Source organism: Bradyrhizobium sp. AZCC 2176 (genome assembly GCF_036924645.1).
GTDB lineage: Bacteria > Pseudomonadota > Alphaproteobacteria > Rhizobiales > Xanthobacteraceae > Bradyrhizobium.
In genome coordinates, this window is sequence record NZ_JAZHRX010000001.1 from 5,020,540 (window position 1) to 5,077,342 (window position 56,803).

54 protein-coding genes and 2 pseudogenes (2 of these 56 running past the window's edge) are annotated in these 56,803 nt (G+C 61.9%); 30 read left to right on the forward strand and 26 right to left on the reverse strand.

Annotated elements, in window-relative coordinates:
* Positions 1-175, forward strand: the 3' portion of a protein-coding gene (gene phnN, locus V1288_RS23670; RefSeq protein WP_334359334.1) for a phosphonate metabolism protein/1,5-bisphosphokinase (PRPP-forming) PhnN. It extends 425 nt beyond the left edge of the window; the window shows 175 of its 600 coding nt (coding positions 426-600); its start codon lies off the left edge, out of view; it ends in the stop codon at positions 173-175.
* Positions 176-285: 110 nt separating this feature from the next.
* A complete protein-coding gene (locus V1288_RS23675; RefSeq protein WP_334359335.1) occupies positions 286-897 on the forward strand; it encodes a pyridoxamine 5'-phosphate oxidase family protein in 612 nt (203 codons plus the stop codon).
* A gap of 86 nt (positions 898-983) precedes the next feature.
* On the opposite strand, the gene V1288_RS23680 is transcribed toward V1288_RS23675, so the two are convergent.
* On the reverse strand, positions 984-1,871 hold the full coding sequence (locus V1288_RS23680; RefSeq protein ID WP_334359336.1) for a LysR family transcriptional regulator: 888 nt from the start codon (positions 1,869-1,871) through the stop codon (positions 984-986).
* 104 nt (positions 1,872-1,975) lie between these two features.
* Here V1288_RS23680 and V1288_RS23685 point away from each other — a divergent pair, with 104 nt between their 5' ends.
* From V1288_RS23685 to V1288_RS23710, 6 genes and pseudogenes are all read left to right on the forward strand, one after another.
* Positions 1,976-3,406, forward strand: a complete 1,431-nt coding sequence (locus V1288_RS23685) for an amidase (protein ID WP_334359337.1) — start codon at positions 1,976-1,978, stop codon at positions 3,404-3,406.
* A gap of 64 nt (positions 3,407-3,470) precedes the next feature.
* Positions 3,471-3,638: pseudogene (locus V1288_RS23690) on the forward strand (ABC transporter permease); the annotation flags it as partial.
* Between the two features lie 578 nt (positions 3,639-4,216).
* Complete coding sequence (locus V1288_RS23695; protein WP_334359338.1) at positions 4,217-4,546, forward strand: hypothetical protein; 330 nt, start codon at positions 4,217-4,219, stop codon at positions 4,544-4,546.
* Between the two features lie 322 nt (positions 4,547-4,868).
* Positions 4,869-4,949, forward strand: coding sequence for a pyrroloquinoline quinone precursor peptide PqqA (gene pqqA, locus V1288_RS23700; protein ID WP_108512900.1), 81 nt, complete (start codon positions 4,869-4,871; stop codon positions 4,947-4,949).
* Positions 4,950-5,352: 403 nt separating this feature from the next.
* The gene (locus V1288_RS23705; protein ID WP_334359339.1) at positions 5,353-6,111 is read left to right on the forward strand and encodes a hypothetical protein; all 759 of its coding nucleotides are present in this window, start codon (positions 5,353-5,355) and stop codon (positions 6,109-6,111) included.
* Between the two features lie 119 nt (positions 6,112-6,230).
* Entirely contained in the window at positions 6,231-6,467 is a 237-nt protein-coding gene (locus V1288_RS23710) for a hypothetical protein (protein WP_334359340.1), read from the forward strand.
* 28 nt (positions 6,468-6,495) lie between these two features.
* On the opposite strand, the gene V1288_RS23715 is transcribed toward V1288_RS23710, so the two are convergent.
* The 5 genes from V1288_RS23715 to V1288_RS23735 are packed head-to-tail and all read right to left on the reverse strand — an operon-like array spanning position 6,496 to position 10,149.
* Positions 6,496-6,840, reverse strand: a complete 345-nt coding sequence (locus tag V1288_RS23715) for a hypothetical protein (protein ID WP_334359341.1) — start codon at positions 6,838-6,840, stop codon at positions 6,496-6,498.
* Positions 6,841-6,875: 35 nt separating this feature from the next.
* Positions 6,876-7,670, reverse strand: a complete 795-nt coding sequence (locus tag V1288_RS23720; protein ID WP_334359342.1) for a pentapeptide repeat-containing protein — start codon at positions 7,668-7,670, stop codon at positions 6,876-6,878.
* A gap of 47 nt (positions 7,671-7,717) precedes the next feature.
* Positions 7,718-8,446 carry an ABC transporter ATP-binding protein gene (locus V1288_RS23725; protein ID WP_334359343.1) on the reverse strand — a complete coding sequence of 243 codons (729 nt, stop codon included), beginning with the start codon at positions 8,444-8,446 and terminating at the stop codon, positions 7,718-7,720.
* The gene (locus V1288_RS23730) at positions 8,436-9,173 is read right to left on the reverse strand and encodes an ABC transporter permease (protein WP_334359344.1); all 738 of its coding nucleotides are present in this window, start codon (positions 9,171-9,173) and stop codon (positions 8,436-8,438) included. Before V1288_RS23730 ends, V1288_RS23725 begins: the two co-directional genes overlap by 11 nt.
* A 1-nt stretch (position 9,174) precedes the next feature.
* Positions 9,175-10,149 (reverse strand): ABC transporter substrate-binding protein, encoded by a 975-nt coding sequence (locus tag V1288_RS23735; RefSeq protein ID WP_442893980.1) that lies wholly within the window; start codon positions 10,147-10,149, stop codon positions 9,175-9,177.
* An 86-nt stretch (positions 10,150-10,235) separates the two neighbouring features.
* On the opposite strand from V1288_RS23735, the gene V1288_RS23740 reads away from it, so the two are divergent.
* Entirely contained in the window at positions 10,236-10,595 is a 360-nt protein-coding gene (locus V1288_RS23740) for a hypothetical protein (RefSeq protein ID WP_334359345.1), read from the forward strand.
* A 21-nt stretch (positions 10,596-10,616) separates the two neighbouring features.
* Here V1288_RS23740 and V1288_RS23745 read toward each other — a convergent pair whose 3' ends face one another.
* Entirely contained in the window at positions 10,617-11,432 is an 816-nt protein-coding gene (locus V1288_RS23745; RefSeq protein WP_334359346.1) for a quinoprotein dehydrogenase-associated SoxYZ-like carrier, read from the reverse strand.
* 50 nt (positions 11,433-11,482) lie between these two features.
* Entirely contained in the window at positions 11,483-12,406 is a 924-nt protein-coding gene (locus V1288_RS23750) for a quinoprotein relay system zinc metallohydrolase 2 (protein ID WP_334359347.1), read from the reverse strand.
* Positions 12,407-12,643: 237 nt separating this feature from the next.
* Here V1288_RS23750 and V1288_RS23755 point away from each other — a divergent pair, with 237 nt between their 5' ends.
* Positions 12,644-13,528, forward strand: a complete 885-nt coding sequence (locus V1288_RS23755; RefSeq protein ID WP_334359348.1) for a substrate-binding domain-containing protein — start codon at positions 12,644-12,646, stop codon at positions 13,526-13,528.
* Entirely contained in the window at positions 13,525-14,100 is a 576-nt protein-coding gene (locus V1288_RS23760; protein ID WP_334359349.1) for a PQQ-dependent catabolism-associated CXXCW motif protein, read from the forward strand. The genes V1288_RS23755 and V1288_RS23760 overlap by 4 nt, the downstream gene beginning before the upstream one ends.
* 122 nt (positions 14,101-14,222) lie before the next feature.
* Here V1288_RS23760 and V1288_RS23765 read toward each other — a convergent pair whose 3' ends face one another.
* From V1288_RS23765 to V1288_RS23795, 7 genes are all read right to left on the reverse strand, one after another.
* Positions 14,223-14,834, reverse strand: a complete 612-nt coding sequence (locus V1288_RS23765) for a hypothetical protein (protein ID WP_334359350.1) — start codon at positions 14,832-14,834, stop codon at positions 14,223-14,225.
* A complete protein-coding gene (locus tag V1288_RS23770; RefSeq protein WP_334359351.1) occupies positions 14,831-15,679 on the reverse strand; it encodes an ABC transporter permease in 849 nt (282 codons plus the stop codon). The genes V1288_RS23765 and V1288_RS23770 overlap by 4 nt, the downstream gene beginning before the upstream one ends.
* Complete coding sequence (locus V1288_RS23775) at positions 15,679-16,425, reverse strand: ABC transporter ATP-binding protein (protein ID WP_334361385.1); 747 nt, start codon at positions 16,423-16,425, stop codon at positions 15,679-15,681. The genes V1288_RS23770 and V1288_RS23775 overlap by 1 nt, the downstream gene beginning before the upstream one ends.
* 68 nt (positions 16,426-16,493) lie before the next feature.
* Positions 16,494-17,438, reverse strand: coding sequence for a YVTN family beta-propeller repeat protein (locus V1288_RS23780; protein ID WP_442894045.1), 945 nt, complete (start codon positions 17,436-17,438; stop codon positions 16,494-16,496).
* Between the two features lie 44 nt (positions 17,439-17,482).
* Positions 17,483-18,664, reverse strand: coding sequence for an ABC transporter substrate-binding protein (locus tag V1288_RS23785; protein ID WP_334359353.1), 1,182 nt, complete (start codon positions 18,662-18,664; stop codon positions 17,483-17,485).
* Between the two features lie 113 nt (positions 18,665-18,777).
* Positions 18,778-19,623, reverse strand: coding sequence for an S-formylglutathione hydrolase (fghA, locus tag V1288_RS23790; protein WP_334359354.1), 846 nt, complete (start codon positions 19,621-19,623; stop codon positions 18,778-18,780).
* 33 nt (positions 19,624-19,656) lie between these two features.
* On the reverse strand, positions 19,657-20,277 hold the full coding sequence (locus V1288_RS23795; protein WP_334359355.1) for a response regulator transcription factor: 621 nt from the start codon (positions 20,275-20,277) through the stop codon (positions 19,657-19,659).
* A 185-nt stretch (positions 20,278-20,462) separates the two neighbouring features.
* Here V1288_RS23795 and V1288_RS23800 point away from each other — a divergent pair, with 185 nt between their 5' ends.
* Together V1288_RS23800 and V1288_RS23805 are read left to right on the forward strand one after the other, a co-directional pair.
* On the forward strand, positions 20,463-21,815 hold the full coding sequence (locus tag V1288_RS23800; protein WP_334359356.1) for a histidine kinase: 1,353 nt from the start codon (positions 20,463-20,465) through the stop codon (positions 21,813-21,815).
* Positions 21,816-21,979: 164 nt separating this feature from the next.
* Positions 21,980-24,406, forward strand: a complete 2,427-nt coding sequence (locus V1288_RS23805; protein WP_334359357.1) for a TonB-dependent receptor — start codon at positions 21,980-21,982, stop codon at positions 24,404-24,406.
* 77 nt (positions 24,407-24,483) lie between these two features.
* Here V1288_RS23805 and V1288_RS23810 read toward each other — a convergent pair whose 3' ends face one another.
* On the reverse strand, positions 24,484-25,452 hold the full coding sequence (locus V1288_RS23810; protein WP_334359358.1) for a helix-turn-helix domain-containing protein: 969 nt from the start codon (positions 25,450-25,452) through the stop codon (positions 24,484-24,486).
* Between the two features lie 406 nt (positions 25,453-25,858).
* Between V1288_RS23810 and xoxF5 the strand changes: the two genes are divergently transcribed.
* From xoxF5 to V1288_RS23840, 6 genes are all read left to right on the forward strand, one after another.
* Positions 25,859-27,664, forward strand: a complete 1,806-nt coding sequence (xoxF5, locus tag V1288_RS23815; RefSeq protein ID WP_334359359.1) for a lanthanide-dependent methanol dehydrogenase XoxF5 — start codon at positions 25,859-25,861, stop codon at positions 27,662-27,664.
* Positions 27,665-27,772: 108 nt separating this feature from the next.
* Positions 27,773-28,252: a c-type cytochrome, methanol metabolism-related gene (locus V1288_RS23820; RefSeq protein ID WP_334361386.1), complete on the forward strand. Its 480-nt coding sequence runs from the start codon at positions 27,773-27,775 to the stop codon at positions 28,250-28,252.
* Positions 28,253-28,325: 73 nt separating this feature from the next.
* Positions 28,326-29,432 (forward strand): S-(hydroxymethyl)glutathione dehydrogenase/class III alcohol dehydrogenase, encoded by a 1,107-nt coding sequence (locus tag V1288_RS23825; RefSeq protein ID WP_334359360.1) that lies wholly within the window; start codon positions 28,326-28,328, stop codon positions 29,430-29,432.
* A gap of 33 nt (positions 29,433-29,465) precedes the next feature.
* Positions 29,466-30,035 carry an S-(hydroxymethyl)glutathione synthase gene (gene gfa, locus V1288_RS23830; RefSeq protein ID WP_334359361.1) on the forward strand — a complete coding sequence of 190 codons (570 nt, stop codon included), beginning with the start codon at positions 29,466-29,468 and terminating at the stop codon, positions 30,033-30,035.
* Positions 30,036-30,520: 485 nt separating this feature from the next.
* The gene (locus V1288_RS23835) at positions 30,521-31,711 is read left to right on the forward strand and encodes a fumarylacetoacetate hydrolase family protein (protein ID WP_334359362.1); all 1,191 of its coding nucleotides are present in this window, start codon (positions 30,521-30,523) and stop codon (positions 31,709-31,711) included.
* 34 nt (positions 31,712-31,745) lie between these two features.
* A complete protein-coding gene (locus tag V1288_RS23840; RefSeq protein ID WP_334359363.1) occupies positions 31,746-32,915 on the forward strand; it encodes a Gfo/Idh/MocA family protein in 1,170 nt (389 codons plus the stop codon).
* 121 nt (positions 32,916-33,036) lie between these two features.
* Here V1288_RS23840 and V1288_RS23845 read toward each other — a convergent pair whose 3' ends face one another.
* Positions 33,037-34,347 (reverse strand): ABC transporter substrate-binding protein, encoded by a 1,311-nt coding sequence (locus V1288_RS23845; RefSeq protein ID WP_334359364.1) that lies wholly within the window; start codon positions 34,345-34,347, stop codon positions 33,037-33,039.
* A 258-nt stretch (positions 34,348-34,605) separates the two neighbouring features.
* Complete coding sequence (locus V1288_RS23850; protein WP_334359365.1) at positions 34,606-35,079, reverse strand: Lrp/AsnC family transcriptional regulator; 474 nt, start codon at positions 35,077-35,079, stop codon at positions 34,606-34,608.
* 142 nt (positions 35,080-35,221) lie between these two features.
* Between V1288_RS23850 and ald the strand changes: the two genes are divergently transcribed.
* Positions 35,222-36,337, forward strand: a complete 1,116-nt coding sequence (gene ald / locus V1288_RS23855; RefSeq protein ID WP_334359366.1) for an alanine dehydrogenase — start codon at positions 35,222-35,224, stop codon at positions 36,335-36,337.
* Between the two features lie 82 nt (positions 36,338-36,419).
* On the opposite strand, the gene V1288_RS23860 is transcribed toward ald, so the two are convergent.
* The 4 genes from V1288_RS23860 to V1288_RS23875 all read right to left on the reverse strand — a co-directional run bounded on the left by V1288_RS23860 (position 36,420) and on the right by V1288_RS23875 (position 40,732).
* Complete coding sequence (locus V1288_RS23860) at positions 36,420-37,325, reverse strand: amino acid ABC transporter substrate-binding protein (protein WP_334359367.1); 906 nt, start codon at positions 37,323-37,325, stop codon at positions 36,420-36,422.
* A gap of 315 nt (positions 37,326-37,640) precedes the next feature.
* On the reverse strand, positions 37,641-37,904 hold the full coding sequence (locus tag V1288_RS23865; RefSeq protein ID WP_334359368.1) for a hypothetical protein: 264 nt from the start codon (positions 37,902-37,904) through the stop codon (positions 37,641-37,643).
* Positions 37,905-37,958: 54 nt separating this feature from the next.
* A complete protein-coding gene (locus V1288_RS23870; protein WP_334359369.1) occupies positions 37,959-40,277 on the reverse strand; it encodes a xanthine dehydrogenase family protein molybdopterin-binding subunit in 2,319 nt (772 codons plus the stop codon).
* Between the two features lie 2 nt (positions 40,278-40,279).
* A complete protein-coding gene (locus tag V1288_RS23875; RefSeq protein WP_334361387.1) occupies positions 40,280-40,732 on the reverse strand; it encodes a (2Fe-2S)-binding protein in 453 nt (150 codons plus the stop codon).
* A gap of 724 nt (positions 40,733-41,456) precedes the next feature.
* Between V1288_RS23875 and V1288_RS23880 the strand changes: the two genes are divergently transcribed.
* From V1288_RS23880 to V1288_RS23915, 8 genes and pseudogenes are all read left to right on the forward strand, one after another.
* Positions 41,457-42,044 (forward strand): QcrA and Rieske domain-containing protein, encoded by a 588-nt coding sequence (locus V1288_RS23880; protein ID WP_334359370.1) that lies wholly within the window; start codon positions 41,457-41,459, stop codon positions 42,042-42,044.
* Between the two features lie 73 nt (positions 42,045-42,117).
* Positions 42,118-43,842 carry a methanol/ethanol family PQQ-dependent dehydrogenase gene (locus V1288_RS23885; protein ID WP_334359371.1) on the forward strand — a complete coding sequence of 575 codons (1,725 nt, stop codon included), beginning with the start codon at positions 42,118-42,120 and terminating at the stop codon, positions 43,840-43,842.
* Between the two features lie 127 nt (positions 43,843-43,969).
* A pseudogene (locus V1288_RS23890) lies at positions 43,970-44,414 on the forward strand (amidohydrolase/deacetylase family metallohydrolase); the annotation flags it as partial.
* 143 nt (positions 44,415-44,557) lie between these two features.
* Positions 44,558-46,162 carry an ABC transporter substrate-binding protein gene (locus tag V1288_RS23895; RefSeq protein ID WP_334359372.1) on the forward strand — a complete coding sequence of 535 codons (1,605 nt, stop codon included), beginning with the start codon at positions 44,558-44,560 and terminating at the stop codon, positions 46,160-46,162.
* Positions 46,163-46,179: 17 nt separating this feature from the next.
* On the forward strand, positions 46,180-47,121 hold the full coding sequence (locus V1288_RS23900; RefSeq protein ID WP_334359373.1) for an ABC transporter permease: 942 nt from the start codon (positions 46,180-46,182) through the stop codon (positions 47,119-47,121).
* Complete coding sequence (locus V1288_RS23905) at positions 47,118-48,041, forward strand: ABC transporter permease (RefSeq protein WP_334359374.1); 924 nt, start codon at positions 47,118-47,120, stop codon at positions 48,039-48,041. The genes V1288_RS23900 and V1288_RS23905 overlap by 4 nt, the downstream gene beginning before the upstream one ends.
* 4 nt (positions 48,042-48,045) lie before the next feature.
* On the forward strand, positions 48,046-49,035 hold the full coding sequence (locus tag V1288_RS23910; RefSeq protein WP_334359375.1) for an ABC transporter ATP-binding protein: 990 nt from the start codon (positions 48,046-48,048) through the stop codon (positions 49,033-49,035).
* Positions 49,032-50,030: an ABC transporter ATP-binding protein gene (locus V1288_RS23915; RefSeq protein ID WP_334359376.1), complete on the forward strand. Its 999-nt coding sequence runs from the start codon at positions 49,032-49,034 to the stop codon at positions 50,028-50,030. Before V1288_RS23910 ends, V1288_RS23915 begins: the two co-directional genes overlap by 4 nt.
* 24 nt (positions 50,031-50,054) lie before the next feature.
* On the opposite strand, the gene upp is transcribed toward V1288_RS23915, so the two are convergent.
* Genes upp through V1288_RS23930 form a run of 3 tightly spaced genes read right to left on the reverse strand, consistent with a single transcriptional unit; the run spans position 50,055 to position 53,210 of the window.
* Positions 50,055-50,684: a uracil phosphoribosyltransferase gene (upp, locus tag V1288_RS23920; RefSeq protein WP_334359377.1), complete on the reverse strand. Its 630-nt coding sequence runs from the start codon at positions 50,682-50,684 to the stop codon at positions 50,055-50,057.
* Between the two features lie 16 nt (positions 50,685-50,700).
* The gene (locus V1288_RS23925) at positions 50,701-51,945 is read right to left on the reverse strand and encodes a URC4/urg3 family protein (RefSeq protein WP_442893981.1); all 1,245 of its coding nucleotides are present in this window, start codon (positions 51,943-51,945) and stop codon (positions 50,701-50,703) included.
* A 14-nt stretch (positions 51,946-51,959) separates the two neighbouring features.
* Entirely contained in the window at positions 51,960-53,210 is a 1,251-nt protein-coding gene (locus V1288_RS23930; RefSeq protein ID WP_334359379.1) for a GTP cyclohydrolase II, read from the reverse strand.
* 520 nt (positions 53,211-53,730) lie between these two features.
* On the opposite strand from V1288_RS23930, the gene V1288_RS23935 reads away from it, so the two are divergent.
* A complete protein-coding gene (locus tag V1288_RS23935; RefSeq protein WP_334359380.1) occupies positions 53,731-54,663 on the forward strand; it encodes an N-carbamoyl-D-amino-acid hydrolase in 933 nt (310 codons plus the stop codon).
* Between the two features lie 56 nt (positions 54,664-54,719).
* Here V1288_RS23935 and V1288_RS23940 read toward each other — a convergent pair whose 3' ends face one another.
* Positions 54,720-55,382, reverse strand: a complete 663-nt coding sequence (locus tag V1288_RS23940; RefSeq protein WP_334359381.1) for an aspartate/glutamate racemase family protein — start codon at positions 55,380-55,382, stop codon at positions 54,720-54,722.
* Between the two features lie 206 nt (positions 55,383-55,588).
* Here V1288_RS23940 and hydA point away from each other — a divergent pair, with 206 nt between their 5' ends.
* Positions 55,589-56,803, forward strand: the 5' portion of a protein-coding gene (hydA, locus tag V1288_RS23945; protein ID WP_334359382.1) for a dihydropyrimidinase. It continues 255 nt past the right edge of the window; 1,215 of the gene's 1,470 nt are visible here — the first part of the coding sequence; it begins with the start codon at positions 55,589-55,591; its stop codon lies off the right edge, out of view.

The following is a 56,803-nucleotide window of genomic DNA, read 5'->3' on the forward strand; positions in this document are numbered from 1 at the left end:
TGAACGGATTGCGATGCGCGCACGAGGCAGCGACGGCATGGTCGAAAACCGCCTGCGCCGCACGGTCGAGGACGCCTCCGCTGCGCCTGATGTCACCATCGTCAACGTCAGCAGCGCCGAATACCATGCCCGCCAACTCGTCCGCGTCATCAAGGGCGAGAAATGGGACGATTAGAGCCCGGTTCTGATTGAATCAGAGCCGGCCTCCAGTTGTTATTTTGACGCGTTTTCTTTATGCGAACCGGCGTCCGCTTCGCTCGAAAACGGTACGGAAGGAGACCGGAAATGACCGTTGTCGCGACCATCGAGCAGCTCGAGGCCATCTACGGCTTTCCCAACGATGCCTCGACGGTGAAGGTCGCGGACAGGATCACGCCGGCCTATCGGGCCTTGATGGACAAGTCGCCGTTCGCGGCGCTGGCGACCTGCGGGCCGGAGGGACTGGATTGCTCGCCGCGTGGCGACCTGCCGGGCTTCGTGCGCATCCAGGATGAGAAGACGCTGATGATGCCGGATCGCCGCGGCAACAACCGCTGCGACTCGCTGCGCAATATCGTGCGCGATCCCCGGGTGGCGTTGTTGTTTCTCATCCCGGGTTCGGGCAGCACGCTGCGCATCAACGGCCGAGCGGATGTCTCGGTCGATCCGGAACTGCTCGCGTCATTCAAGATGGAGGGCAAGGCGCCGCGCACCGTCGTCGTCATGACGGTCGAGGAGGTCTACTTCCAGTGCGCCCGCGCCATCGTGCGCTCCGATCTCTGGAATCCCGATAAACGCGTTGATCCCCGGAGCTTGCCGACGCCCGGCCAGATTCTTGCCGAGATGAGCGGCAACGCCGTCGGCGGCGAGAAATACGACCGCGAATGGCCGGAGCGCGCGCGGCAGACAATGTGGTGATGCGCTGATATCGCTCGCGATCTGGCAGCGGGCATACACGGCAAGCAATCCAGAACGATGGTCGCCGGCACCGCAAGCCGATGGTGTCAGGCGTGGCGGATCACCTTTTCCGCGCATTTGAGAAAATTCCGGACCAGCGGATTGGGAGAATCCCGGTGCCAGCAAACCGCGACGTCGATGGCATCGTCGGCGTCGAGGAACGGCCTGAACACGACGCCGGTCGGGCATCCAAGCTGGGTGCAGGCGGGAAGGATCGCTATGCCCTCTCCGGCAAGGACGAGGCTGAGCGCCGAGTGCACCGTCTCGACCCGGTTCGCGACCGGCATGCTGACTTGATGCCGCCGAAGCAGCGACGTCACAACGGAGGCCGCCGGATCCTCGGCAGGTCCGGGCAAACTTATCAGCGGGCGGCCCTGCAGCTTTCTCACCGGCACGGCCGCCGAGCGCGCCAGTTGCGAACCGGCCGGCATCGCCAGCATCAATCGCTGCTTTCCGATCGTGGAGACCTCGATCTCGCTGTGGCGAATGGCGGGCATGCATAGCGCGACAGTCACGCTGTGATCCAGCAGCCGAGCCTCGCGCGTCGATGCGCTCAGTTCGATGAACTCCAGATCGACCTTGGGTAGGGCCCTTCGAAGTTCCGGCACGAGCTTCGGCAGCACGGCGTGGGCAAGCGCGAACATGTAACCGACCGACAATCTTCCCCGGCGTCCCGCCGCCACCGCGCGGGCTGCCTCGAAGCCCTCAGCCGCCAGGGCCAGCGCCTCGCGCGCGCGCGACAGCAAGGCGCGACCGGCCGCCGTCAGCTCCATGCCCCGCGCGGCCCGGCGAAACAGCGGGGTTCCTACTTCCGATTCCAGTTTGCGGATCTGGACCGACAGCGGCGGCTGCGCCATACGCAGGCGTACGGCCGCCCGGCCAACGCTGCGTTCTTCTGCGACGGCAACGAAATAGCGGAGGCGCCGGAGGTCCATTTTTGCTATACCGAAATCGTATGGGCAGGTTGTGCGATGGTATTGGACCTGAAGTCAATGTGAATGTCATCTTTGCGTCATTCGACCCTGGGGACTTTAGCGCGATGAGCGACGAACTGTGCTTTCTGTCCGCGACTGAACTCCGCGCGCGGATCGTCCGCAGGGATGTTTCACCGCTCGAAATTGCGCGTGCCGTTCTTGCGCGTGCCGAGCGAATGCAGCCCGAGTTGAACTGCTTCATCACGCTGTGCGGTGATGAGGCCATGATCGAGGCGAGGAATGCGGAGCGTGAGATCATGGCCGGGGGACGGCTCGGCCTTCTTCACGGCATTCCGTTCACCGTGAAGGATATTGTCAACACCAAGGGGGTGCGAACGACCTTCGGAGCGATCCCCTACAAGGACAACGTCCCTGACCATGATGCGGTCGCCGTGGCCCGAATGCGGGCAGAGGGGGCCATTCTCGTGGGCAAGACCACGACGCCGGAGTTCGGCACCAAGTGCCTGACGGACTCGCCGTTGTTCGGCCGCACGCGGAATGCCTGGAGCGGTACGCGCTCCAGTGGTGGTTCAAGCGGGGGAGCGGCGGTCGCGGTTGCCAGCGGCATTGCGCCTCTTGCGATCGCGACGGATGGCGGCGGCTCGACACGGATTCCGGCAGCCTGCAACGGCGTCGTCGGGCTGAAGCAAAGTAGCGGCGTTATTCCCCACAGTCAGGTGCAGGATGCGTTCGGCAACCAGACCTATGTGACGCCTATGACGCGCACCGTGGCGGACACTGCACTGATGATGCAGACGATGTCGGGAGAAGACGCTTCTGATCCGTGGTCGATCGGATTCCCGCAGTGGAATTTTGTCGAGGGATCGGCTCCAAATGGCGATCTGCGCGGGCGCAAGATTGCATTCTGCCTCGCGCCGCACGGCCGGCCGGTTGCGGCCGATGTCGTCGCTGCATTCAGGGTCGCGCTTGCCAGGCTGGAGGCCCTCGGGGCCGAGGTCGAGGAAATACAGGGCGATGGATTCGAGGTGGAGCCGATCTGGCGCGCCATCAATCACACCGCGTGGCGCGCGCGGTTCGAGAAGCTTGCGGCCGATCATGGCGACGTGCTGAGCGAGACCTTCATGAAGCAACTGGCGCTTGCCACGAAGGTCAGCGGTGTTGACTATCAGCGGGCGATGTTTGACCGTACGGCCCTGTTCCGGCGGATCCAGACCTTGTTGCTGAGGGTCGATATTCTCGCAATGCCAACCATCACCCGAACCGCACTTCCGATCAATCAGGACCTATTTGGCACGATAGACATCGACGGGCAGGTATTCAGCGACGTGCGGCCGAGCTGGTTTCCCTGGACAATGCCGTTCAACATGACCGGTCATCCGGCGGTCAGTCTGCCTTGCGGCTTTGGCGCGGACGGCCTGCCGATCGGCATTCAGCTCGTCGGCAAATTCCGCGGAGACATCGAGTTGCTGCGTGTCAGCGCGCTGTTTGAGGCTTCGCAAGATCTTCTCGGCCGGTGGCCGAGCCTGGCCAGCTAAGCGAAAAATGCGGCTGCCACCACGCTGCTAACAGGGTAGTGGCCGCTAACAAGGGAATCGGGACTTGAGCGTCTTCATTTTCCGCCGCTTTCTGACGCTGATAGCGACGCTGGTCGGCGCGTCGCTGATTATCTTCCTTGTCCTGGATGCCTTGCCCGGCAACGCCGCACAGATGCTGATGGGCGCGGATGCCTCGCCCGATGCGGTCCGGGCGCTGACGATCAAGCTCGGGCCGCAATGGATCACCATTGCGAGCACGAAGCTGAAAGGCGTGTGGAAGGAAGTCCCGCAATTCGAAAACGATTTCTCCGCCTGGTCCTGGGATTAAGCCGGGGCGGGCACGACGAGCCCGTCGGATTGCGGCTTTGGTCTCATCGAACGGTTGACGCCGCGCCGCTGCACCGTCGTCGCTGATCATCCCGACGGAACATGCGGGCAAGTGCTCGATCGCGGCTTGCTTCCGCGCTTGTCGATGGGCACGTTGCAATTATCGATCCGTTGCTCGTCCATCCACTTCCTGCCCATGCGCTCTTTTCCGGTCAGCGATGAACCGTTGGCGGGCACAGCGGTCTCCGCGGTTGGCGCGGTTTGGTCAGGCCGTCTGTCCTGTGCAAAGACTCCCGATGCAAAGCACATCGCAAAAAGAAAACTGATCAAACCCAAGTGAATCGGTTCCATAGCTGGCCTCGCCAAAAGAGCTCAAGCGCCAGATTAAACATCTCAGGATCCGCGTAGCCACCCGGAACCTGAAAGCAACGGGTCAGTTGCCTCTCATCACGTTGTGCGTGCTTCAAGAGAAAGGAGAGGCAGATGAAGATGAAACAGCTCTTGATTGCTGGTTGCTCCATCCTGGTTTTGAGCACCGGCGCCGCCTTGGCGGGTCCGTGTGACACGGGCCGTGCCGCCAACCTGAGAGACGCTGGCTCCGGACCGGCGAAGATGGGTGAAAGCCAAACAACGGGTATGGCCAGTAGCAGCAGTCAACATCCGCCGACCGATAAGATGAATCAATCGACCGGAGATGTTGCGGCATCTTCGCAGGATACGCAGCGGCAGATGCAAGGCGAGCCAACGGCTGCTCAGCAGGCTGAAGGCGCCAAAGCTGACAGCAAGACCACAGAGGCAGACAAGGATTGCTGAGGCGTGTAGCTGAGACGGTGTCGGATTGTCGGCGCTTCGGCCGGCTCTCCGACATCCCGAAGTGTCTGTCTGCAACGACAGATGGCTTTGGCAGGCGAACCGAATTCGCCAATCGTGACCGACGCGACGTATATGGCGATTTGTCGTTTTTTCGTTCGCCTTGTCCAAGAGCGAAGTGGCTTTGCCCAAGAGGGAAATTTCCGGCGTCAGATATGTCGGTATGCCTTCAATGCCGGAGCTTCCGTGCTTGCGCAAAGTTCGAGGTCAACCTAGTTTTGAGCCGGCACGAATGTCGTGCCAGCACTGCTTGGGAGAAACCCTGATGAGTTGGAAAACTCCGAAGATTGTGGAAGTGCCGGTGGGCATGGAAATCAACATGTACGCCTGCGCGGCGCGTCAATAGACGTGTCGGAACGGTCTGCCCGGCTCCGGCAACAGCTCGTTGGTGCGGGCCGGGCAAGCTGTACGATCCCGAGAAAGTTCTCCACTGCCTGCCGCAGGGGAGCAGGGCGCGGATCCTGCCAAAATGGACGGGAATCCCCAGCAGACGACCGCCGGAAGGCGACTCGGTCCTGATTCTACTCCGTCCCACCTCCAATTCCACGTGTTCCCACGGCTCGCCCACGGTCGCCGCATTATGCTAGGATATGTCTTCGGCTAACGCCGCTGGACTTCAACCCCGTACCTGCTGAATGCGAATGCCCGTGCGTGCAAAGATTATCCAGGCGGCGGTCGTGTCTCTTGCTGCGCTGCTGCCGTCCTGCGTCCATGCCGAAGGCATCGATACCGAGCACCTGTTCGGCTTCATGATCGGCGCCGATGTCGGCACCGTCGGCGAGCGGGAGTTTCAAAGCGAGACGACCGGACGCTTCGGCAAGAACGGTGGGCGTTACCGGGCCGTCGGCCAGGAGCTCGAACTTGAGTTTGTGCCGGTCCAGAATTTTCGAATCGAGATCGGGAGCGCGTTTGCGTCACATCTGATCAGTGGCGTACCAGGTCTTGACGACCAGCGCCGGATGTCGTGGCAAGGAGGCTCCGTCGATTTGCGCTACCGCTTTCTCGATCGGGAAACGGCCCCATTCGGGCTCACTTTCGCGACGGAAGCGCATGCTCATCGGATTGATGAGACAACGGCAGAAGGGGTCCGGAGCTTCGGAACGGAATTCAGGCTGGCGTTCGATCGGGAGCTCGTGCCGGGCCGCGTCGTCGCGGCGTTCAACCTGATCTACGAACCGGAGTGGACGCGCATTATTGGCAGTGGCGCGATGGAGCGAGAATCCACCGCAGGTGCAGCGCTTGGGCTAATGGCGCAGTTGCATCCCGGTTTCCTGTTGGGCGGTGAAGCGCGTTACTTGCGGAAATATGAGGGGATCGGCTTGGAGGAACTTGCAGGGCAGGCCTTGTTTGTCGGTCCAGCCGCGTACTTCCAATTGTCGAAACGCTCACGGCTGACCGCAAGCTGGAGCGTTCAGGCGTGGGGGCGTCCGGCCGGGTCAATTGCCAGCCTCGATCTCGTCAATTTCGAACGCCACCAGGCACGGCTGGTATTTGGCGTTAACTTTTAGGGCTGGCGACGCACGCTCGGCCCGGTTCCGGCTTTTTCACGGGGTAGTGAAACTTTACGCCGTCCGTTACCGTAGCTTTTTGCGTTATCAATTCGGGAGCAATTCAAGGGATATCAAGCATGACTCCGATAGATTTGATCGTGACCGTCTGTGCCGTGCTTTCGCCGACCACCTGCGAGGAAACCCATCTGGTCTTTTCTTCAGATGTTTCGTTGCGGCAATGTGCCATGGCTGCGCAGCCCTACATCGCGCAGTGGGTGGGCGAACATCCGAAATGGACCGCGGTCAAATGGCGCTGCGAATATCCACGTAACAACCAAAAGGCGCTCCAAGACGCCGTGCGGTCCACCGGCTGAATAATCGAGGGCGAGAAGGCTGTGGCGGCTACTTGTTGCAGTCCTTCAGATCCTTGTCCGCGATCGAAAACACGGCGTCGGGCTTGAGATCGATGCCGCGCACAAAGCAATGTTTCGAGCCGCGATAGCCGACCTTGGCGTCATAGCGTCCCGGCTCCACTCCCGTGATGCGCAGGCGCTCGTCGTGATCGACTTCCTTGTCCTTGTCGTTCAGGGTCTGGTTGGGACCCCAGTCGTTCTTGCCGGACGGAGAGAGCTGAAACTCCGAAATGGTCGCGGTGGTCAGATTCCACAGACGGATGCCTTTTCCCTGCGCGGCCACTTCATTGGCGCTCGCTGCCAGCAGGGTCACCAAAGCCAGGATCCATCGCATCGGGCAATCCCTTCATCGCGAAGCATTTAGAGCCGTCATTGCTTTATCAGACGGTCTCGATTTCTCGCCTTGTCGAAATTTCTCGCCCGGTCGAGGCCGATTGGGGCGATCAACCTGGCTGAATCGAGATCGGCGCCATCGAAATCGGTATCGATGACGGTGATGCCGGTCAAGTCGGCTCCCCCGAGTTGGGCTCCCTTGAGAGAAGCACCTGTGAGGTCACTGCCCTTCAGCGCCGCAAACTCGAGATCGACGCGCGACAGGTCGGCGCTGCGCGCGTTCAGCCCTTCCAGATTGGCGGATTTGAGAATTGCGCGCATCAGGCCCATCGATTGGTTGCGCATGTCGGCGCCCAAATTTGCGCCCGCGATCGAGGCGCCGACAAGGCTCGCGCCGGTGAGATCAGCGGCGATGCGTGCTCCCGAGAGATCGGCGCCGTCGAGGCGGGCGCGAACCATCTGCGAGGCGAACAGGTTTGCGCCCTTCAGGCTTGCGCTGGTCAGGTCCGCCTCGAGCAGCCATGCCTGGTCGAGGATGGCACGGTCTAGTCTGGCACCGGCGAGCTTCGTCCTGTTGAGCCGTGCCGCACGAAAAATTGCGCCGGACAGGTTGAGCCCGGAGAGATCGAGCCCGGACAGTCTCTTTCCCGCGAAATCGGCAGGCACGGCGTCGGTCGCCGCGGCGAGCGCGGCCTCGACCTCGGCACGGGTCATTTCGGCCGAGATCATATCGGGTGACGACAGGTCCACGTGACGCATCATGTCTTGTGCCGCCGCCATCATAGTGGCAAGCGCGAAACCGAGCGCTGCGATTCCGATCGAGCGTATCATCGTCAACCCCGTCGCTGCTGCATATTAGCACCGGCCTCAGGCGCTGCCTATGAGGTATCCCGCTCGGTGGGACCGCCATTGATCCGCCGCATGATGTCCAACTTGATTGCGGCGATCTCGGCCTCGCCGCGCTTGCTGCGCGGTGTGCGGATAGGCAGCTTGGCGAGAATCCGAGCCGGTCGCGGCGACAGCAGGAACAGGCGATCGCCAAGGCGAACCGCGTCGTCCACATCATGGGTAACCAGCAACGTTATCAAGGAGCGGCCGTCCATCAGCAGGGCTATCTCATCGCGCAGACGGGCGGCGAGGGCAGCATCGAGCGAAGCCAGCGGTTCGTCGAGAATGAGGAACTCCGGATCGATGGCGAAGGCGCGGGCGAGGGCAACGCGCCGGGCGAGGCCGAGCGATAGCTCGCCGGGAAAATGGTTGCGATGCGCCTTCAGTTCCAGAATCTCGAAGAGTGCTGAGAGCTTCGCTTCATCGGCCAGCGGCGCGACAAGTCGCACATTTTCTTCGACCGACCGCCAGGGCAACAGCCGCGGTTCCTGGAAAACGAAGCCTATCCGCGCGCCGACCGGACGCGAGACGCGCCCTTGAAAGTCGTGGTCGAGACCGGCGAGAATCCTGAGCATCGTACTCTTGCCGCAGCCGGATGGACCGACCAAGACGCCTACCTCTCCGGCATCAAGCGCAAAGGAGACGTCGGCGATCACGTCGTGCTGTTCACCCGCTGCGCTCTTGAACGTCTTGCTGGCGATATCGACCTCAAGCCGCACGGGGACGCCACCGGGATGACCGGGCCTCAAATGGCTGCACCAAGACGGTTTCAATGAGGAGCACGACCGCCGCGAAGCTCAGTGAATAGGCAAGCAATAGCGGAATGTCGAACAGCTGGAACGCCACGCCAATCTCGAAACCAACTCCGTTCGGACGTCCAAGTAATTCCGCAACAAGGACGATCTTCCAGACCAGGGAAAGCCCTGATCGCGCGGCGGCCGCAATGTAGGGCGACAGTTGCGGCAAAATGACGTGCCGGAACTGCTTCCAGCGCGGCAGCGCAAATACTGTCGCCATTTCGTCGAGTGCCGCGTCGAGGGCACGCGAGCCTTCGCGCAGCGTGACGACTGCGGTCGGGAGCTTGTTGATGGCGATTGCCGCAATGGCGGCGACTTCAGTCAGTCCAGCCCAGATGTAGGCGAGCACGATGACCACGAGCGCCGGCAGATTGAGCAGCAGGATCAGCCAGGGATCGCCCAGCCGATCGGCAAGCCGCACCCGTCCCATCAGGTATCCGATGGCGGCGCCCAGCGTCATCGCCAGCGTGAAGGCGAGGGTAACGCGGGCCAATGTCACGCCGAGATGGAAGAACAAGTTACCGGACCTCACTTCCGCAATCATGGCCGCGAGCACGGTGGGGGGAGGTGGCAGCTTCGCGTCGCCAGCAAGTAGCGAGCCGATCCACCAGGTTGCGAGGAGCACGGCGAATGACAGTAGGCGCGGCACCTCAGCCTCCCGGGATCGCGTGATAGAATGTTCCGGACTCGAGTTCAGGTGCCGGCCCGACAAGTTCGCGGCCGCCGATGTCAGCCAGCACGCGGTAGAGAATGCGTGCGTCGGCTTCTTCGTCGGCGACCGGACGACGCGGAATTCCTTCCCGATAGCGATCGCGATAGGCGCGCAACGTTGCGGCATCGGGAGCGCCGGTCAGTGGCGCAATTTTTTCCCATTCCGCATCCGAGGTCGACAGGATCTCTTTCGCTGCGCGGGTCATGGCGACGAAGCGGGCAATTCTGTCCCGGTTTGCGTTCGCCCATTTTTCGTCGAAGACGTAGCCGATCATGGCAGTGCGGCCTTTGGCGCCGAGCTTCGGCAGTAGATCCTCAATGCCGGCGATGCGGCGAAAACCCTTCGCTTCCAGTCCGGCGCAGAAATTCCAGTAGTTCAACGTCGCATCCATTTCCCCGCTGAGCGTCTTCGCAGCCAGCAGCGGTGGCGCGCCGTAAGCGATGGTCGCGTCCGACTTCAGGTCGATGCCGCTCTTCTTCAACCACGCCAGCAGCAACAGCCAGCTCTTGTCGATCGGGCCACCCGCAACGGCGAGCTTGCGGCCCTTGAGATCGGTCAAGGTCTGGATCGGTGATGCGGCGGGTACCATCACGGCGCCGAGCGCGCTCGAATAGGGATAGAATGTCAGTTTGGCGCCCAGCCCGCGTTCGCGCGACACCCAAAGCCAGTCGGTGACCACAATGTCGGCATTCCCGGCGCGAAGCGCGATCTTGCCCGCCTCAGGGCTCGCCAATTCGAAAACCTCAACCGAAAGGTTGGCCTGCCTGTCGAGGCCGTGGGCGCGGATCACGGCGAGTTCCCAGGCGAATGTTCCGGTCTTCTGCACCGCAACGCGTATAGCCTCGGCGCTGCAGCACGTGCCGAGCGAGGCCGAAACAATCGTAGCGAGCAGCATGCGAACAAAAAACTTCATGGTGCCTTGAGCCGTTTCCTCGAACATCCGCTTTTCTGTGGGACAGTCATAGCATAGCTTCCACAATTACTAGCGGGAGGAAGACGATGACGCTTGTCGGATCGGTACGACCTATTGTCGCCGTGTTGACGGCGCTGTTGACGATGACAGCGATCACGCGCGCCGAGGACTTCAACGATTATCCGACGTCGGCGCGCGTCGAATACGCGTTTGGCTGCCTGAAAGCAAATGGCGAGACGCGGCAGGCGATCGAGCAATGCTCCTGTTCGATCGATGTTATCGCTTCGCTCGTGCCTTTTGAGCGGTATGTCACCGCCGAAACCGTGCTCAGCATGTCGCAGGTCCGGGGAAATCTGGGCGGGCAGTTCCGCACATCCGAGCAGGCGGCGAGCGCGCTCAACGAGCTCAGGCGGGCCCAGGCCGAAGCAGAAGTGCGCTGTTTCTGAGGCGTTGTACGCGGCCCCGAGTCAAATCCCGGAATCGTCGATCTTCCATTCATGCTGGAAGACGTGTCCCTCGGTATCCTTTGCCTCGGCGCGGAAGCGCTTCGCGCCGTTCGACACATAGGTGAACCTGATATTGGGATCTTCCGAAATTGAAATGCCGCCTTCCATCGTCAACACCAGGCTGTCGTCCTGCCAGAGCCGCAGTTCGTTGACGAAGAATGCCGGCACATACAGGTGCGTGACCTGGTCCATCTGCAGGCCGGAATTGTTGGGGTGCCCGATCATGATCTGGGCCTCGCGTGCGCCGCTGGCGGGGCCTTCATCGGCCTTTGCGAACTGCCGGTAGCGCATCTGGCCGAGCCTGCCTTTGGCCTCGTCGGCGTTTTTGGCGGCAGGCGCCGAGCAGCCGCCGGACGCTTTCACATACGTCTTGGTCATGTACAGTTTGCCGTCGCTCAGTTCGGCCACCGCATGAACATCAGTGTAATTGTTGACGCGGACGCGGGTCGAGATTTCCGACACCTTGGCGTCCGGCCCGAGCTGGAATTTTGCGGCCATCGGCGCGGGGTTCTGGTCGATGACCAGCGTAATGCTCAGCACCTGCCTGATGTCACCGGGCGGAAGCTTTGTTCGCAAGGTCACCGGCACGATAGCGGCATCCTCGGCCCGCGTTGGCATTTCGATCGCAATCACGTCGCTGCCATCGTTCATCGGACGGTTGTTGAAGATGTCCTGCACCAGGCCCGGCCAAGGGTCCGGCGTTGCGGCGAGCGCAAGCGGCGCACCGAACAGCAGCAAGCCAGCGGCGACGAACAGGCGGAAAAGAGATCCGGGCATGCACCACCTTCGGATGGAAGCAACGAACGCAATATAGGGCAATGCAGGCGCTATTCCCATTCAATTTCCGAAAATGCTGCGGTTGCGTTGCGGGTGTTGAAGTCGTCGAACAAGTCCCACCGGGATCGCTCGGAGCTCGCTGCCGTGCCTGCCGCCGCGATCGGCTTGCCGCGAGCGACAAGCCCGCGTACGTCCGAGGCCAGCGTTTGGAGATAGCGGCGCTCGTCGGCGAGGGCGGCCGGCCATCTGCTCACAGGACCGTGACCGGGGACCACGCGTTGCGCGGGCAGGGCACCGAGCTCATCGAGTACGCCCAGCCAGCCGCGGATGCTGCCGTCGAGCACGGGCGTGTGGGCCAGAAACACGAGGTCACCCGCGAACAAGGTTTCGGTTTTTTCATCGAGCACCGTGAGATCGCAATCGCTATGCGCGGCGGGCCATGCCCGCAAGACGAGGGAACGTCGGCCCAGATCCAGATTGAGCGTGCCGCTGACGAGCAGCGTTGGCGGCACGATGCGAATCTCGTCGATCAATTCATCGCCCATGGTACGGCGAAATGCATCGAGATAGAATTGTCCGCGCGCGGCGAGCGCGCGTGGCAGGTTCGCGTGGCCGACAAAGGTCGTTCCGTCCTGCGCGAAAGCGCTATTGCCGAAAACGTGATCGGGATGGCCGTGCGTATTGATGACGTAACGGATCGGCTTGTCGGTCCGGGCGCGAATGGCTGCCATCAATTGTCGTCCCTCGCGGAGACTGCCACCGGTATCAATCACGGCGACCGCATCCTCGCCAACGATGAAACCGACATTGGCAATCGCGCCGTCGTTGTCGCGCGTCATCTGCGCGGTTTGGCCGTTGTGCACGAATACGCCATCGGCAATGGAATCAACGGGCAACGGCTGTTGCTGCGCGTGCGAGGCTGTTGCCGTAGCGAGCATCGTAAGCGCGGCCAGGATCAATGCGGGATGAGCCATATTTCGGCCTCCATCCCACCACGAAACGCTATCGGCAATCCCATGTTTCATCGTAGCTAGGTTTGCGTCGCAGCACAGGCGACGAGTCCGTTACGGGGATTATTCCTGTTGCACGCTCCAAATGACAAGCATAGCATTTTGCTTGTCTGCGGCTTTCAACGGAACTTCGTTCGTTGGGGTTGCAGATATTTTTCCGACGTTGGCAACCATGGTGGGCCGGAAGTGCAGCAGCTTTCGATGATATATGCCGGGCAGAAGCGCCGGCTGGCGATTGCAGCATTGGCGGTCCTCGCCGTATTCGTTGGGCGCGATGTCGCACGCGCGCAGATCAATGAAACCGGCGATTTGTCGATCGAGCTGGTCGATCCCAAGGTGTTGCGCGTCTGCGCCGACCCGCACAATCTGCCGTTCTCCAACGACAAGGGCGAGGGATTTGAGAACAAGCTCGCCGAGCTGCTCGCCGAGAAGCTGCACAAGAAGCTGGACTACATGTATTTTCCGCAGGCGACCGGCTTCGTCCGGATGACGCTGGGGGCCCATCGTTGCGACGTCATCATGGGCTTCCCGCAAGGCGACGACTTGGTCCAGGGCACCAATCCCTACTACCGCACCGCCTATGCGCTGGTCGCCAAGCAGGGTAGCGGCCTCGAAGACGTTGCGGCGCTGGAAGACGAGCGGCTGAAAGGCAAGCATATCGGCATCGTGGCCGGCACGCCGCCTGCAACCAACATGGCGGTCAATGGCCTGATGGCGAATGCCAGACCCTATCAGTTGATGGTCGATACGCGTATCGACTCGTCAGCGGAAGCCATGATCGGTGACCTGATGTCGGGTAAGATTGACGCCGGCATTCTGTGGGGACCGATGGCGGGCTTCCATGCCAAGAAGGCGAACCCGCCGCTTCACGTCACGCCCCTCGTGAAGGAAAAGACTGGCCCGCGTTTGGCGTTTCGCATCGGCATGGGGGTACGGGGCGCCGACCAGAACTGGAAGCGGCTGCTCAACCGCCTGATCCAGGAGAACCAGCCCGCTATCAACAAGATACTGCTGGACTTCGGCGTTCCCTTGCTCGACGAGAACGACCGGCCGATCGGCGCGGAGACGGCAACGAAAGCGCCATGAGACAAACGCTCGCAGGCCTGATCCTTGCGGCACTTACATTCATTGTCTCGATATCAGCGCAGGAAAGGCCTCCCGAGCCAGACGGGTACCGCATGGAAGACTACCGTGCGCCGGTTCCCGCAACCCTTGCCGGCGTGCGTGTTCTGACGACTGCGGAAGCCGGTGAGATCTGGCGGGGAAAGACGGGCGTGTTCATCGATGTAATGCCACGCGCGCCGAAGCCGCCAAATCTTCCCGAAGGCACGGTCTGGCGCGACCAGCCGCGGCTCAACATTCCCGGCAGCATGTGGCTGCCGGACACCGGCTACGGAAAGCTGGCGGCCGTGACGGAAGACTACCTGCGGCGCGGCCTCGTCCGCGCGACGGCGGGCAACAAGACCGCGCTGGTGGTGATTTACTGCCTGGCCGATTGCTGGATGTCCTGGAACGCGGCAAAGCGAATCCTGACCTACGGCTACGCCAACGTTGCGTGGTACCCCGAAGGAACGGATGGTTGGGAACGGGCCGGTCTGGCGTTGACGGAGGCGCAGCCGGAACCGCGGGCAGGCGAGGCGGCGCCGTCGGTGCGTTAGGGCGGGACACAAAATATCGAAAACAACCCCATGCAAAGTAGAATGGGGCTGGGCTCCACTTGCGTCCCGGGGGACGGGATGGTCCGTCGTCTCGGCCCAACCTGGTCTCATCCTGTTAGCGTCTATTCGATTTCCTGCTGGATCGTACGGCCGAGGGCGAACAGGCGCTGGTCGATCGCCGTCGGCACCTCACAGACGAACTTGATGACACCTCGACGGTCTTCGAAGATGCGCGTCTGCCAGACAAGCTGATTGCCGAGATCGTCGATCTTCGCCTGATCGCGCGGCGTTTCACCCTGCAGCGCCTGCAAGGCAAGCGTGTCGGTGCGGATTTTCTCCGCCGCCTCGCGCTGTTTGCGGGTGACGCGCTCCAGCCCGCTCAGAACCTGGGAGCGTTGGGCGTTGAGCGAGTCGAACAGTCCGGCGAACAGCAGCTTTCCGCTTTGGGTCTTGTCGGCTGCACCGTTCAGATATTCGCTGATCGCCTTTTGCGCTTCCTCGAGCGGGGTCCGCCTTGCCGCCAGCTTCGCGACCAGCGCGCTGACCTCGGCATCGTCCTTCCACTTGCCCGAGACGTCGTCCAGCGGCGGACCTGCCCACACCGCGGCAACGGATATCTCGGGCACCTTGGCCTGGGTGCACGGCCAGTCCGGATAGCGGGGGTCGGCGGCATAGCCGAAATTGGTCGCCGCCGTAACGGCAAGCCATGCTGCGATCGCGGTCCGATATTTCATGCCTCGCCTCCAGCCGGTCCACGGCGGATCAGGCCGCGCGATGGATCGTAGGCGAGGATTGCGCCGACCATGAAGGCGATCGTACAGCCGCCGACGACCGCGAGTGCGATCCAGTTGATCTGTCCGTACAGCGCAAAACGTATCAGCTCCACGGCATGCGTGAACGGATTGAACAGGCAGACATAGTAGAGCATCGGGCTGCTTTCCAGGATGCGCCACAGCGGATAGAGCGCCGAAGAAGCGAAGAACATCGGAAAGATGACAAAGTTCATCACACCCGCAAAGTTCTCAAGCTGCTTGATGCCAGAGGAGATCAGCATTCCCAGGGCGCCGAGCATCAGGCCCGACAGGATCAGCGCCGGCAGCACCGTGATATAGCCGGCCGGCGAGGGCGCGATATCCCAGAACCAGGCGATCAGCAGGAAGGCATACACCTGAAGCAGCGAGACCGCGGTTCCCGCCAGAAGCTTGCAGGACAGGAGAAACCATCGCGGCAGCGGGCTCACCAGCAATGTCCGCATATTGCCCATCTCGCGGTCATAGACCATGGAGAGCGAAGACTGCATGCCGTTAAAGAGCTGGATCATCGCCATCAGCCCCGGCGCGATGTAGACCTCGTACAGGATGTAGGTTTCGTAGGGTGGGATGATGGAGAGGCCGAGTACCTGGCGGAAGCCGGCGGCGAAGATGAACAGCCACACCAGGGGCCGGACCAATGCGGAGATGAAGCGTTCGCGCTGATGCAGGAAGCGAAGCGCCTCGCGCCACACGATGCCGCTCAGGCAGGTGAAATATTCGGCGAACGAGAAGCCGGTCCGGATCGGTCTTATAGCTGCGGATGTCATTACGTCAGGCCTCCGCTCGGTGCGGTGGAGCCGGTCAGCCGCATGAACGCCGTGTTGATATCGCTGCCGCCGGTATCGGCGATAACCCGCGCCACCTTGCCCTGCGCCAGTACCCGGCCCTGATGCAGGACAACGAGATCATCATTCGAACCGATTTCGTCAAACAGATGCGTCGCCCACAGCACGCTTATTCCCTGCTCGGTCACGAGCTGGCGAACGTGGTTGAGGATGTCGGCGCGAGCCTTGACGTCGAGGCCGACGGTTGCCTCGTCGAGCAGGAGCAGGCGCGGCCGGTGCAGCAGTGCCCGTGCGATCTCCAGTCGGCGCATCTGACCGCCGGAGAGGTCGCGCACCTTGCTACCGGCGCGATCGATCAAACCGATGCGCGCCAGCACCTCGCCGCTGTGCACGCGGGCATCGCGTCTGGCGATGCCGTGCAAGGCGGCGTGATAAAGCAGGTTCTGCGTCACCGAGAGGTCGAGATCGAGCGTGCGGGGCTGAAACACCACGCCGAGCAGTCGCAGCGCTTCGCCAGGCGTACGCGCGATATCATGGCCGAAAATCCCGATGCGCCCGCGCTGGATTCCGAACAGCCGCGTGATCAGCGAGAACAGTGTGCTCTTGCCGGCGCCGTTCAGGCCAAGCAATGCCGTGAAACTTGCCGGTGCGACGGAGAAGCCGACGTCGATCAGTGCCTGTCGGGCGCCATAGGAATGGCTGACGCCGTCGATCGACAATGCAGGCATCTCCGCGGCGTCTAGCCGGGAAGGGATGTCCTGCATGTTCTGACCGCCGGAACGTGCGTCAGTGGCCGTCATGGTTGTGCAATCGTGATACCCCAGGGCAACTCGCCGACCTGGATCGTCTTGATGACCTTTTGTGCGGCGACGTCGATCACCGAGACGTCGTTCGACACACCATTGGTAACCATCAGATATTTCTCGTCCGGGGTGAATGCCATGTGCCATACCCGCTGACCTACCAGAAGATATTTGGTGACCTTGTGGCTGGCGGCATCGACGACCGCGACGCGATTGGCAGGGCCAAGGGCAACGAAAGCGGTCTTGCCGTCCTTGGTCATGCCGATGCCGACCGGCTGGATGGCTTCGCTCCGCAGGCCCGGAATGTTGAATGAGATCTTGTCCGTCACCACCCGTTTGGCCGGGTCGATCACCGAAACGGTGCCGCCGATCTCCGACGATACCCACACTTCGGAATTGTCGCGCTTGAACTCCGCGAAGCGCGGGCGCGCATCGACCAGGACGTTGGCGACGATCTGGCGCGTCGCGGTGTCGATGAAGTGCGCCATGTTGGTGGTCTCGGAGGTATTGATCAGGATCTTGCCGTCCGGACTGATGGCCATGCCCTCCGGCTCGACGCCGACCTGGATTTCGCCGAGACGGGCGCGCCTCTCGACGTCGATGATCGTCACCGTGTTGTCGTTTTCGTTGGCGACGTAGAGGATCTTGCCGTCAGCATCGAGGGCGAATAGTTCGGGATCCGGGCCGGAGGGCAGGGTATCGACGATTTCCTGCTTGGCAGCGTCGATGACCTGAATGCTGTCGTCGTCGCCGACGGCCACGAATACAAACTTGCCGTCCCTCGTGAATTCGATGCCGCGCGGCCGCTGGCCGACCTTGATGGTCTTGATGACAGCCCAACTGTCCGTATCGATCACAGATACTGTGTTGCCCTTTTCGTTGGACACATAGGCGACGAAGGCCGAAGCGGGGGCCGCCGTCGCGAGCAGGAAAGCCATTCCGGAAAGCAGGCAATGACGCCATATACGCAATCGATCCTCCTTCATTGCAGCTTGCACTTGGTTTCCGGCCGATCGACGCCAAGCGTATCGAGCTCGGACACCTGATGCAAAAATCCCTCCTGCGGCGAAACCGAGACCACCATGCGTCCATCGACCAGCAGGATCGGCTGACGAAGCTGCAGGTTCCAGTCCCGCAGCGTCAGCCGCCGGCCCTTGAACGCCGCAATGGAAAAGTCGGGCCCTTTGAGGAACGTCGATACCGCCTTTGGATCACCAGATTTCGTGCGCGACGTCGCTTCACCGATCATACGCACTGCGGTCCAGGCTTGCATGTCCAGTGCGGTCATGTGTCGCGAGTTCAATTTTGCAAACCGGTTCTGGATCTGGATCGCGCCCCACTGGTCCTGCGCGGCGTGCCAACTGGTCGGAACCAGACCTGCCGAGCCGGCAACCGGCCGCGGATCCCACGTGCGATAGGGCAGGTAGGATGCGAATACTTCGCTTTCGTCGGCAGCAACGAGGACGTCATAGGCCGGCGCCTGCTGGGTGAAGACCGGTATTTGCCGCTGGATCAGGGTCACCCCGCTGTCGGTACGGCGGGCGCCGCCGGTATCCTCGAAGGTTCGCTCCTGAACGATCTTGGCGCCGAAGCGCGTGGCCGCACGGCGCAGTGCTTCGGCGTAGAGTTTGTCCTGATCATGCGAGCCGACGACGAACAGCCAGCGCTTCCATTGCTTCCACGCCAGATATTGAGCGAGCGCATCCGCGAGCATCGAGCGCGTCGGCGCGACATGGACCACATTGGCGCGACAGTCCTGCTCGCGCAGCCGGTCGTCGACGGCGCCGGCATTCAACAGCAACGTGCCGCGATCGCGAAGCGCGTCGGCGGCCTTCAATAAATCGTCCGCCGGAAGGTCGGCAATGATGAGGCCGGTGCGCTCGGCAAGTGCCGCCGCGGCTTTCGCAACGTCCTCGTTATCTTTGAGCCGGACTTCTTCCAGCGTGAAATGCTGATTGAGGAACCTGCCCGTGGTGTTGTTGTCCTCGACGGCAAGGCGTGCGCCGGCAATCCCGTCATTCTCGGCCGGAAGTTCGACGAGCGACAATTTCGCCTTGACGCCGGCGCGGCCGAGATAGCCGATGCCGATCTCGGTGGGATCAGCCGCGAGCACGGGGAGGGCCGCGATGCTCAAGCCGATCGCAACGACCACCCACCGGATCATGGCTTCTCCCTGACAGGTCTTCTCTTCGCCGCATGGCGGACCGTTTGACCTGAACCATGACCGAATTGTTTTGGCTTGCAACCCAATTCTCTGTGGGACGGCTTCACGCCGTTTCAGCCTTTCAGGCGCTCCCCATGCCAGCGCAAATGGTCGCCCATGAACGTGGAGATGAAATAGTAACTGTGGTCATAGCCGGGCTGTCGGCGCAAGGTGAGGGGGACTTTGGCTTTCTCGCACGCGCCCTGCAGCAGCTCCGGGCGGAGCTGTTGGGCCAGGAACTGATCGGCGTCACCGTAGTCCACCAAGATATCGGACACTCTGGCGCCGTCCTCGATCAACGCGACGGCATCGTGCTTGCGCCATGCCTGCCGGTCGTTGCCGAGATAGCCGCCGAGCGCCTTGATGCCCCATGGCACCTGCGAGGGAGCAACAATCGGCGAAAACGCGCTGGCTGCGCGATAGCGGTCGGGATGGCGCAGCGCGACCGTCAGTGCGCCGTGGCCGCCCATGGAGTGGCCAAGAATGGATTGTCGATCGGGATCGACGGGAAAATTTTCAGCGACGAGTTTCGGCAGCTCTTCGGTGACGTAGCTCCACATGCGGTAATTGCGGGCGAACGGCTCCTGCGTCGCATCAACGTAGAAGCCGGCACCTAGCCCAAAGTCATAGGCATTGGCGGGATCGCCGGGCACGCCGTCACCGCGCGGGCTGGTGTCGGGCGCAACGAAGATCAATCCGAGTGCCGCACAGGCGCTGCGGAATTCGCCCTTTTCCGTTACGTTGGCGTGGGTGCAGGTCAGGCCGGAGAGATACCAAACCACCGGCAGTCTGACGCCATCCGCGTGCGGCGGGACATAAACAGAGAAGGTCATCTCGGTCTGGGTTTCGCGGCTGGCGTGTCGATAAACGCCTTGCGTTCCGCCGTATGACGTGTTGAGCGAAACGGTCTGCATGGTCATGATCTCAAACTCCTGCGTCGCGCGGCAATTCTCTCACGCCACGCCGCTTTCTATTGCCAGCCGTACCAGTTCGGCGGAAGTTCGTACGCCGAGCTTCTGGCGCATGATCGACGACGTATTGGCAACGGTTTTATAGGAGGAATGAACCATCCACGCGATCTCGGAAAGGCTCTTGCCCGCGCTGAGCAGGCGCAGGATCTCCATCTCCCGCGAGGTGAGTTTGGAAAGCGGGCTGCGGGCGAATGCAGGCCCGGCGAACGCGATGCTTCTAGCGATCGCGGAAGGCAGATAGACCCCGCCTTTGCCGACCTCACGGATGGCCTCGACCAGATCCTGCGGATCTCCGGTCTTGGTGACATAGCCCTTGGCGCCGATTTCGATGGCGCGCGCGGCGAACACCGGATCGTCGTTCATGCTGAACATGATGATCCGAGCGGAAGCGGCACGTGCCAGAATGCGCCTCGCCAGCTCGAATCCCGACACGGTCGGCAGATTGATATCGATCACGCAGATGTCGGGGCGCTCAGCAACGAACGCACGCTCGCCGCTTTCCGCGTCGGCGGCCTCCAGCAGCACGACCTCCGGCTCGTCGGCAAACACGGTACGGCAGCCCGAAGCAACGATGGGATGATCGTCGACGATCAGAACACGCATTACATGGATCCCCGATAGAAGCTTCGATTCCGTTGCTGCATCGCGTCAGGCTGCACTGGCGCCGGCGCGAGACCGGCCATGCATCGCCCGCGAGATTGCTGTACGTTCAATCTGATCGTCGGTTTTTCGACTGTCAACGGTCCTCTCGACGGGGAACTGATTGCGACGCGATTGGGGCAGACGTCATGTGGCAGAAATTATCGTTGCGTGGGCGGATCAACGTGCTGCTGGCGCTGGGCCTGACGCTCGGTCTGGCCATCAACATTGCGCGGCTGGTCGTGGAGGCGACGCCGCGCGTTCGAGCTGAAGACCAAAGCGTCATACGGCTGGCGCGCGAATTCGTGGAGACGATCGTTCCCGGCCTTAACGAGGCGCCGGACCCGGATGCGCGGCTGAACCAGATTGTTCGCGATCTCAGCCGGCTCCGGCACGTCAGCATCACGCGGCAGGGCGATGCGGCCGCAGGCGAACGGCCCGGCAACGGCGATCACGAACGATCGCCGCCGGCCTGGTTCATCGCGCTCGTTCATCCGGAAACGACCGCCGTGAGCGTACCGATCACCATCCACGGAAAGCCGCAATCGCTCGTGATCACATCGCATCCGAACGATGAAATGGCCGAGATCTGGGATGGGATCGTCACCCAGCTTGCGATCGGCTCCGCCATCGCGATCGCCCTCTTTCTGGTGATGATGATGATGGTCGGCCGGGCGCTGGCGCCATTGCAGGCGCTTTCGCAGGCCATGGCCAACATCGAGACCGGGCACTATGATTCACGCGTCGAGCCCGGCGGCGCGCCCGAACTGGCGGCGCTCTGTACCAAGCTGAACCACCTTGCCGGCGCGCTAGGCGAGGCTGTCGAGGATAAGCGACGGCTCGCCGAACGAACGGTCTCGCTGCAGGATCTGGAGCGCAAGGAGATTGCGCGCGAATTGCATGACGAGTTTGGGCCGTATCTCTTTACGCTGCGCGCCCACGCCGGTGCCCTGGCGCGGCTTTCGGAGGACGGACGCGCGCCCGGCGCGGATGCGTTGCGCAAGCATGCCGCCGCCATCATGGAGCAGATCAATGCGCTCCAGCAATTCAACCGCCGGATACTGGAAAAGCTGCGGCCTGTCGGGCTGGCGGAGCTCGGCCTTCGCGAGGCACTTGGCGTGCTCATGCGTTTGTGGCGTGAGTCCCGCCCCGACGTGACCATCGACGCGAACATTGCGTGCGCGCCGGAAGAGACCGGAGAAGTCACCGACCTGACGGTTTACCGTATCGTTCAGGAAGCCCTCACCAACGCCTTCCGCCACGCCGATGCGACTTCCGTCAGCGTCACAGTCGAGCAGGCCGCAGGAGTGCATGGAAATCGTGGCTGCGCCCTGGTGCGGGTTAGCGACAATGGCCGTGGTCTGGCGCCGGATCACAAGCACGGCTTCGGCCTGATCGGCATGCGCGAAAGAATACTGGCGCTGGGCGGTACGCTCAATGTCGTCTCCGGCAATGGGGGCGTCACGGTAGAGGCGGTCGTTCCCCACGGATCGAATCATTGATGGGGCGAACCGCCGGTTCGGGAATTTGTCCCGGTCTCTTCGGGGAGGAATGCATTTCGGGAATCTGACCTTTTGCGGCTAGCGCGCGTCGTTGCCTTCTCACTAGTATCGTCCACAGCTAACCGGCAGCGCCAATGCAGCCGGAATGTGGTGGGATGGGGCATATGGGCGTACGCTTCCTGTCGATCGGGACAATCTCGATATGCCTCGTTCCCGGGATTGACGGTGCCCAGGCCCAAACTGCGCCTGCAAGTAGCGAGGTCTTGCCGGCCATCGAGGTCGTCGCCCCGACCACAACCGCCAAGCCAGCCCGCAGCAGAGGGGCGTCTCAGGCCACCAGGAACCTGCGCAGGGTTTTTGTCTATCCGACCGCGCCCACGCCGACGGCCAGTTCGGGAATGGATGTCGACAAGGTGCCGGCGAGCATCAACGCGGTTGGGGCAGGGCAGATCGCGCGCACCGGATCGCTGAACATTGCGGATGCGCTGCAGCAGCAGGTGCCGGGCATCATCGTCAGCGACACGACCGGCAATCCGTTTCAGCCAGACATCCAGTTTCGAGGCTTTACCGCATCTCCGGTCGCCGGTACGCCCCAAGGACTCGCGGTTTATCAGAACGGTGTGCGAATCAACGAAGCGTTCGGCGATACCGTCAATTGGGACCTGATCCCGACGGCTGCGATCAGGTCGGTCACGGTCGTGACCAACAATCCCGCGTTCGGCCTTAATGCCTTGGGAGGCGCCGTCAATGTCCAGATGAAGGACGGATTCAACTATAAAGGCGCCGAAATCAACACGATGGGCGGCTCGTTCGGACGCATCCAGAGTTCGGCCCAGTATGGCAAGCAGATCGACAATTTTACCGTCTACGGCGCGCTGGAGGGAGTGCGTGACAACGGCCATCGCAATTTTTCGGAATCGGCGATCCGCCGGTTTTATGGCGATGTCGGCTACCGGACCGATAGCAGCGAATTTCACCTCAACGTGGGTGTTGCCAAGAACAATTTCGGCGCGGCAGCGACTGTACCGGTCGAACTGCTCCAGAAATATTGGGGCGCTACCTATACGACGCCGCAGATCCACGACAACCGCGTTGCCTACGCCAATCTGACCGGAAAGGTGGAGGTGACGCCGACCTGGACGATCGAAGGTTCGGCGCGTGTTCGCGCCTTCCAGCAGAAAACGGTGGACGGCAACCCGACCGAGACGCAGCCATGTGTCGGCGATCCGACGCTGCTTTGCTTCAACGAAGACGTCGCGCCGGGAGCGGCGGCGAACGGCCTCAACGGAATCCAGCTCGCAAATCCGTTCCCAGACACGGCAGTGCTGGGACAGATCGACCGGACAACAACCCGTTCGACGACGACAGGGGCGACCCTGCAGGCTACCAACACCGACCAGCTGTTCGGACATAACAATCAGTTTATGGTCGGCACCAGCTTCGATTCCGGCGTCACCCGCTTCGGGGCGACCGCAGAATTGGGCACGATCGGGCCAAACTACGTGGTCACGGGCAGCGGCATATTCCTCGGCCCATCCGGCACACCGATCTCGATCGGCCCGGTCTCGCTTCGGGCCACCAATCGCTACACCGGGCTTTATGCACTCGACACGTTCGACGTGACGGACCGGTTTTCAATCTCGGGCGGCGGCCGGTTCAACTATGCAAGCATCAACCTTCAAGATCTGATCGGTACCGACCTCAACGGCAGTCATACGTTCAGCCGCTTCAATCCGATGATCGGCGGCACCTACAAGATTACGCCTGAACTCACCGCTTATGCTGGCTATTCCGAGGCAAATCGCGCGCCGACGCCGCTGGAACTCGCATGCGCCGACCCTGCACGGCCCTGTATCGTCGCGGCATTCCTGATTGCAGATCCGCCGCTGAAGCAGGTCGTATCGCGCACGGTTGAGGCGGGCTTCCGTGGCACCAAGGAGCTGAGTATCGGAACGCTCGGATGGAAAGTCGGCGGGTTCCGCGCGACCAACGCCGATGACATTCTGGCGATTCCGAGTGAGTTGACCGGCTTTGGCTACTTCCAGAACGTGGGTAGCACGCGGCGCCAGGGCATCGAGGCGCAGGTCAATCTGACGTCGAAGACGCTGCAACTCTATGCCAGCTATTCGCTCGTCGATGCGCGCTTCCTCGACGCCTTGCAACTCAACTCTCACAGTCCGTTCGCTGTCACCGGCAATATCCAGGTTCTGCCGGGAAATCGGATTCCGGCGATTCCCCGCGACCGCATCAAGTTCGGCTTCGATTATGCGGTCACAGATGCTTTCAAGGTGGGCGGCGATGCGCTGTTCGTCGGCAGCCAGTATTTCGTTGGCGATGAATCCAACCAGGCACAGAGGCTGCCGTCCTACACGGTTTTCAACCTGCACGCCTCGTATCAGATCAACAAGACATTCCAGATCTACGGCCGCGTCGACAATATCCTCGACAATCGCTATGCAACCTACGGGACGTTCTTCGATACCGGTGACGTGCCCAATTTCACCAACGGCGGCGTGGACTTTACGGATCCGCGCTCGGTCAGCCCGGCGCGGCCGCGCGCCTTCTATGCGGGGCTAAAGGCAACTTTCTAGGCCGATAACGCGGTGCGATTTCAAGCGATCGATGAAGGCGCAGAATTTCCGATTGCCGCGCAACCGCGACGTTCTAGTCAGGCAACATCCGGCGCCGGATCGGCGGCGTGCGCCTTGTGAATGGCGGAGGGCACGAACCCGAAATGCTTCCGGAATACGCGGCTGAAGTGCGACGAGCTCGAAAAGCCCCACGAAAATGCAACGTCCGTGATTGTCTTGCCGTGCTGGGTTTCCAGTTCCTGCCGGCAGTGCAGCAGTCTCGCCCGCCAGATATAATCGCTGACCGTCATGCCCTTGTCGCTGAACAGCATGTGCAGATAGCGCTTGGTGCAGCCCAATGCCGCCGAGATCTGGTCGATGCACAGTTCCGGGTCGCGCAAATGCTCGCGAATGAATGCCTGTGCCCGGATGTACATCGCTTCGGGACCGACGCGATCGAACATCGTGTCGGCCTCTCGCAGCGGCAACAACAGCAGATCGATCAGCGAATCGGCGACGCCGATGGCGTTGTAGGGCGACAGCCTGTTCGCTTCATCAAACGCGGTGTGCACGAAGTCGTAGGCGATGCGGCCGGTGCCGTTACGCGCGGAGAGCTTGCACGGCAACATCTTCGCCGTACGGAACCCGCGTTCGTGAAGCAGTGCCTTGGGGACGATCACGACCTCGTGCCGGGTTAACGAGGGGCTGACGATCGTGTGCGGACAGGAGACGTCATAGGCGAGGCAATCGCCGGGCATGATGTCGATGCGACGGCCGCTTTGTTCGAAATGCGAGATGCCGTAGGTCTGGAACAATATCTTGACGTAGGGGTGTTCGCTCAGTTTCGTGCCTGAGACCGTGTGCGCGATGCGATGCTGGCTTGCCTCGATCTGACACAGTTTGAGCTGCGAGACGGTGGTGTAATTTATCCGCCCCTCGAGCGAAGAACCTTCCAGCGGATCGACATCAAACTGGCCGCAGAGATCGGTCAGCGCATCTGACCAAGTTTGGATCTGCCTCTTCGGCGCCAACCCGGAAGTGCTGAGTGAACGAACTATATCAGACATTGCCCAGCCACCGATTTGAGAACAGGCCGCGACCTCCGCCTTGGCGTCAGTCAGATGGTCGTGACATTTGGACCCAATTTAGGCAGTCGTCAGGGAAGTTGCGCAGATTCTTCCCAATATCCCTTTGACAATCCTCCAACTTAGTTTCGGCGGCGTCAAGGAAAACCTCGGCCGGGAGCCGCGCGGGTGCTTGTGGGAACAAGCCCACGATTGATGCTTCGCAGCATGAGAGGACGGCTCTCGACGACCCAAAATTAAAAAGTTCATTGTGTTTCGCTTTTGAGCAAACGCGGTTCGCTCTTGGGCAAGTTTCCCGTTTCCGAACGGGATAGGAATAGGGACCAAGAATGGAAAATGGGCCGTCTCGGCGGAAACCCAAAACTCTTAAATCTGGGAGGAAACCACTATGCGCAAGGTGCTATCCGCTGCCTGTCTCGGCGCCGTGGCGGCATTCGCCGCAGGCGTTGCGTACGCCAACGATGAACTGAACAAGATGGCGCAGAACCCGAAGGATTGGGTGATGCCGGCCGGCGATTACGCAAATACACGCTACTCGAAGCTGAACCAGATCACCGCAGCCAATGTCGGCAAACTACAGGTCGCCTGGACTTTCTCGACCGGTGTGCTGCGCGGTCATGAAGGCGGGCCGCTCATCATCGGCAACATGATGTACGTCCATACGCCGTTCCCGAACAAGGTCTACGCTCTTGACCTTTCGCAAGAGAACAAGATCGTCTGGAAGTACGAGCCCAAGCAGGATCCGAACGTCATTCCGGTGATGTGCTGCGACACCGTCAACCGTGGCGTGGCCTATGGCGACGGCAAGATCTTCCTGCATCAGGCCGACACCACCTTGGTCGCGCTCGATGCCAAGACCGGGCAGGTGGCGTGGAGCACCAAGAACGGCGATCCGGGCAAGGGCGCCACGGGTACCTCCGCGCCGCTCGTCGTCAAGGACAAGGTTCTGATCGGCATTTCCGGCGGCGAGTTTGGCGTGCAATGTCACGTCACGGCCTACGACCTCAAGACCGGCAAGCAGGCCTGGCGCGCCTTCTCCGAAGGGCCGGACGATCAGATCATGGTTGATCCCGTCAGCACCACCGAACTCGGCAAGCCGGTCGGCAAGGATTCGAGCATCAAGACCTGGCAGGGCGATCAGTGGAAGATCGGCGGCGGCTGCACATGGGGCTGGATATCCTATGATCCCGCTCTGAATCTCATCTACTACGGCTCCGGTAACCCTTCGACCTGGAACCCGAAGCAGCGTCCCGGCGACAACAAGTGGTCGATGACCATCTGGGCGCGCAATCCGGATACCGGCATGGCCAAGTGGGTCTATCAGATGACGCCTCACGATGAATGGGACTATGACGGCGTCAACGAAATGGTCCTCAGCGATCAGCAGGTCGGTGGCGCAGAGCGCAAGCTGTTGACTCATTTCGACCGCAACGGCTTGGCCTATACACTCGATCGTGCAACCGGCGAACTCCTGGTCGCCGAGAAGTACGATCCGAAGGTCAACTGGACCACCGGCGTCGACATGAACAAGAGTTCGCCGACCTACGGCCGTCCCAAAGTGGTTGATCAATATTCGACCGAAAAGGGCGGCGAGGACAAGAATACCAAGGGTATCTGCCCGGCCGCGCTCGGCACCAAGGACGAACAACCGGCAGCCTACTCGCCGGACACCCAGTTGTTCTATGTGCCGACCAACCACGTCTGCATGGATTACGAGCCTTTCAAGGTGAGCTACACCGCGGGTCAGCCCTATGTCGGCGCGACGCTCTCGATGTATCCGCCTCAGGGTGAGAGCCATATGGGCAACTTCATCGCTTGGGACGGCAAGACCGGCAAGATCGTCTGGTCGAACAAGGAGCAGTTCTCGGTGTGGTCGGGAGCGCTCGCGACGGCTGGCGGCGTGGTGTTCTACGGAACGCTCGAAGGCTATCTGAAGGCAGTCGATGCCAAGACCGGCAAGGAACTTTACAAGTTCAAGACCCCGTCGGGCATCATCGGCAACGTCACGACCTATGAGCAGGGCGGCAGGCAGTATGTGGCCGTGCTGTCCGGTGTCGGCGGCTGGGCGGGTATCGGCCTGGCCGCAGGTCTGACCGATCCAACGGCGGGTCTCGGCGCGGTCGGTGGCTATGCCGCGCTGAGCAACTACACCGCGCTCGGCGGCACGCTCACGGTGTTCGCGCTGCCGCAATAAAGCAGGACCACCTCGTCCGGCGCGTGGCTTGTTCCACGCGCCGGTTGATCTACATCGAATATCGAGGATGAGCTCTTGCGTACAATATGGTTGATTGTAGCCACTCTCTTGCTTGTGGCGCCGGGATCGGTTGCCTGCGCTGCGGACGATCCGACCGCCGTCAAGTCCGAGGATGGCAAGTATCTCGACAAGGAAGGCAACCCGACTTTCAAGGTCGCGGCCGACGGAACGGTCGATTGGTATACCTATTCCGGATATCGCCGCTATCACTCCGAATGCCATGTCTGCCACGGCCCTGACGGGATGGGATCGACCTACGCGCCGGCGCTACAGGAGTCGCTGAAGACGATGAGCTACGGCGATTTCCTCGGCGTGGTCGCGAGCGGCCGCAAGAACGTCAACACCGCGCAAGAGAGCGTCATGCCGGCATTCGGCGATAATCCGAATGTCGCCTGCTACATGGACGACCTCTACATCTATCTGCGTGCCCGCGCTTATGATGCCGTCGGACGCGTGCGGCCCGCCAAGCGTGAAGACAAACCCGACGCCTACACTGAGGCAGAGAAGTCCTGCATGGGAGCCAAATGATCACGCCGAACATGCGAAGCGCGCGTCTCGGCAGGTTCGTGCAGCGACTTGAAAAGAAAATGTGGAGTTTAAGATGAAGACCCGCGCTGCTGTCGCATTCGAGGCCAAAAAGCCTCTCGAAATCGTCGAGGTCGATCTTGATGGCCCAAAAGCCGGCGAGGTGCTCGTCGAGATAAAGGCGACCGGAATCTGCCACACCGACGCTTACACGCTTGATGGATTTGACAGCGAAGGAATCTTTCCTTCGATTCTCGGTCATGAAGGTGCGGGCATCGTCCGCGAGGTCGGCCCGGGCGTCATCTCGGTAAAGGCAGGCGATCACGTGATTCCGCTCTACACGCCAGAGTGCCGCCAATGCAAAAGCTGCCTAAGCGGCAAGACCAATCTTTGCACTGCTATCCGCGCGACCCAGGGCAAGGGGCTGATGCCGGACGGCACCTCGCGCTTCAGCTATAAGGGCAAGCCGATCTTCCACTACATGGGCTGCTCGACCTTCTCGAACTTTACCGTGCTGCCGGAAATCGCAGTGGCAAAGATTCGCGAGGACGCGCCCTTTGACAAGAGTTGCTACATCGGTTGCGGGGTGACGACGGGCGTTGGCGCCGTGGTGAATACCGCCAAGGTGACACCGGGCGCCAACGTCGTCGTGTTCGGTCTCGGCGGCATCGGGCTCAACGTCATCCAGGGTGCGAAGATGGTTGGCGCCGACAAGATCGTCGGCGTTGACATCAACGATTCCAAGGAGGATTGGGGCCGCCGTTTCGGCATGACCCATTTCGTCAATCCGACCAAGGTCAGCGACATCGTTCAGCATCTGGTCGGGCTTACCGACGGCGGCGCCGACTACACCTTCGACTGCACGGGCAACACCGGGGTGATGCGGCAGGCGCTCGAAGCGTGCCATCGCGGCTGGGGCGTCTCGGTCATTATCGGCGTCGCCGAGTCCGGCAAGGAAATCGCTACCCGGCCGTTCCAGCTCGTGACCGGCCGCGTCTGGAAGGGAACGGCATTTGGCGGCGCGCGCGGCCGCACCGATGTGCCGAAAATCGTCGACTGGTACATGAACGGAAAGATCGAGATCGATCCGATGATCACACACGTCCTCAAGCTGGAGGAGATCAACCAGGGATTCGATCTCATGCACCAGGGCAAGTCGATCCGCTCGGTTGTCGTGTTCTGACTGGAGAACTTCAAACACAAGGAGGATAAGCCCATGACTGTTCATATTCACCCATCGATTGACAGCGGCGTAAAGAAGGGGACCGGCAGCTTCGCCGGCGGCACCCTTGTCTGCAAATGCACGGACAGGCCGGTCAAGGTCGCCATCAAGGGCGATGTCGCCCACAACCACGCCTGCGGCTGCACCAAATGCTGGAAGCCCGAAGGCGCAACCTTCTCCGTCGTGGCCGTCGTCCCGCGCGACAATGTGAAGGTGATCGAGAACGGCGACAAGCTGCAGATTGTCGACGCGGCGGCGGCGATCCAGCGCTATGCCTGCAAAGCCTGCGGCACGCATATGTACGGCCGGATCGAGAACACCGGGCATCCATTCTACGGGCTCGACTTCATCCATCCCGAGCTGTTCCAGGAGGGTGGATGGGCGGCACCGGGGTTTGCCGCGTTCGTATCGTCCGTACTGGAGTCTGGCGTCCAGCCGGGCGAGATGGATGGAATCAGGGCTAGGCTGAAGGAACTCGGGCTGGAACCCTATGATTGCCTGTCACCGCCTTTGATGGATGCGATCTCGAGCCATGTGGCCAAGGCCAAGGCAAAAGCAGCTTGAACAAAGGCGGCTTGAACAAAGCGGCCTGAAACCGGCGCTGGCCTGATGCTGCGCAATTTTTGAACTCGCGCTGATGGCGATTGCCATCAGCGGAGTTTCAGCAGCGCCGCGAGGTCATGCAATTCGTTTGTTGATGCTTGTTGATGCTGGCGCGTAAAGTAGCCCGCCGGCAGCAAAGGTCATGCAGCCACCCGAGCCGGCGGCTTTCTGGCGCGAGTGGCCCCCCTACACAATTCCCTGATACCGAAGCCCTCTGAGGTCTTTGCTCAATCGCCATGCCGTCCATGGCAAGTTGGGGCGCGTGCGCAATCGGCTGCACTTGACCGATCGTCTGATTTTGCATGCTGCGGTGCGATGTGCTTTGCCGTGGCAGCCGCAATGCTGAAGGCCGACGTCTTTCGAAGGTGTTGACCCATTGAGCGGTTCCCTTCTATGGACGATGCTGCCTGACCGCACAGACGTTACCTCGCGAAGGATTCCCCACGATGCCGATCGCCACAGAGGCTGCATTCATTCTACCCGACGATTTCGCCGGCGCCGCGCTGATGGGGCGGATCTGGCGTCCCGACCTTGCCGGCCCGTCGGTGGTCGCAATCCGCCAGGACGGCGTGTTCGACATCACCGACGAATTTCCCACCGCCAGCGAGCTTGCCGCCGCCACCGACCCGGCGCGGGCGCTGCGCGCGGCGCGCGGCGGACGGGTAGGGACGCTGCAGGATCTGTTGAACAACACGCCGCCCGACACCCGCGATCCGACCAGGCCATGGCTGCTGGCCCCGATCGACCTGCAGGTGATCAAGGCTGCCGGTGTCACCTTCGCGGTGTCGATGTTGGAGCGGGTCATCGAGGAGCGGGCGCGCGGCAATCCGGATTCGGCAGAGGCGATCCGGGCCGAGGTGACGCGGATCGTCGGCACCGACCTGTCGCAGTTGAAGCCGGGCTCGGCCGAAGCGCAGCACGTCAAGGACGTTCTGGTTTCCCAGAATGCCTGGAGCCAGTATCTCGAAGTCGGCATCGGGCCGGACGCCGAGGTGTTTACCAAGGCGCCCGTTCTGTCGGCGGTGGGCACATGCGTGGATGCGGGCCTGCACCCGAAATCAACCTGGAATAATCCGGAGCCCGAGGCGGTGCTGGTGGTGACGCGCGATGGCCGTATCGTCGGCGCCACGCTTGGCAACGATGTTAATTTGCGCGACTTCGAAGGACGCTCGGCGCTGCTGTTGTCCAAGGCCAAGGACAACAACGCCTCCTGCGCCATCGGGCCGTTCGTGCGGTTCTTCGACGCGAGCTTCACGCTCGACGACGTCAGGAGGATGGAAATCTCGCTGGAGGTGAAGGGACCGGAAGGCTTCGTCCTGCATGGCGCATCCTCGCTGACCCAGATCAGCCGGGACCCGGCCGATATTGTCGGGCAGACGATCAACGAGAACCATCAATATCCCGATGGTTTCGTGTTGTTCCTCGGCACCATGTTCGCGCCGATCCAGGATCGTGCTGCGAAGGGGCAGGGGTTCACCCATGTGGTAGGCGATCTGGTGACGGTCGCCACGCCGAAGCTCGGCCGGCTGACCAATCGCATGCGCCACAGCGGCGATTGCGAACCTTGGCAATTCGGCCTGACGGAGCTCTTCGCCGCGTTGATGCGCCGCAAGGGCGTCAGCCGAAGCAGCAATTAGCTTCGGGCTGCGCTAAGCAAGGAGACTTTCCGCAATGGCCAAAATCAGGGTCGGTCTGGCCGGCTGCGGCTTCGTGTCCGAGCTGCACATGCATGCCTACCGGCGTGCCTACGGCGTGGAGGTCGAAGTCAGGGCTGTTGCGGCCAGAGGTGATCATGTCGTCGAGTTTGCCCGTCGGCACCGGATCCCGACGGCATATCGCAGCTTTCGCGACTTGATCGCCGATACTGATATCGATGTCGTCGACATCTGCACGCCGCCCAATGTGCACACGTCGATGATCGTCGCTGCGATGCAGGCCGGTAAACATGTGATCTGCGAGAAGCCATTCGCAGGCTATTTCGGGCGCGAAGGCGACAGACCTCCGATCGGCAAGCATGTGCCCAAAGCATTGATGTACGAGCGGGTGCTGGAAGAAATGGCCGCGACCCGTGCCGCGATCGACAAGACCGGCCGGCTCTTCATGTATGCCGAGGATTGGATCTACGCGCCGGCGGTAACCAAGACGGTCGAGATCCTCAAGGCCACCAAGGACAAGATCCTGTTCATGAAGGGGGAGGAAAGCCACTCTGGCTCGCATGCCGCGCACGCCGCGCAGTGGGCGATGACCGGCGGTGGCTCGCTGATCCGGATGGGATGCCATCCGCTTTCTGCGGTGCTCTATCTCAAGCAGGTCGAGGCGAAGGCGCGTGGCGAGGCGATCAGCGTCGCGAGCGTGACGTGTGACGTCGGCAATGTCACGGCATGCCTGCGTCCGGATGAACGGGCCGTGCTCAAGGCCAATCCCGTCGATGTCGAGGATTGGGGCGTGCTCACGGCCACCTTTTCCGACGGCACCAAGGCCACGGTGTTTTCCGGCGACATGATCCTCGGCGGTGTGCGCAACCTGATCGAAACCTATACCAGCAGCGGCTCGCTATTCGCCAACATCACGCCGAATACGCACATGATGAGCTATCAGACCAGCGAGGAGAAGCTCGCGAGCGTCTACATCACCGAAAAGGTCGATCGGAAGACCGGCTGGCAATATGTCTGTATCGAGGAGGAATGGACGCGCGGCTACGTGCAGGAAATCCAGGACTTCATGGAATGCGTCGCAACCGGCCGGCAACCGCTCTCGGATCTGGCATTGGCCTTTGAGACCATCAAGGTCAACTACGCCGGCTATTGGGCCGCCGAAGAGGGCCGCCGCGTGATGCTGTGATGACGAACGAACTTTCTTCCTTCTCCCCGTGTGGGAGAAAGTGGCGCGGACGAATGTCCGCGCCGGATGAGGGGTCTCCCACAAGGGGAGAGGGTGAGAAGCCGCCGACGCTGGCCAAACCCTACGCCGCGTAGACCGATGATTTTGGCAGCGGGAACACCGGCTCCTGCGTCCTTATGTTGGTCGGCCAGACCACCGCGATATGCTCGCCGGCATTCTGCATCACGACCGGGGTCGAGCGCTCGTTCTGGCCGGAAAGCGGCGTGCCGGGCCGATAGAATTTCACGCCATAGCCCTGGATGGTGCCGCCCGGTGGGATGTCGACGTCGAGCGCCGCCTTGCGAACGGCTTCGGGATCGAAACCGCCATATTTCTCCTTGGCGACGGGCAGCACGTTGTTGAGCAGGACCCAGGTCTGGTTGAAGCCCATCGAGCAGTGCGGCGGAACGTCGGTCGCGCCGGTTTTCTCCTTGTAGCGTGCGACCATGGTCTTGGTGAGATCGCCGATCCCGGGCGCGAGTTTCGAAGCGTCGAGCAATTGCGCAGGCACGGGATCAATATTGCAGAAATTGTCGATGTCCGCGGCGAACGTCGCCCGCAGCTTGTCGAGCTGGCTATAGCCCGCGCCGGCGCCGAACAGCATCTTGAACTTGAGGCCGTTCTCGCGCGCCTGGCGCAGAAACAGGGTGATATCGGGGTTGTATCCCGCATGCGAGATGACGTCTGGCCGGGCCCGTTTGAGCTTGGTCACCAGCACCGAGAGGTCGGGCGCGGACGCTGAATAACCTTCCCTGAGTACGACCTGAAGGCCGGCTTCCTTGGAATAAGCCTCGTCGGCGGCGGCAACCCCGACACCATAGGGACCATCCTCGTGGATCAGCGCGACCTTGACTTCCTTGGGATCCATGCCGAGCTTGGCTTTGGCGTGCTCGCTGATGAAACTGGCGAAGGCCTGACCATACTGGTCGGAATGAATCTGCGCGCGAAAGACGTATTGCAGGTTCTTGTCCTTGAACACGGCGGTCGAAACCGCGGTCGTGATCCAGAGGATCTTTTTCTGCTGCTCGACCTTGGAGGCGAGCGGGACGGCGTGCGAGCTCGCGTAAACGCCGTTGATGATGTCGATCTTTTCCTGATCGATCAGGCGATTGGCCTCATTGATCGCAACGTCGGGCTTGCTTTGTGAATCGGCCGCGACGGCGGAAACCTTGTACTTGCCGCCGATGCCGCCCTTCTCGTTGACGAGGTCGATGGCAATCTGCGCGCCGATCGAGGAGGCGACCGAGCCGCCTGCAGCAAAGGGGCCGGTCAGATCGTAGATCAGGCCGATGCGCACCGTCTCGGCTTGTGCCTGCGCGCGGGTCCAATCCAGGCTGAATGCAGCGGCGGCAGCCGCAGAAGTCTTCAGCAGCGTTCTGCGTGAAGTCGGCATCGTGTCCTCCCACTGATTTATCATTATCGCCGGGGACTGGTTCTTCCAGTTCTCGGTCAAGTATTTGGAGAATGCGGAGAGAAGTCAACCTGCGGGCACTCGTCATGGCTCGCCCGCGGTTGCAGTAGCCGTAGGCCGGGCAGGTCAATGACGGCGGGCTTGCCGACTAAAGTCTGATAACGCAGATCGCTGTAGGGGCAAGGCTCTCGGTGGCTTTGGCTGCTGCCGATACCCGGTCCGTCGCGTTGATCGAGTAGCCTAGCGTCGCAACGCCGTCTCGGGGACCGCCCTGCGCACCACTTCGCGCATCGCAAAACTCGAATGGATGCGCGCGACGCCGGGCATCCGCGAAAGATGTTGTTTGTGGATGCGCTCGAAGTCCGCGATATCGCGCGCGATCACCTGCAGATGATAATCGTCGCTCCCGGACATCAGATGGCAGGACACCACATCGGGACAACGCGCGATCGCAGCTTCGAATGCGGCGAGATAATCTTCGCTCTGCTTCTCCAATGTGATGGTGACGACGACCGTCGTGACCAGCCCAAGCGCAGTCGGCTCGAGATCGGCCCGGTAGCCGCGAATGATGCCGGCTTCCTCGAGTTGACGGATTCGGCGGGCGCAGGCGGTCGGCGACAGGCCAACCTTTTCGGCGAGTTCGATCTGGCTTGCCCGGGCGTCGGAGAGCAGCTCGGATAGAATCCGAAAATCAATGCGATCAAGCTCGGTCACGCTATGATTCACTAGTAAGTTGCGCTACGGCGCAGGATATGTGCGAAAACTGATGCTCGCAAGCCGTAATTCGCTGAGAGACGCTGCCGGCTCAGGGGTATTTTTGTCATCGGACAACAGCTTCCATGCAGGAGCGAAGCCCGTGCGGATCGGCGTACCCAAGGAAATCAAGGTCGATGAATACCGCGTTGGTCTGACGCCTGCGTCGGTTCGGGAATATGTGACGCGGGGGCATGACGTGATCGTCGAGCAAGGGGCCGGGCTCGGCATCGGGGCGGGCGACGACGTTTATCGCTCGGCCGGGGCTGCGATCGTGGACACGGCCGCCGAAATCTTTGCGACTGCCGACATGGTCATCAAGGTCAAGGAGCCGCAGCCGACGGAGTGGTGCCAGCTTCGCGAAGATCAAATCCTCTTCACCTATTTGCACCTGGCGCCGGATATCGCGCAGACCAAGGGACTTCTGGCATCCGGCTGTACCGCGATCGCCTATGAGACGGTGACGGACGCCCATGGCGGGCTCCCGCTGCTGGCCCCGATGAGCGAGGTGGCGGGACGATTGGCGATCGAGGCGGCGGGCGCCGCATTGCGAAAGTCGGCGGACGGCATGGGCAAGCTGATCGGCGGGGTGCCCGGTGTTGCGCCGAGCAGGATCGCGGTGATCGGCGGTGGCGTGGTCGGTACGCAAGCCGCCAGAATGGCGGCCGGTCTCGGCGCCGATATCGTGATCCTGGACCGATCGCTGCCGCGGCTTCGCGTCCTCGACGAGATGTTCCTTGGGCGCGCTCGCACGCGCTACGCGACGCTGGAAGCGATCGAGGAGGAGGTGACCGGCGCGGACGTCGTCATTGGCGCCGTGCTGGTACCAGGCGCCAGCGCGCCGAAGCTCGTCTCCCGCGCGCATCTCGCCCGCATGAAACGCCGTGCCGTGCTGGTCGACGTCGCGATCGACCAAGGGGGTTGCTTCGAGACGTCGCGGCCGACGACCCATCAGGCGCCGACCTATCTGGTCGACGAGATCGTGCATTATTGCGTTGCCAACATGCCGGGCGCCGTGCCCGTCACGTCGAGCCACGCGCTCAACAATGCCACGCTGCCGTTCGGCCTGGCGCTGGCCGGAAAGGGCATCCGCGCCCTGATCGAGGATCCGCATCTGCGCGCCGGGCTCAACGTGCATCGCGGGCAGATCACCAACCGCGCGGTCGCCGACAGCCAGAATTTGCCAGCGGCGGTGGCCGAAAACATTCTGGCGGCGTGACGTCCGCCGGCTGACAGGCGAGAGCAGGGCCGTTCGAAGCCTCGGGCAGAGCTGACGGCGGATTTTCTGCGGCAACGTACCTTCAGCGCTCGTAGCTTGCAGGGTCCGGATTATCCGATGGATGCGCAAAAGCGCCGCGCAGGACGGCTGTCATCGGAGTTTTGAAATTGAGCCCGTTGGGCGGGACCGGCGCTTCGAACCATTTTTTGTAAATCGCCTCGATCTCCGGGCTCTGGTAAAGTTCGGCAGTCACGCGGTCCGCCACCGCCTTGAAGGGCGCATCGTCCTTGCGCAGCATGATTCCGTAGGGTTCGGCCTTGGATAAGGCGTCGTCGCTGATGATGTAGGCAGACGGGTCCTTCGACCTTGCGATCGCGACGGCGAGCTGCACGTCATCGAGGACGTAGGCGGCGGCGCGGCCGGTTTCCAGCATGAGAAAGGCTTCCGCCTGATCCTTGGCCGCCAGCGGCGTGACGCCGAGATTGCGTGCGGCATTGACCTGGTTGAGCTGCACCATGTTGGTCGAGCCCGAAATCGCAACGACCGGCTTGCCTTTCAACTGGTCGATCGTGCGGATGTTGTCGGCCTTCCGTGCGGCAAACCGCGTCGCCGACAGAAAATGTGAGTTCGTGAACGCCACCTGGCGCTGCCGCTCCGCATTGTTGGTGGTGGAAGAGCAGACGAGATCAACCGTCCCATTCATCATGAGCGGAATGCGGTTGGATGACGTCACCGGGAGCGTCTCAACGGTCACGTTGGAGCGGTTGAGTTGGTGCTTAACCGCGTCCACGATTTTCATGCAGATGTCGACGGCGTACCCAATCGCCTTCTGGTCGCCGTCCAAATAACTGAAGGGCACCGAGGCTTCCTGGATGCCGAGGATGATCTTGTTGGTCTCCTTGACCTTCTGAAGTGTCCCGGTCAGCTCGCTTGCATGCACTGGGACGGCGATCAGGGCAACGGCAAGCATGGTCAATGGCAGGCGCATCACGGTGGACCTCATCGGATAGTGAACGGGTTTGCAGCGACCGAACGGATGGCCGCCGTGCCAATCGATAGCGGGCGACCGTAGTCGATCGGCACTTATTGCTGAATTAGTGACTGTGAAAACCGGCTATATCAAAGTTGCATTGCGGACGTGGCGCCAGGCGCCAGGAAAGCGCCGCGGGAGCGGATCGGTCTGATCGAATACCTGACGCGACAGGCGTCGACCTGTCGCTCGATCGGTGTCATCACCTGCGGCGCACATAACCCCAGGGTATGTCGGCGTTCGCTGCCACTTTATTGCTCATGGCTTCCCGTGTTACTTGCCCTTGGTCTCGACCTTCTGCTTCTCGTCTTCGTTCATTTTCTTCACCACTGGGTCGCGACTGGCTTCGCCGGTGGTCTGAGTTGTCGTAGCCGGCGGGCTTTTGTTTGGAATGGAGGTTTGCCCGGGCGGTGTCGTAGCCGGCCGCGTTGCGGTGGTGCTCGGCGGTGACGCCGTCTGAGCGGTCGCCGCCTGAGCATTCAACAGAAGCGCGCTCGACAGTGGCGACACCACGAGCGCTGTTGAGTTCGGTTTCATTGATCTGAACTCCTCTCAGATCAACGAGAACGGTCCGTTCAGTCTAACGTTCCCTTATGCCTCCAATTGCTTGCCGATCGGCAGTGCGCGGATGCGCTTGCCGGTCGCGGCGAAGATCGCGTTGATCAGCGCCGGCGCAAAGGGCGGCACGCCCGGCTCGCCGACACCGCTCGGCGGCGTGTCGGGGCCGGCAGGTACGATGTAGACGTTCGTGACAGCCGGGGACTCGTCGATCCGGATCACCGGGAAGTCGTCGTAATTACCCTGCTGCACCTTGCCGTCCTTGAAGGTGATCGCGCCATGCTTGGCGAGGCTCAGGCCCATGATCGCGGTACCCTCGATCTGGGACTGGATCCGCTCCGGATTGACGTAGGTTCCGCAATCGATGGCGGTATCGACCCGCGGCACGGTGAGCTTGCCCTTGTCGTCAACGGCGACCTCGACGATCGTCGCGATATAGCTGACGAAGCTGCGATGCGCGGCAATGCCCAGCCCGTGTCCCTTGGGGACGGACCGTCCCCAGCCGCCCTTGTCCGCGACCAGCTCGACGACCTTGCGAAGACGCGCGGTATCGATCGGGTAGCTGTCATAGGGCTCGCCATAGTTCCAGAGGTCCTTCACCGAATCGAGCTTGACGATCCGGGGCGAGCCGATCAGCTCCAGCAGCATATCCTTTTGATCGCGTTTGGTGGCATGGGCGATTTCAGCGACCATCGACTGCACCGCGAAGGCGCGCGGGATGTTCGACACCGAGCGGAACCAGCCGATGCGGGTATGCGCGGCCGCTTCCGGATTCTCGCACTGGACGTTGGCGATCTCGAAAGGCATGTCGACAAGCCCCATGCCGAGTTCAAACGGCGCCTGGTGCACCGTATTGGCGGCAAATGTCGAGGCGATGCTCGGCGCGACGCTGCGATGGCGCCAGGCCGTCACCTTGCCGTTCTTGTCGAGGCCAGCCTCGATGCGTTCCACCGAGACGGTATGCAGGAAGCCGTTGCGAACGTCGTCTTCCCGCGTCCATTGCACCTTTACGGGGGCGCCGAGTTCCCTGGAGAGCAGCGCCGCTTCGATGGCGAAATCGCACTTCGACTTGCGCCCGAAGCCGCCGCCGAGCAGGGTGACGTTGACGGTGACATTCTCCTGGGGAATGCCAAGCGTTTTGGCGACGTCCTCGCGCGTTCCGCCCGCGCTTTGCACCGGCCCCCAGATATCAGCCTTGTCGCCCTTGACGTCCGCGACGGCAGCCGGCGGCTCCATGGCGACATGGGCGAGATGCGGGAGATAATACTCACCCACGATCACCTTGTCGGCGCCCTTCAAAGCGGCTTCCACGTCGCCCTCCTTGCGCACCACCAAGCCGGGCTTCCGTGCGGTCGCCTCCAGTTCGGCCCGGTAGGCGACTGAGTCATATTTGGCATTAGCACCGTCATCCCACGTGATCTTCAGCGCGTCGCGGCCCTTGATCGCAGCGCCGGTGTTGCGCGCGATCACTGCGACGCCGCCGAGCGGCTGGAATTTTGAAGGCCACGGCCAGCCCTTGACTTCCAGAACCTTCTCGACGCCGGAGACTTTCATCGCCTCCGCCCCGTCAAACGACACGACCTTGCCCCCGGTCACGGGCGGCCGGGCAATGACGGCATATTTCATGCCGGGCAGGCGGACGTCGGCGCCGTAACGCGCGGTGCCTGTCGTGATGTCGCGGAGATCGACCATGCTGATCTGGCCTTTGCCCAGATAGCGGAAATCCTTTGGGTCTTTCAGCTTCACGCCTTCGACACTCGGTACCGCCTCCTTGGCGGCATCGGCTGCCAGATCGCCAAAGCCAATGCGGTGCCCGCTCGCACTGTGTACGACCTCGTGATTGACTGCCTTCACTTCGGTCGCCGGCACACCCCAGCGTTTCGCCGCTGCGGCTTCGAGCATCGTGCGGGCCGAAGCGCCGATCTGACGCATCGGCATCAGGTAGTGACGCGTGCTGCGCGAGCCGTCGGTATCCTGGTTGCCGAATTTGACCTCGTCGCCATGCGCCTGCTGGACGCGAACGCGCGACCAGTCGGCCTCCATCTCTTCGGCCACGATCATCGGCAGGCTGGTACGGACGCCGGTTCCCATCTCGGCGCGGTGTGCGACGATCGTGACAATGCCGTCCGGTGCGATCGCGACGAACACGCGGGGGTCCACCACGGTACCGTGCGGCATCTTGTCGGCGCCGGTCTGGTACGCGGCAAAGCCGGGGCGTGACATCACGGGGGCGGCCAAAACGAAGCCGCCGGCCAGCCCGAGGCCCTTCAGGATGCTGCGGCGTGAAACGTTGTCGACTTTGACGTATCGCTCAAAGCCGCGGAGCTTCTTGGGGTTGGTGAGAATGTTCATGATCATACCCCTGTCGAAGCAAGGTGAACCGCATTTTCGATGCGCTGATAACAGCCGCAGCGGCAGATATTGCCCGCCATCGCCTCGCGTATCTGATCGTGCGTGGGTTTCGGATTCTCGATCAGCAGCGCGGCCGCCTGCATGATCTGTCCGACCTGGCAAAAGCCGCATTGCGGGACATTGAGCTGGCGCCAGGCCTTCTGAACCGCGTGATCGCCCGTCGGATGAAGACCTTCGATCGTCGTGACCTCCCGATCGACCACGTCGGAAACCGAGGTGATGCAGGCGCGTATCGCCTGCTTGTCGACGATCACGGTGCAGGCGCCGCAAAGCGCCTGGCCGCAGCCATATTTCGTGCCCGTCAACCCGATTTCGTCGCGGAGGAACCAAAGTAGTGGAAGATCGGGATCGCCGTCCCAGTTCTTTTGCTGGCCGTTAATCTTCAAAGTAATCATGATCGATCCTCGCTCTTCGTAAGCTGCTGATGGTTGCTCCGACGTGAGGCGATAACACTCCTGCTGACCGCCCAGCGTCGCCGCTTCGAAATTCCTCGCTGTCTCATCTGGCTGGGATTTCTTTAAGCCATCCTCCTGATCATTATTATTTGCTGTTGTTTCAGTAAGGCCGCCCCCTGCAGATCGCCGCCACAAGGCATCCTCCATTTGCGTCCGCATGTTTGGCGAAAGCGCGGCATTGGCAAAGAAGTGCATTTGGTCAGTAACGCTGACGCAGCGACACAGCAAAACAAATTATCGTCAAACTTGAACGTCGTTGTCATGACAAGATGCGGGATCGTTTCTTCCATGTCGCCCGGCGCTGCACAGTCTTTCACCATTTGCACGCCACGGACATCGGCGCCGAACGCTTCGCGACGACTCCTATAATTCTCGATCTTGACTGCACGCGCGATGACGCATCGCACACCGCAGAAGGCTGAGCTGTTCTGCGAAATATGCATGATGCGCTCATCGGCAGTTACGATCGCGTGAAATGCAATGGACACCCGTTGTTGCTGGCTTTTCCTGGAATCGCTGATGCAACTGGAAGGGGCATTGCGCAAAAGACAAATTTGTTCGTCGCCTTTCTTTTGACCGACTCCCTCCATCAGTTTGCGTGATGTGCAAATCCGATCAGCCCACAACATCGATCACAAGCACAGACGCGGAACTCGCGACTGCGATGTGTCAGGATCCGACACGGCGCGCGCTCATCCTGACGGCTCTCGCCACCGGGGCTTGCCTCGCGTCGCCCGGGTTCTCCATTGCCGAGGAAGATTCGCCGGGCAGCAACGAGCGGCCCCAGAAAGCCGACGTTCTGGTTTTCGCCGAAGGGGACCACGCGGGCGAGGTGATCAAGCCGCAGGATCTGAAAGCCGGTGGACCGCCGGTGCGGGCCTGGCCAAAGGATCCCAAGACATCGGTTGTCCGCAACGGCTCGCGCCTGAACGAGGTGCTCGTCGTAAAACTGGATCCGGCCGAGTTCGATGAAGAAACGCGCTCGCGCGCCGCCGGCGGCGTCGTCGCCTATTCGGCAATCTGCGTCCACACGGGCTGTCCGATCACGGCATGGGTGAAGGCGGCAGGCGGCGACAAGGACGTGTTCAAGTGCGTTTGCCATAATTCGGAATATGACCCGAGGCAAGGCGCGCAAGTTATCTTTGGGCCGGCGCCACGGCGTCTGCCGGCGCTTCCGTTGGCGGCAGAAGACGGTCCACTTACGGTGGCTGCAACATTTGTTGGAAAGGTAGGTGCGCAGCAGGCCAGGTGACGGCGGGCCACCGTTGATCCACGACAATGAAAAAACAGAATTCGTGAGATGAAAACAAAGGGGAGGTTTCGTTATGGCCTTGAAGCAATGGCTTTTGTCAGGTCTGCTCGCGTCTACATGCCTCGTTTCGATCGCTGCCGCCGGTCCGATCGAGAACTATAGCTTGGTGACGGCTGATCGACTCAAGAATCCCGAACCCGGCAACTGGATGCACTATCGCCGGACCTATGACGGCCAGGGATACAGTCCGCTCGACCAGATCAACACCTCGAACGTGAAAAACCTGACGCCGGTGTGGACGTTCTCGACCGGTGTGGTCGAGGGACACGAGGCGCCACCGATCATCAACAATGGCGTGATGTTCGTCGCAACGCCGATGGGGCAGGTGATCGCGCTCAACGCCAAGACCGGCGACGAGTACTGGCGATACAAACGCCAGCTCCCCGACGACCTCTTTCAATTGCACCCGACCAACCGCGGCGTGGGATTGTGGCAGGATAAGCTGTACCTCGCCACGACGGACGACCATCTGGTAGCGCTCGATGCCAAGACCGGCAAGGTGGTCTGGGATACCAAGGTTCAGGACTACAAGAAGGGGCAGTACCTGACGCTGATGCCGTTGGTCGTCGACGGCAAGGTGATCGTCGGTGGTTCCGGCGGCGAATTGGGCGTGCGCGGTTATGTCGTTGCCTATGATGCCAACACGGGCAAAGAACTGTGGCGGACCTTCACTATTCCCGGCACGGGTGAGCCAGGTAGTGAAACCTGGAAAGGCGACGACTGGAAATCGGGTGGCGGATCTGCCTGGATGACAGGCACCTACGATCCGGACACCAAGACAGTCTATTGGGGTACCGGCAACGCCGCACCTTGGCCGGGCGACACTCACCCCGGCGACAATCTTTACACAAGTTCAGTGCTCGCGCTCGATCCCGATAGCGGCAAGATGAAAACCTACTTCCAGTACCATCAAAACGATTCCTGGGATTGGGACGAGGTGGACGCACCAATGCTGGTCGACCTGCAAAGGGATGGCCGCACAATCAAGAGTCTTATCCATCCGGGACGCAACGCGATTTTCTGGATACTGGAGCGCAAGCCGGACAGCATCAAATATGTGGCCGGCTGGCCTTTTGTTCATACCGACGTCTGGAAAGGCATTGAGCCCGAGAGTGGCAAGCCGATTGTCGACCCGGCTCGCAAGCCGGTTATTGGCAAGCGGGTTGAATTCTGCCCGTCATTGTGGGGCGGCAAGGATTGGCCGTCGGCTGCGTATAGCCAGAAAACCGGATTGGTCTACGTTCCGGCCAACGAGAATTTCTGTGGCGGCTTCACCGGCGAGAAGGTGCCGTTGGTTGCCGGCCAGCTTTGGCTCGGGACCAAGCCCGAGGATATCGGCTTGACGCCCCGTCCCGGCGCCACTCACTTTGGCGAACTGCAGGCGTGGGATCCGGCCACGGGCAAAAAGACCTGGTCACATACTTTTCCCAAGTCACATCTGTTCGGTTCGGTGACGACTACTGCAGGCGACCTCGTCCTTGTTGGCGGCACCAATGACCGGATGTTCCGCGCCTTCCATGCCAAGACCGGCGAACTGCTTTGGGAGCAAAAGACCAACTCCGGCATCATGGGCATGCCGATCGCCTACGAGGTCGACGGCACGCAGTATATCGCCGTGCAGTCGGGCTGGGGCGTCGACGCGCAGCGCATCCAGGACGCTCTGGTGGGCAAGGTCCCCGGCCTGGAGAATAACGTGCCGCAGGGCGGCGTCGTTTGGGTGTTCGCCGTCAAGAAGTGACTGCAAAAAGGCAGGATCCGGCGCTTGGCTGTTACGCGGTGGCCAGGCGCCGATAGGCAACGCGTTCGGACTATGATTTGGTCTGATCGCCGGAGCAGATCAGTCTTCAAGACGTTTCGAGGGACTGGGAAGCGAGCTCAAAGCCGATCACGGAACCGATGTATATCGTTATCCCCGGCCTGATCGATCTGCACACCCATGTCTATTGGGGCGGCACTTCGCTCGGCATCGGCGCCGAGGAGTTCTGCCGCACCTCCGGCGTCACCACGGCGGTCGACACGGGCAGCGCCGACCCCGGCAATTTCGCCGGCTTCCGCAAGCACGTCATCGAGCCTAGCCAGGTCGGCATTCTTGCCTATCTGCACGTCCCCCACGCCGGGATCTACGGCTTCTCGCATCGGGTTGTGGTCGGCGAGAGCGAGGAGATGCGCCTGATGAATCCGGTCGATGCCGTCGCCGTTGCAGAGGCCAACCGCGACCTCATCGTCGACATCAAGGTGCGGGTCGGACTCCACGCTTCGGGCACCTCGGGGATCGTGCCACTCGACATCGCGCTTGAGGTCGGGCGCAAGTGGCCGTGCTGGCATACCGCTTGCAGGCAAAAAGAGACTGACTGGCATCGGTTTGACTGGCCCGTTTCACCTGATGCGGCATCGAACCTTCGGCCAATGAATGGGCCGGAACCGCCATGACAACTCGAGACTGGGAGAGCTCCATGGATCGCAGGACTGTGCTGAAGGGATTGGCGGGGGTAGGCAGCCTGGCGGCGATGAGCGGCCTTTCGATGCCGGCGCTTTCCCAAGGCGCCGCCGCGCGCACGCTGCGGTTTGTGCCGCAGGCCAACCTCGCGAATTTCGATCCGATCTGGGGGACCCAGTATGTCGTGCGCAACGCCGCGGCGCTGGTGTGGGACACCCTCTACGGCCTCGACGCCACACTGCAGCCGCAGCGCCAGATGGTCGAGTCCGAGGAGGTATCCGATGACGGTCTGGTCTGGACCTTTCGGCTTCGGCCGGGGCTGAAGTTCCACGACGGCGCGCCGGTGCTGAGCAAGGATGTGGTGGCGAGTCTCGCGCGCTGGTCGGCGCGCGATCCGATGGGACTGATGCTCAAGGCGATCCAGAACGAGTTGACCGCCGTCGACGACAGGACCTTCAAATGGGCGCTGAAGGCGCCATACCCGAAGATGCTGTTGGCATTGGGCAAGAACAGCACGCCCTGCGCGTTCATCATGCCGGAGCGCATCGCCCAGACCGACCCGTTCAAGCAGATCCCCGAATATGTCGGCTCCGGCCCGATGAAGTTCGCGAAGGGCGAATGGGTGCCCGGCGCCAAGGCGGTGTTCGAGAAGTTCGCTGATTACACGCCACGGCAGGAGAAGGCATCCTGGCTCGCCGGTGGCAAGCAGATGCTGATTGATCGCATCGAATGGGTAGTGATCCCGGATCCTGCCACGGCGGCGGCAGCACTTCAGAATGGCGAGGTCGATTGGTGGGAGAGTCCCATCACCGATCTCGTGCCATCGCTCAAGAAGAACCGCAACATCAACGTCGACATCGCCGATCCGCTCGGCAACATCGGCTCATTCCGGATGAACCATCTGCATCCGCCCTTCAACGATGTGAAGGTGCGGCGTGCCGTGCTAGCTGCGCTGAGCCAGGAAGACTACATGCGCGCGCTGGTCGGTGACGATACCGCGCTCTGGAAGCCATTGCCGGGGTTCTTTACGCCGGATACGCCGCTTTACACGGAGGAAGGTGGCGAGATCCTGAAGGGTAAGCGCGATCTCGCAATGGCCAAGAAGTTGCTGGCCGAGAGCGGCTATTCAGGCCAGCCGGTCACCTGCGTTGTGGCGCAGGATCAACCGATCACCAAAGCGCAGGGCGATGTCACCGCGGATCTGTTGAAGCAAATCGGAATGAATGTCGACTTCGTTGCAACCGATTGGGGCACGGTAGGCTCCCGCCGCGCGCAGAAAACGCCGCCGGGCCAGGGCGGCTGGGGGATGTTTCACACCTGGCACGCCGGCGCGGACTGCATCAGTCCCGCCGCCTATAACGCCATTCGCGCCAATGGCGACAAGGCGTGGTTTGGCTGGCCCACGAGCGAGGCCGTGGAAAAGGAAGTCACGGCATGGTTCGACGCCAAAAATCGCGATGAGGAGAAGGCTGCGGTCAAGCGCCTCAACAAAGCGGCAATGGAGGATGTTGTCTACGCACCGACCGGCTTTTTCCTCAGCTACACGGCGTGGCGCAAGAACGTCTCCGGTATCGCGAAGGGGCCGCTGCCGTTCTTCTGGGGCGTATCGAAGACCGCATGACGGCGCAGTAAACCCACATGGTCTCGTATATCCTCCGGCGCGTTCTCTCGACCTTGCCCGTGATGGGGATCGTCGCGCTGTTCGTCTTCAGTCTGCTCTACATCGCGCCGGGCGATCCGGCGGCGGTGATTGCGGGCGATCAGGCGAGTCCCGCCGACGTTGAGCGTATACGCCAGGGCCTCGGTCTTGACCGGCCGTTTCTGGTCCAGTTCGGGACCTGGCTCTGGCACATCCTGCATGGCGATCTCGGTACCTCGATCTTCACCAACCTGCCGGTCGCCTCGATGATCGCGCAGCGCATCGAGCCGACGTTCTCGCTGATGGCGATTACGCTCGTCCTGACCATCCTTGTCGCGGTACCGGTCGGCGTGGCGGCGGCGTGGAAGGCAGGAAGCTGGGTGGATCGCACCATCATGGCGTTCGCGGTGTTCGCCTTCTCGCTTCCGGTCTTTGTTGTCGGATACGTGCTTGCCTACGTGTTCGCGCTGCAGTTCGAATGGCTTCCCGTTCAGGGGTACACGCCGTTGACCGCGGGCTTCTGGCCATGGCTGCAGAACCTGATCCTGCCCGCACTTGCCCTCGGCTCCGTCTACATCGCGTTGATCGCGCGCATTACCCGCGCCTCCATGCTCGAGGTGCTGCAGCAGGACTATGTCCGCACCGCCCGCGCCAAAGGCCTCGGGCAGCACAACATCCTGTTCGTTCACGCGCTGAAAAACGCAGCCGTTCCGATCGTGACGGTGATTGGTATCGGCATTGCGCTACTGATCGGTGGCGCGGTGGTGACCGAAAGCGTGTTCGCCATCCCCGGCCTCGGCCGGTTGACGATCGACGCGATCCTGCGCCGCGATTACCCGGTCATTCAGGGCATCGTCCTGCTGTTCAGCTTCCTCTATGTGCTCGTCAACCTCATGGTCGACGTCACCTACACCCTGGTCGATCCGAGGATCCGCTATTGAGCATCTCCACCACAAGCACGGCACCGGTACCGCCGGGCCTCGTCATTGCGCCGCAACTGCCGGACCTGCTGCTGCCGGTAGCGATCCGGCGCGGGTTGTTCGGCTTCCTGCGCAATCATCCGACGGTTGTGATCGGCGGCGCCTTGCTGCTCGGCCTCGTCCTGGTCGGGATCTTCGCGCCCTGGCTCGGAACCGTCGACCCGACCGCGCTCGCGCCCGCCAAGCGTACGCGGTTGCCGTCTGCGGATTTTTGGTTCGGCACCGATCTGCTGGGCCGCGACATCTATTCGCGCGTGCTCTACGGGGCACGGGTCTCGCTCACCGTTGGCTTGTCGGTCGCGATACTGGCCTCGCTCGCCGGTCTTGCCATCGGCCTCGTCTCGGGTTTCGTGCGATGGGCGGACGGCATCCTGATGCGGTTCATGGACGGGCTGATGTCGATCCCGCCGATCCTGCTCGCCGTCGCGCTGATGGCACTGACACGCGCGAGCGTTGGCAACGTCATCCTGGCCATCACGATTGCCGAAGTCCCGCGCGTCTCGCGGCTGGTGCGCAGTGTCGTGCTGTCGCTGCGCGAGCAGCCCTATGTGGACGCTGCCACGGCCTCCGGCACGCGAACGCCGATGGTCATCCTGCGCCACATCCTGCCCAACACGCTGGCGCCGATGCTGGTCCAGGCAACCTATATCTGCGCCAGCGCCATGATCGTGGAGTCGATCCTCTCCTTCATCGGCGCCGGCACGCCGCCCACCATTCCGTCCTGGGGCAACATCATGGCCGAGGGCAGGGCGCTGTGGCAGGTCAAGCCCTACATCGTGTTTTTTCCCGCCGCGTTTCTGTCCGTCACCGTGCTCGCCGTCAACCTGCTCGGCGACGGCCTGCGCGATGCGCTCGATCCGCGAATGGCCAAGAGTCTCTGATCCGATGGCGTTGCTCGAAGTCGAAAATCTGCAGACTCATTTCCGTACCCCCGAGGGCATTAACCGGGCCGTTGACGGCGTGTCCTTTCATGTCGACGAAGGCGAGACGCTGGCCATCGTCGGCGAATCCGGCTGCGGCAAATCGGTCACCTCGATGTCGCTGATGCGGCTGATCGCCGAGCCCCCGGGCAGGATCGCGGGTTCTATCCGCTTCCAGGGCAAGGATCTGCTGCAACTCTCCGAACGCGAGATGCGCGCTATTCGCGGCAACGACATTTCGATGATCTTCCAGGAGCCGATGACCAGCCTCAATCCAGTGCTGACCGTCGGTCGACAGATCGGCGAGACGCTGCGGATGCACCAGGGGCTCGACAAGCGGGCTGCCGAGGCGCGCGCCATCGACATGCTGACACTGGTCGGAATCCCGGAGCCGGCGCGGCGCGTACGCGAATATCCGCATCAGCTCTCCGGCGGTATGCGGCAGCGCGTGATGATCGCCATGGCGCTCGCCTGCAATCCAAAGCTCCTGATCGCCGACGAGCCGACCACGGCGTTGGATGTCACCATCCAGGCGCAGATCCTGCAGTTGATGCTGGACCTCAAGCGCCGTGTCGGCGCTGCGATCGTGCTGATCACCCATGATCTGGGCGTAGTCGCCGAAATCGCCGAGCGCGTTATGGTCATGTATGCCGGCCGCAAGGTTGAAGAGGCGCCGGTGGCCGAGCTGTTCCGCTCGCCCCGTCACCCCTATACGCAGGGCCTGCTCGGTGCGGTGCCCAAGCTCGGCTCTTCGCTCACTGGCGCAGCCCGGCGCCTTGCCGAGATCCCCGGCCAGGTACCCAGCCTCAAGGGGCGGATCGAGGGTTGCGTCTTCGCCGGACGTTGTTCGCTGGCGACCGATCTCTGCCGGCAGGCCGCCCCAGGTCTCGAAGAGAAGGGACCCCGCCACATCGCCGCCTGCCATTACGCGCGCAAGGAGGCTGCCGCGGCATGAGCGCCCCACTGCTCCAGGTCAACGACCTCAAGAAGCATTTTCCGGTTCGCGGCGGCCTGTTCAGCCGCAAGTCCAACTGGGTCTACGCCGTGGATGGCGTGTCCTTTGAGGTCGAGCGCGGTGAAACCTTGTCTCTTGTCGGCGAGTCCGGCTGCGGCAAGTCGACGGTCGGCCGGGCCATCCTGCGGCTGTTCGACATCACATCCGGCCAGGTGGTGCTGGATGGCCAGCGTATCGACGGCCTTTCACCTGGCGGGTTGCGCAGCATGCGCCGCCGCGTGCAGGTGGTGTTCCAAGATCCGTTCTCCAGCCTCAACCCGCGCATGCGCGTGCGCGATATCCTGGCCGAGCCAATCCGCAATTTCGGCCTCGCCAAATCTTCTGCCGAGCTCGAGGCGAAGGTTGCGGCGCTGATGGATACCGTGCGCCTGCCGCGCGACGCGCTGGGCCGTCGGCCTCATGAATTCTCGGGCGGCCAGCGCCAGCGCATCGGCATCGCCCGGGCGCTCGCCGCGGAACCCGAACTGATCGTCTGCGACGAGGCGGTCTCAGCGCTCGACGTCTCCGTCAAGGCGCAAATCGTCAACCTGCTTCAGGATCTGCAGCGGGAGTTCGGCCTTGCGCTACTCTTCATCAGCCACGATCTGGCGATCGTCGAGCACATGACGCACCGTGTTGCTGTCATGTATCTCGGCAAGATCGTCGAGATGGCGCCAAGGCAACAGATATTCACCGCGCCGAGACATCCCTACACCAAGGCTCTGTTGTCGGCAGTGCCGGTGCCGGAGCCGGGGGCCATTCGCAACCCGATCATCCTGACGGGCGATGTGCCGAGCCCGATCAATCCGCCCAGCGGTTGCCGCTTCCACACCAGGTGTCCATACGTGTTCGATCGCTGCCGGACGGAAGAGCCGGAGCTTCGGTCAACCGAAGGCGGGCAATGGGTGGCGTGTCATCTCAAAGCGCTGCCGGAAGCGCCGGGACCCGCTCACTGATTTCGTGCTGCGACGCCCGCCAACCTACTTCGTGCCATAGGCACGGTCGCCGGCGTCGCCGAGACCCGGCACGATGAAGGCGTTGCCATCCAGCCCCTGGTCGATCGCCGCGAGCCAGATCGGAACGTCCGGGTGAATGCCGCGCATGCGCTCAACGCCTTCCGGCGCGCCGATCAGGCAGACCAGTCGAATGTCGTTCGCGCCACGCTCTTTCAGCCGGTCGACCGCGGCGACGGCGGAGTTCGCCGTTGCCAGCACCGGTGAAATCACGATCACCAGCCGCTCGTGCAGATCGCTCGGCGCCTTGAAGAAATATTCGACCGCCGTGAAGGTTTCCGGTTCGCGGTAAAGGCCGATATGCGCGATCCGCGCGGTCGGCACCAGATCGAGCATGCCTTCTGCAAAGGTCACGCCGGCACGCAGCACCGGTGCGAATACCAGCTTCTTGCCCGCGATCTGCGGCGACTTCATCTGCGCCAGCGGCGTTTCAATTTCGACATCGGCCAGCGGCAGATCGCGGGTGACCTCGTAACAAAGCAGCGTCCCGATCTCCTTGAGGAGTTCGCGAAACGACTTGGTTGATATGTCTTTCTTCCGCAGCAACGTCAGCTTGTGCTGCACCAGCGGGTGATTAACGATCGTAACGCCGTCCATGTCTCTGACCTCGGATCTAGAAAACCGTGCCGTCGCTGATGACTTTCACCGGAGGCGACGCGTCGGCGCGGCGTTCGCGTGCCAGCCGTCGGCCCGCAGCCCAGGTGCCGCCCTCGAGAATCTTCGCCAGCGGCATTGACGTCGCATCGCGTCCTAGCCGTTGCCGCAGACCGTCAGCGACGCGGTCGAGCAGCGCCACCGTCAGCGCACGCCATTCCACGACAAGTGGTGACGATATCTCGTGTTCTCGTTGCGCCGCTTCTGCATCGCGAAATGCGAGCACGCCGGTATCGACGAACAGCCCGCCGTTGCGATATTCCGCAAGGCCGGTGAGGCCATCGATATCGGTCACGCTGATGCCGGACGTCTGTAGCGGTTCGATCAGAGAATAGGCCAGCCATTGCGAGAGCTTGTGCAGCGGTACCAGGCCGCTGGTGGCATCAGCGGTCGTCAACGCCGGATGCTGCCAGCAATCGCCGAGCGCGATGCCCCCCAGCGTCAGTCGCGAGGGCCAGATCGGCCCGAGTTGCTGCAACAGTTCAGTTAAAATCGTTGGGGCAGGCAGTTGTCCACCTTCTGCCAGCATCGCAAGCCGGTCGAACAGCCCGCCGGGCCGCGGCGTATCGCGGCTGCCGAATATTTCCGGTTCTGAGGCCACCAGCCGGCCCAGGCGGCGCAACAGGTCGGCGCGGCCGTCCATCCCCACGAGCGGATTGACGTCCGAGACCTGCATGCCACGCTCGAGGTCGGCAACGCTGAAACTTGCGAGCACGCCAGCGTCGACCCGCAGGGGCTCAAGGGGGCTAGCCGAGAATGCGCCGCCTGCGAACATGGCAAGGCTGGCTAGCCCCAAGCCTTCCGAACGACCGATGGCTGATCCGGTTTGTGGATCGCGGTAGCGCCACGATGGACCGGCGCCGGCATCGAGGAAGACGCTCACAATGGCCAGATCGAATTCGGCCCGGGCGCGAGCCGCCCGATCGGGCCAGCCGGTCTGGTCGGCGGTGGCAGTCCAACGATCGTTCCCATTCGTAACGAAGTGTCGCCAGCGGGAATGAAACGGCACGTCGAACGAAGGATAGGCCTTGCGCGTCGTTTCCAGCACCAGATCGATTGCGCTGTCCATGCGATCGACGTCGATGCGGAAGTTCGGAAGTCTGTCGTCAAGCCCGATTGCTAGCATGCGATGCGCGCGCTCACGGACTGCCTTCGCGCTCAACAACGTCAAAGCGGCTGACGTCTCTGGGTTTGCAAGGGACAAGGCCGCCGCCTCTCTCAATATTTTTCGAGCGGACGGCCGACCGGATTGTCCAGGTCTTGCAGCGGCTCGGGCGTGTAGTAACCCGCGGCCTTCTTCGCCGCGATTTCCACATGCGCGTCAGCCGGCACGAGATCATCGGGAATCGGTATGCGCTCGACGATTTCGATACCCTGACCGGTCAGTGCATCATGCTTCATGTCACTCATCGAAACGAAGCGGTCGATCCGCCTCAGGCCGAGCCAATGCACTACGTCCGGCATCAGTTGCTGGAATCGGGCGTCCTGCACGCCGGCAACGCATTCGGTGCGTTCGAAATACTGGGCCGCGGCATCGCCGCCCTCCTGGCGCTTGCGGGCGTTATAGACGAGAAATTTTGTCACTTCGCCCAGCGCGCGGCCCTCCTTGCGATTGTAGATGATGATGCCGAGCCCGCCGCTTTGGCCCGCGCTCGCGCATTCTTCGATACCGTGAATCAGGTAGGGACGGCAGGTGCAGATATCAGAACCAAACACGTCGGAGCCGTTGCATTCGTCATGCACGCGGCAGGTTATCTTGGTGGAGTGGTCCGGCAGTTTGGTAACGTCGCCGAACAGATAGGCTGTCGTGCCGCCGATCGGCGGCAGAAAGACGTGCAGATCGGGCCGGGTCACCAGTTCCGGAAACATGCCTGCGGTCTGCTCGAACAGTTGCCGGCGCAGGTTTTTCTCGGTGGTGGCGAAGCGCTCCGCGAGGCCAGGCAGGTACCAGACCGGGTCGATCGCAATCTTGACCACGGAGACGCTGCCATTCTTGTGCACGACCTCGCCATCCTGCTTGAGCCGTCCGGCCTCGATCGCTGCCTGCAGTTCGGGTAGATCGAGGCGGGCGCGTGTGATGGCAATACTCGGGCGGATGTCGATGCCCTCGGCGATCTCGCTCGCAAAGGTTTCCGCAGCGAGATGTCCCCATGGGTCGAGTGAGACGATCCGCTGCGGCTCGGTCCATTGCGGAAACGGCCCGATGGTTTCAGCAGGATGGGTATTGGTGAGATCCGGACGTCGGATCGGGTCGAGGGCGCCGGACGAGACGGCAAGCGCGCGATACACTGAGTAGGAGCCGCCATGGGTGCCGATCACGTTGCGGTCCTGCGGGCGAGAGACTGTGCCGATCACCGGTCCGCGTTCGCGCGCGCTGGCTGCGCCCCAGGCGATCGGGAATTTAAGCTTGGCACCCGGTGCCGGGTGCGACGTAATGCGAATATGATCAATCCGATTGGAACGAGTCATCGCCACGAACCCTGAAACGGCGACGGCCCGCCTAAACAGACGGGCCTGGTCACCAATAATAAAAGCTCAGCAGCGGTTGCGGCTGAGACAGTAGTATAATCAGATTTTGACTGAATACAACGGCGATTTAAACTAGGCGGCCGGTGGCCACGTCCGTCGTTAACCCTTCCAGCCCGGAGGGCTGCGCGGCCGGTTCTGGCGCCCGCGGGTCATCGCTGAAAACGAGATCGAAAGGCGGGACCATTCGTCGTGCGCTTGAAGCGCGCGGTCGAGTACGGATTGTGCGGGCCGCACTATCGCTCGTTGCTTCATTGTGCGAGCGATCGTCGCCGCGTCAATACTGGCGGTCGCGGAAACGCAGGACTGACGTGCGTCTCGCGGACTGTCTCCGGAATTGACTTCGCGTGAACCAAAACTTTAACTGCTGACTTCGATCGAGCCCGACAGGACTCCGAGCTCCGCAGACTGCTTCATTTCCATGCAAGCCTCGCCTTAAATGGAAGCATCCAGAAAGTTATCCATGCGCGTCATCAATGTTGCCGCCGCCCAGTTGGGCCCGATCCAGAAAGCCGACAGTCGCGAAGCCGTCGTCAGGCGCATGATCGCGCTGATGGATGAAGCCAAGGCGAAAGGCGCCGATTTGATCGTCTATCCGGAGCTCGCACTCACCACGTTCTTTCCGCGCTGGTACATGGAGGATCAGGCCAAGGTCGACAAATGGTTCGAACGCGAGATGCCGAATGCGGCGACAAGGCCATTGTTTGAGCGGGCCGCCCACCACAAGATCGCAATGAATTTTGGCTATGCCGAACTGACGCCGGATGGGCATCATTTCAACACCTGCATCCTCACCGACAAATCGGCGAAAATTGTCGGCAAGTACCGCAAGGTTCATCTGCCCGGTCATTCGGAGTTCGACACGAAACGGGCGTTCCAGCATCTGGAGAAGCGCTACTTCGAGCCAGGCGATCTCGGTTTCAACGTCTGGCGTGCGCTCGGTGGCATCTTCGGCATGGCGGTCTGCAACGACCGGCGTTGGCCGGAGACCTATCGCGTGATGGGCCTGCAGGGCGTCGAGATGGTGCTGATCGGCTACAACACTCCCTCGGTCAATGCCGAGAAGAGCGAGGAGGGGCCAGAGAAGCGGCTGTTCCACAACCGGCTCTCCGCGCAAGCCGGCGCTTACCAGAACTCGACCTGGGTCGTATGCGTTGCGAAGGCCGGCGTCGAGGATGGCCACCCGTTGATCGGCGGCAGCCTGATCGTCGATCCGGACGGCGAGATTGTCATCGAGGCCAAGACCGAGGAGGACGAACTGCTGGTCCACCCCTGCGACCTTGACGCCACCATCTTCGGTAAGAACACGATCTTCAATTTCGCGCTTCACCGCCGCATCGAGCATTACGGCCTGATCACCAGCCGCACCGGCGCGGTGGCGCCTCCGGAGAATTAGATGTCCGGTATCTCCTTGCTCGCCCGCAACGGAGCGGCCCAACCATCCGACCAAAGTCAGTGAAGGGAGAACTGCACCGTGCCCAGCGCCATGGTCACCGCCGCCTGGGTCGGATCGATCACGGGAATCCCCAGCGCCTGCTCCAGCGGAAGGCGGTGACGCGCCATGCCGGCACAGCCCATCACGATGGCGCCGGATCCGTCTTCATCCTTGAGCGCGCGCCCGACCTCGATCATCTTTGCGAGCGTTCCTTCGCCCGATGCCGTCTCCGCCACGCTCATGTTGAGCGGCCGCTCCCTGGTCAGGCGATCCATCAGGCCCATCTGCCTGAGATAACGAACATGGCGGCGAATCGAGCGCTGCGCGATCGCAATGACCCCGAAGGTTTCTGCGCGCGCGAGCGCCGTCAGCACGCCGCATTCGGCGATGCCGAACACGGGCCGGTCGGTGGCTTCGCGGCAGACATGCAGGCCCGGATCGCTGTAGCAGGCAATGACGAAGGCAGCCGAATGGTTGTCGCCTTCGACGAGGCGGCGCAGCGGCATCGCCACACCATCGACGTCGGCCTGGCTCTCGATCCCGTAGGGGCCTTCGGTCAGCGTTTCGCAGACGATCTCCGGTCCGCTTTCAAAGTCGAGCGGCTTCAAGGCCTGCTCCAGCCCCTGTGTTACGAGCTGGTTGGAATTGGGATTGATGACGAGAATGCGCGGCCGGGACATGGTATTTTCCTGCGGGATAACGCGTCGGTCGATACTGCGAGACCGATGTGCAACATGACGACATTGGAAGCAATGACCATGCCATCCAGTAATGCATGGTCCACTGTCTGCTGCGAAAGCGCAAGGGAGTGTAACGGCACGATCTGTGCTTTTGTCCGATCAATTCAGGACTTAGGATTCAGGACTCAATAGTTGGGGAGTTTGTCATGACCGAGCCCGCCTACGACCTTCTCATTCGCGGCGGACGTGTCGCGACCGTGAGCGACGTGTTCGAGGCTGATGTCGCCGTTTCCGGTGAGACGATCGCAGCCATCGGCCGCGGGCTGCCGGGCGCGCGGCGGGAGATCGACGCGCGGGGCAAGCTGGTGCTGCCCGGCGGTGTCGACAGCCACGCCCATATCGAGCAGCTATCGGCTGCAGGCATAGTGAACGCCGATACGTTCGAGAGTGCGACCGTCTCGGCAGCCTTCGGCGGCACCACCACCGTGATTCCGTTTGCGGCCCAGCACGTCGGCATGAAACTGCCGCAGGTGCTGGAGGAGTATCATGCGCTCGCGAAAAAGGGCGCCGTGATCGACTATGCCTTTCACATGATTGTAGCCGATCCGACCAGGGAGACACTGGAGGAAGATCTGCCGGCGTTAATCAAGCAGGGTCACGGCTCGATCAAGATCTTCATGACCTATGATCGCCTGAAAATCGACGACGAACCACTGCTCGACATTCTGCTTGCCGCTCGCAATGGCGGCGCGATGCTCTGCGCCCACGCCGAGAACCACGGCATCATATCCTGGATGGTGAAGCGGCTGCTGGCGCGGGGCTATACCGGTCCAAAATATCACGCCATCAGCCATGCCCGCGTCTCGGAGGCCGAAGCCTTCAACCGGTTGATTGGCATGGCGGCGCTGATCGATCAGCCGATCATGATCTTTCACGTATCGACGGCGGAGGGCGCCAAGGTGATCCGCGATGCGCGCGGGCAGGGGCTGAAAGTGTTCGCGGAAACCTGCCCGCAATATCTCTTTCTCACCGCCGACGATCTCGACAAGCCCGGCGTGGAAGGCGCCAAATGGATGTGCAGCCCGCCGCCGCGCCGCGCCGCCGACCAGGAAGCGCTGTGGCAGGCGCTTGCGCTCGGCGATCTCCAGACCGTTTCATCCGATCACGCGCCGTACCGGTTCGACGAAACGGGAAAGCTGCGCGCCGGCCCCAATCCCGATTTCAAGCAAGTGGCGAACGGTCTGCCTGGCCTCGAAGTCCGCTTGCCGCTGCTGTTCGACGCCATGGTTTCGAAGGACCGATTGGGCCTCGAAAAATTCGTCGAACTGACCGCGACCGCACCGGCAAAGATCTACAATCTGCATCCGCGCAAGGGCTCGATCGCGGTTGGCGCCGATGCCGATATCGCGATCTGGGACCCG

Bases quoted from the DNA above. Each gene is read 5' to 3' on its own strand.
- V1288_RS23675 (WP_334359335.1), top strand. From the start codon at position 286: ATGACCGTTGTCGCGACCATCGAGCAGCTCGAGGCCATCTACGGCTTT.
- V1288_RS23680 (WP_334359336.1), bottom strand. From the start codon at position 1,871: ATGGACCTCCGGCGCCTCCGCTATTTCGTTGCCGTCGCAGAAGAACGC.
- V1288_RS23685 (WP_334359337.1), top strand. From the start codon at position 1,976: ATGAGCGACGAACTGTGCTTTCTGTCCGCGACTGAACTCCGCGCGCGG.
- V1288_RS23695 (WP_334359338.1), top strand. From the start codon at position 4,217: ATGAAGATGAAACAGCTCTTGATTGCTGGTTGCTCCATCCTGGTTTTG.
- pqqA (WP_108512900.1), top strand. From the start codon at position 4,869: ATGAGTTGGAAAACTCCGAAGATTGTGGAAGTGCCGGTGGGCATGGAA.
- V1288_RS23705 (WP_334359339.1), top strand. From the start codon at position 5,353: ATGATCGGCGCCGATGTCGGCACCGTCGGCGAGCGGGAGTTTCAAAGC.
- V1288_RS23710 (WP_334359340.1), top strand. From the start codon at position 6,231: ATGACTCCGATAGATTTGATCGTGACCGTCTGTGCCGTGCTTTCGCCG.
- V1288_RS23715 (WP_334359341.1), bottom strand. From the start codon at position 6,840: ATGCGATGGATCCTGGCTTTGGTGACCCTGCTGGCAGCGAGCGCCAAT.
- V1288_RS23720 (WP_334359342.1), bottom strand. From the start codon at position 7,670: ATGATACGCTCGATCGGAATCGCAGCGCTCGGTTTCGCGCTTGCCACT.
- V1288_RS23735 (WP_442893980.1), bottom strand. From the start codon at position 10,149: ATGAAGTTTTTTGTTCGCATGCTGCTCGCTACGATTGTTTCGGCCTCG.
- V1288_RS23740 (WP_334359345.1), top strand. From the start codon at position 10,236: ATGACGCTTGTCGGATCGGTACGACCTATTGTCGCCGTGTTGACGGCG.
- V1288_RS23745 (WP_334359346.1), bottom strand. From the start codon at position 11,432: ATGCCCGGATCTCTTTTCCGCCTGTTCGTCGCCGCTGGCTTGCTGCTG.
- V1288_RS23750 (WP_334359347.1), bottom strand. From the start codon at position 12,406: ATGGCTCATCCCGCATTGATCCTGGCCGCGCTTACGATGCTCGCTACG.
- V1288_RS23755 (WP_334359348.1), top strand. From the start codon at position 12,644: ATGATATATGCCGGGCAGAAGCGCCGGCTGGCGATTGCAGCATTGGCG.
- V1288_RS23760 (WP_334359349.1), top strand. From the start codon at position 13,525: ATGAGACAAACGCTCGCAGGCCTGATCCTTGCGGCACTTACATTCATT.
- V1288_RS23765 (WP_334359350.1), bottom strand. From the start codon at position 14,834: ATGAAATATCGGACCGCGATCGCAGCATGGCTTGCCGTTACGGCGGCG.
- V1288_RS23770 (WP_334359351.1), bottom strand. From the start codon at position 15,679: ATGACATCCGCAGCTATAAGACCGATCCGGACCGGCTTCTCGTTCGCC.
- V1288_RS23775 (WP_334361385.1), bottom strand. From the start codon at position 16,425: ATGCCTGCATTGTCGATCGACGGCGTCAGCCATTCCTATGGCGCCCGA.
- V1288_RS23780 (WP_442894045.1), bottom strand. From the start codon at position 17,438: ATGGCTTTCCTGCTCGCGACGGCGGCCCCCGCTTCGGCCTTCGTCGCC.
- V1288_RS23785 (WP_334359353.1), bottom strand. From the start codon at position 18,664: ATGATCCGGTGGGTGGTCGTTGCGATCGGCTTGAGCATCGCGGCCCTC.
- fghA (WP_334359354.1), bottom strand. From the start codon at position 19,623: ATGACCATGCAGACCGTTTCGCTCAACACGTCATACGGCGGAACGCAA.
- V1288_RS23795 (WP_334359355.1), bottom strand. From the start codon at position 20,277: ATGCGTGTTCTGATCGTCGACGATCATCCCATCGTTGCTTCGGGCTGC.
- V1288_RS23800 (WP_334359356.1), top strand. From the start codon at position 20,463: ATGTGGCAGAAATTATCGTTGCGTGGGCGGATCAACGTGCTGCTGGCG.
- V1288_RS23805 (WP_334359357.1), top strand. From the start codon at position 21,980: ATGGGCGTACGCTTCCTGTCGATCGGGACAATCTCGATATGCCTCGTT.
- V1288_RS23810 (WP_334359358.1), bottom strand. From the start codon at position 25,452: ATGTCTGATATAGTTCGTTCACTCAGCACTTCCGGGTTGGCGCCGAAG.
- xoxF5 (WP_334359359.1), top strand. From the start codon at position 25,859: ATGCGCAAGGTGCTATCCGCTGCCTGTCTCGGCGCCGTGGCGGCATTC.
- V1288_RS23825 (WP_334359360.1), top strand. From the start codon at position 28,326: ATGAAGACCCGCGCTGCTGTCGCATTCGAGGCCAAAAAGCCTCTCGAA.
- gfa (WP_334359361.1), top strand. From the start codon at position 29,466: ATGACTGTTCATATTCACCCATCGATTGACAGCGGCGTAAAGAAGGGG.
- V1288_RS23835 (WP_334359362.1), top strand. From the start codon at position 30,521: ATGCCGATCGCCACAGAGGCTGCATTCATTCTACCCGACGATTTCGCC.
- V1288_RS23840 (WP_334359363.1), top strand. From the start codon at position 31,746: ATGGCCAAAATCAGGGTCGGTCTGGCCGGCTGCGGCTTCGTGTCCGAG.
- V1288_RS23845 (WP_334359364.1), bottom strand. From the start codon at position 34,347: ATGCCGACTTCACGCAGAACGCTGCTGAAGACTTCTGCGGCTGCCGCC.
- V1288_RS23860 (WP_334359367.1), bottom strand. From the start codon at position 37,325: ATGCGCCTGCCATTGACCATGCTTGCCGTTGCCCTGATCGCCGTCCCA.
- V1288_RS23865 (WP_334359368.1), bottom strand. From the start codon at position 37,904: ATGAAACCGAACTCAACAGCGCTCGTGGTGTCGCCACTGTCGAGCGCG.
- V1288_RS23870 (WP_334359369.1), bottom strand. From the start codon at position 40,277: ATGAACATTCTCACCAACCCCAAGAAGCTCCGCGGCTTTGAGCGATAC.
- V1288_RS23875 (WP_334361387.1), bottom strand. From the start codon at position 40,732: ATGATTACTTTGAAGATTAACGGCCAGCAAAAGAACTGGGACGGCGAT.
- V1288_RS23880 (WP_334359370.1), top strand. From the start codon at position 41,457: ATGTGTCAGGATCCGACACGGCGCGCGCTCATCCTGACGGCTCTCGCC.
- V1288_RS23885 (WP_334359371.1), top strand. From the start codon at position 42,118: ATGGCCTTGAAGCAATGGCTTTTGTCAGGTCTGCTCGCGTCTACATGC.
- V1288_RS23895 (WP_334359372.1), top strand. From the start codon at position 44,558: ATGGATCGCAGGACTGTGCTGAAGGGATTGGCGGGGGTAGGCAGCCTG.
- V1288_RS23900 (WP_334359373.1), top strand. From the start codon at position 46,180: ATGGTCTCGTATATCCTCCGGCGCGTTCTCTCGACCTTGCCCGTGATG.
- V1288_RS23910 (WP_334359375.1), top strand. From the start codon at position 48,046: ATGGCGTTGCTCGAAGTCGAAAATCTGCAGACTCATTTCCGTACCCCC.
- V1288_RS23915 (WP_334359376.1), top strand. From the start codon at position 49,032: ATGAGCGCCCCACTGCTCCAGGTCAACGACCTCAAGAAGCATTTTCCG.
- upp (WP_334359377.1), bottom strand. From the start codon at position 50,684: ATGGACGGCGTTACGATCGTTAATCACCCGCTGGTGCAGCACAAGCTG.
- V1288_RS23930 (WP_334359379.1), bottom strand. From the start codon at position 53,210: ATGACTCGTTCCAATCGGATTGATCATATTCGCATTACGTCGCACCCG.
- V1288_RS23935 (WP_334359380.1), top strand. From the start codon at position 53,731: ATGCGCGTCATCAATGTTGCCGCCGCCCAGTTGGGCCCGATCCAGAAA.
- V1288_RS23940 (WP_334359381.1), bottom strand. From the start codon at position 55,382: ATGTCCCGGCCGCGCATTCTCGTCATCAATCCCAATTCCAACCAGCTC.